At 58.3% G+C, this 54,583-nt stretch carries 59 protein-coding genes and 1 tRNA gene (2 of these 60 cut by a window edge); 33 read left to right on the forward strand and 27 right to left on the reverse strand.

The genetic code is table 11. The features are described from left to right. A protein-coding gene (pheS, locus tag SynNOUM97013_RS03710; protein ID WP_186480826.1) for a phenylalanine--tRNA ligase subunit alpha crosses the window boundary here: on the forward strand, positions 1-444 show its end. Its footprint begins 564 nt before the window's first position; the window shows 444 of its 1,008 coding nt (coding positions 565-1,008); the start codon falls outside the window, past its left edge; its stop codon occupies positions 442-444. A 119-nt stretch (positions 445-563) separates the two neighbouring features. After that, the gene (locus SynNOUM97013_RS03715; protein ID WP_186480827.1) at positions 564-1,172 is read left to right on the forward strand and encodes a ferric reductase-like transmembrane domain-containing protein; all 609 of its coding nucleotides are present in this window, start codon (positions 564-566) and stop codon (positions 1,170-1,172) included. Here SynNOUM97013_RS03715 and SynNOUM97013_RS03720 read toward each other — a convergent pair whose 3' ends face one another. Further along, positions 1,173-3,191: a hypothetical protein gene (locus tag SynNOUM97013_RS03720; RefSeq protein WP_186480828.1), complete on the reverse strand. Its 2,019-nt coding sequence runs from the start codon at positions 3,189-3,191 to the stop codon at positions 1,173-1,175. It abuts the gene before it with no gap. Between the two features lie 272 nt (positions 3,192-3,463). Between SynNOUM97013_RS03720 and SynNOUM97013_RS03725 the strand changes: the two genes are divergently transcribed. The 3 genes from SynNOUM97013_RS03725 to SynNOUM97013_RS03735 are packed head-to-tail and all read left to right on the forward strand — an operon-like array spanning position 3,464 to position 5,543. After that, positions 3,464-4,372 (forward strand): NAD(+) kinase, encoded by a 909-nt coding sequence (locus SynNOUM97013_RS03725; RefSeq protein ID WP_186480829.1) that lies wholly within the window; start codon positions 3,464-3,466, stop codon positions 4,370-4,372. After that, entirely contained in the window at positions 4,369-5,088 is a 720-nt protein-coding gene (locus tag SynNOUM97013_RS03730) for a response regulator transcription factor (protein WP_186480830.1), read from the forward strand. The genes SynNOUM97013_RS03725 and SynNOUM97013_RS03730 overlap by 4 nt, the downstream gene beginning before the upstream one ends. After that, the gene (locus tag SynNOUM97013_RS03735) at positions 5,088-5,543 is read left to right on the forward strand and encodes a DUF192 domain-containing protein (RefSeq protein ID WP_186480831.1); all 456 of its coding nucleotides are present in this window, start codon (positions 5,088-5,090) and stop codon (positions 5,541-5,543) included. Before SynNOUM97013_RS03730 ends, SynNOUM97013_RS03735 begins: the two co-directional genes overlap by 1 nt. A gap of 46 nt (positions 5,544-5,589) precedes the next feature. On the opposite strand, the gene SynNOUM97013_RS13720 is transcribed toward SynNOUM97013_RS03735, so the two are convergent. Both SynNOUM97013_RS13720 and cbiE read right to left on the reverse strand, forming a co-directional pair. Beyond that, entirely contained in the window at positions 5,590-5,712 is a 123-nt protein-coding gene (locus SynNOUM97013_RS13720; RefSeq protein ID WP_255442948.1) for a hypothetical protein, read from the reverse strand. 3 nt (positions 5,713-5,715) lie between these two features. Next, complete coding sequence (cbiE, locus tag SynNOUM97013_RS03740; protein WP_186481405.1) at positions 5,716-6,996, reverse strand: precorrin-6y C5,15-methyltransferase (decarboxylating) subunit CbiE; 1,281 nt, start codon at positions 6,994-6,996, stop codon at positions 5,716-5,718. 160 nt (positions 6,997-7,156) lie between these two features. Here cbiE and SynNOUM97013_RS03745 point away from each other — a divergent pair, with 160 nt between their 5' ends. The 5 genes from SynNOUM97013_RS03745 (at position 7,157) to SynNOUM97013_RS03765 (ending at position 14,256) form a co-directional block, all read left to right on the forward strand. Further along, positions 7,157-8,269, forward strand: a complete 1,113-nt coding sequence (locus SynNOUM97013_RS03745; protein ID WP_186480832.1) for a DUF1254 domain-containing protein — start codon at positions 7,157-7,159, stop codon at positions 8,267-8,269. Between the two features lie 53 nt (positions 8,270-8,322). Further along, on the forward strand, positions 8,323-9,423 hold the full coding sequence (locus SynNOUM97013_RS03750) for a DUF1254 domain-containing protein (protein ID WP_255442949.1): 1,101 nt from the start codon (positions 8,323-8,325) through the stop codon (positions 9,421-9,423). Positions 9,424-9,670: 247 nt separating this feature from the next. Then, a complete protein-coding gene (locus tag SynNOUM97013_RS03755) occupies positions 9,671-11,233 on the forward strand; it encodes a DUF1254 domain-containing protein (protein ID WP_186480833.1) in 1,563 nt (520 codons plus the stop codon). 37 nt (positions 11,234-11,270) lie between these two features. Next, the gene (locus tag SynNOUM97013_RS03760) at positions 11,271-12,824 is read left to right on the forward strand and encodes a DUF1254 domain-containing protein (protein WP_186480834.1); all 1,554 of its coding nucleotides are present in this window, start codon (positions 11,271-11,273) and stop codon (positions 12,822-12,824) included. Between the two features lie 82 nt (positions 12,825-12,906). Continuing rightward, positions 12,907-14,256 carry an NAD(P)/FAD-dependent oxidoreductase gene (locus SynNOUM97013_RS03765; protein ID WP_186480835.1) on the forward strand — a complete coding sequence of 450 codons (1,350 nt, stop codon included), beginning with the start codon at positions 12,907-12,909 and terminating at the stop codon, positions 14,254-14,256. Here the strand turns inward: SynNOUM97013_RS03765 and SynNOUM97013_RS03770 are convergent. After that, on the reverse strand, positions 14,230-15,249 hold the full coding sequence (locus SynNOUM97013_RS03770) for an outer membrane protein (protein WP_186480836.1): 1,020 nt from the start codon (positions 15,247-15,249) through the stop codon (positions 14,230-14,232). The genes SynNOUM97013_RS03765 and SynNOUM97013_RS03770 overlap by 27 nt on opposite strands. Before the next feature lie 165 nt (positions 15,250-15,414). Between SynNOUM97013_RS03770 and SynNOUM97013_RS03775 the strand changes: the two genes are divergently transcribed. From SynNOUM97013_RS03775 to SynNOUM97013_RS03785, 3 genes are all read left to right on the forward strand, one after another. Continuing rightward, the gene (locus tag SynNOUM97013_RS03775) at positions 15,415-16,443 is read left to right on the forward strand and encodes a neuromedin U (protein WP_255442950.1); all 1,029 of its coding nucleotides are present in this window, start codon (positions 15,415-15,417) and stop codon (positions 16,441-16,443) included. Positions 16,444-16,553: 110 nt separating this feature from the next. Then, positions 16,554-17,402 carry a formylglycine-generating enzyme family protein gene (locus SynNOUM97013_RS03780; protein ID WP_222929834.1) on the forward strand — a complete coding sequence of 283 codons (849 nt, stop codon included), beginning with the start codon at positions 16,554-16,556 and terminating at the stop codon, positions 17,400-17,402. Positions 17,403-17,551: 149 nt separating this feature from the next. Next, a complete protein-coding gene (locus SynNOUM97013_RS03785; protein ID WP_186480838.1) occupies positions 17,552-19,972 on the forward strand; it encodes an arylsulfatase in 2,421 nt (806 codons plus the stop codon). Positions 19,973-20,045: 73 nt separating this feature from the next. Here SynNOUM97013_RS03785 and SynNOUM97013_RS03790 read toward each other — a convergent pair whose 3' ends face one another. Both SynNOUM97013_RS03790 and SynNOUM97013_RS03795 read right to left on the reverse strand, forming a co-directional pair. After that, complete coding sequence (locus tag SynNOUM97013_RS03790) at positions 20,046-20,906, reverse strand: bile acid:sodium symporter family protein (protein WP_255442951.1); 861 nt, start codon at positions 20,904-20,906, stop codon at positions 20,046-20,048. A gap of 5 nt (positions 20,907-20,911) precedes the next feature. Continuing rightward, positions 20,912-21,814, reverse strand: a complete 903-nt coding sequence (locus SynNOUM97013_RS03795; protein ID WP_186480839.1) for a helix-turn-helix domain-containing protein — start codon at positions 21,812-21,814, stop codon at positions 20,912-20,914. Positions 21,815-22,007: 193 nt separating this feature from the next. Between SynNOUM97013_RS03795 and SynNOUM97013_RS03800 the strand changes: the two genes are divergently transcribed. Further along, the gene (locus tag SynNOUM97013_RS03800) at positions 22,008-23,090 is read left to right on the forward strand and encodes a sulfotransferase (RefSeq protein ID WP_186480840.1); all 1,083 of its coding nucleotides are present in this window, start codon (positions 22,008-22,010) and stop codon (positions 23,088-23,090) included. 3 nt (positions 23,091-23,093) lie between these two features. On the opposite strand, the gene SynNOUM97013_RS03805 is transcribed toward SynNOUM97013_RS03800, so the two are convergent. Beyond that, positions 23,094-24,155 (reverse strand): hypothetical protein, encoded by a 1,062-nt coding sequence (locus tag SynNOUM97013_RS03805; RefSeq protein WP_255442952.1) that lies wholly within the window; start codon positions 24,153-24,155, stop codon positions 23,094-23,096. After that, the gene (locus tag SynNOUM97013_RS03810) at positions 24,152-24,649 is read right to left on the reverse strand and encodes a hypothetical protein (protein ID WP_186480841.1); all 498 of its coding nucleotides are present in this window, start codon (positions 24,647-24,649) and stop codon (positions 24,152-24,154) included. Before SynNOUM97013_RS03810 ends, SynNOUM97013_RS03805 begins: the two co-directional genes overlap by 4 nt. Positions 24,650-24,713: 64 nt before the next feature. Between SynNOUM97013_RS03810 and SynNOUM97013_RS03815 the strand changes: the two genes are divergently transcribed. From SynNOUM97013_RS03815 to SynNOUM97013_RS03830, 4 genes are all read left to right on the forward strand, one after another. After that, positions 24,714-25,061, forward strand: coding sequence for a hypothetical protein (locus SynNOUM97013_RS03815; RefSeq protein WP_186480842.1), 348 nt, complete (start codon positions 24,714-24,716; stop codon positions 25,059-25,061). Next, entirely contained in the window at positions 25,048-25,317 is a 270-nt protein-coding gene (locus tag SynNOUM97013_RS03820; protein ID WP_186480843.1) for a hypothetical protein, read from the forward strand. Before SynNOUM97013_RS03815 ends, SynNOUM97013_RS03820 begins: the two co-directional genes overlap by 14 nt. A 110-nt stretch (positions 25,318-25,427) precedes the next feature. Then, complete coding sequence (locus SynNOUM97013_RS03825) at positions 25,428-27,926, forward strand: GH116 family glycosyl hydrolase (RefSeq protein ID WP_186480844.1); 2,499 nt, start codon at positions 25,428-25,430, stop codon at positions 27,924-27,926. A gap of 190 nt (positions 27,927-28,116) precedes the next feature. After that, positions 28,117-28,560 (forward strand): MAPEG family protein, encoded by a 444-nt coding sequence (locus tag SynNOUM97013_RS03830; protein ID WP_255442953.1) that lies wholly within the window; start codon positions 28,117-28,119, stop codon positions 28,558-28,560. A gap of 20 nt (positions 28,561-28,580) precedes the next feature. Here SynNOUM97013_RS03830 and SynNOUM97013_RS03835 read toward each other — a convergent pair whose 3' ends face one another. Then, positions 28,581-29,060, reverse strand: a complete 480-nt coding sequence (locus SynNOUM97013_RS03835) for an ureidoglycolate lyase (protein WP_186480845.1) — start codon at positions 29,058-29,060, stop codon at positions 28,581-28,583. A 24-nt stretch (positions 29,061-29,084) separates the two neighbouring features. On the opposite strand from SynNOUM97013_RS03835, the gene SynNOUM97013_RS03840 reads away from it, so the two are divergent. Beyond that, the gene (locus tag SynNOUM97013_RS03840) at positions 29,085-29,582 is read left to right on the forward strand and encodes a DUF3122 domain-containing protein (RefSeq protein WP_186480846.1); all 498 of its coding nucleotides are present in this window, start codon (positions 29,085-29,087) and stop codon (positions 29,580-29,582) included. After that, a complete protein-coding gene (ribD, locus tag SynNOUM97013_RS03845; protein ID WP_186480847.1) occupies positions 29,582-30,694 on the forward strand; it encodes a bifunctional diaminohydroxyphosphoribosylaminopyrimidine deaminase/5-amino-6-(5-phosphoribosylamino)uracil reductase RibD in 1,113 nt (370 codons plus the stop codon). Before SynNOUM97013_RS03840 ends, ribD begins: the two co-directional genes overlap by 1 nt. A 6-nt stretch (positions 30,695-30,700) precedes the next feature. On the opposite strand, the gene SynNOUM97013_RS03850 is transcribed toward ribD, so the two are convergent. Then, positions 30,701-31,444, reverse strand: coding sequence for a potassium channel family protein (locus tag SynNOUM97013_RS03850; RefSeq protein WP_186481411.1), 744 nt, complete (start codon positions 31,442-31,444; stop codon positions 30,701-30,703). A 149-nt stretch (positions 31,445-31,593) separates the two neighbouring features. On the opposite strand from SynNOUM97013_RS03850, the gene ftsH reads away from it, so the two are divergent. Together ftsH and argF are read left to right on the forward strand one after the other, a co-directional pair. Next, entirely contained in the window at positions 31,594-33,471 is a 1,878-nt protein-coding gene (ftsH, locus tag SynNOUM97013_RS03855) for an ATP-dependent zinc metalloprotease FtsH (RefSeq protein ID WP_186480848.1), read from the forward strand. 52 nt (positions 33,472-33,523) lie between these two features. Next, positions 33,524-34,480 carry an ornithine carbamoyltransferase gene (gene argF / locus SynNOUM97013_RS03860; protein ID WP_186480849.1) on the forward strand — a complete coding sequence of 319 codons (957 nt, stop codon included), beginning with the start codon at positions 33,524-33,526 and terminating at the stop codon, positions 34,478-34,480. Between the two features lie 28 nt (positions 34,481-34,508). On the opposite strand, the gene SynNOUM97013_RS03865 is transcribed toward argF, so the two are convergent. The 5 genes from SynNOUM97013_RS03865 to SynNOUM97013_RS03885 form a co-directional block, all read right to left on the reverse strand. Then, positions 34,509-34,742, reverse strand: coding sequence for a Nif11-like leader peptide family natural product precursor (locus tag SynNOUM97013_RS03865; protein WP_186480850.1), 234 nt, complete (start codon positions 34,740-34,742; stop codon positions 34,509-34,511). Between the two features lie 77 nt (positions 34,743-34,819). Beyond that, positions 34,820-35,188 carry a thermonuclease family protein gene (locus SynNOUM97013_RS03870; protein ID WP_186480851.1) on the reverse strand — a complete coding sequence of 123 codons (369 nt, stop codon included), beginning with the start codon at positions 35,186-35,188 and terminating at the stop codon, positions 34,820-34,822. Between the two features lie 49 nt (positions 35,189-35,237). Continuing rightward, positions 35,238-35,417 carry a hypothetical protein gene (locus SynNOUM97013_RS03875; protein ID WP_186481676.1) on the reverse strand — a complete coding sequence of 60 codons (180 nt, stop codon included), beginning with the start codon at positions 35,415-35,417 and terminating at the stop codon, positions 35,238-35,240. Between the two features lie 47 nt (positions 35,418-35,464). After that, entirely contained in the window at positions 35,465-35,950 is a 486-nt protein-coding gene (locus SynNOUM97013_RS03880) for a tellurite resistance TerB family protein (protein WP_186480852.1), read from the reverse strand. A gap of 223 nt (positions 35,951-36,173) precedes the next feature. After that, positions 36,174-36,653 carry a hypothetical protein gene (locus SynNOUM97013_RS03885; protein WP_186480853.1) on the reverse strand — a complete coding sequence of 160 codons (480 nt, stop codon included), beginning with the start codon at positions 36,651-36,653 and terminating at the stop codon, positions 36,174-36,176. 16 nt (positions 36,654-36,669) lie between these two features. On the opposite strand from SynNOUM97013_RS03885, the gene SynNOUM97013_RS03890 reads away from it, so the two are divergent. From SynNOUM97013_RS03890 to SynNOUM97013_RS03925, 8 genes are all read left to right on the forward strand, one after another. Continuing rightward, a complete protein-coding gene (locus SynNOUM97013_RS03890; protein WP_186480854.1) occupies positions 36,670-36,990 on the forward strand; it encodes a hypothetical protein in 321 nt (106 codons plus the stop codon). Positions 36,991-37,182: 192 nt separating this feature from the next. Continuing rightward, positions 37,183-37,863 (forward strand): carboxylesterase, encoded by a 681-nt coding sequence (locus SynNOUM97013_RS03895; RefSeq protein ID WP_255442956.1) that lies wholly within the window; start codon positions 37,183-37,185, stop codon positions 37,861-37,863. Positions 37,864-37,888: 25 nt separating this feature from the next. Next, complete coding sequence (locus SynNOUM97013_RS03900) at positions 37,889-38,035, forward strand: hypothetical protein (protein ID WP_186480855.1); 147 nt, start codon at positions 37,889-37,891, stop codon at positions 38,033-38,035. Continuing rightward, positions 38,032-38,289, forward strand: a complete 258-nt coding sequence (locus SynNOUM97013_RS03905; RefSeq protein WP_186480856.1) for a hypothetical protein — start codon at positions 38,032-38,034, stop codon at positions 38,287-38,289. Before SynNOUM97013_RS03900 ends, SynNOUM97013_RS03905 begins: the two co-directional genes overlap by 4 nt. Then, complete coding sequence (locus SynNOUM97013_RS03910; protein ID WP_255442957.1) at positions 38,286-38,711, forward strand: hypothetical protein; 426 nt, start codon at positions 38,286-38,288, stop codon at positions 38,709-38,711. Before SynNOUM97013_RS03905 ends, SynNOUM97013_RS03910 begins: the two co-directional genes overlap by 4 nt. Positions 38,712-38,773: 62 nt before the next feature. Continuing rightward, positions 38,774-39,397, forward strand: coding sequence for a transcriptional repressor LexA (gene lexA, locus SynNOUM97013_RS03915; protein ID WP_186480857.1), 624 nt, complete (start codon positions 38,774-38,776; stop codon positions 39,395-39,397). 77 nt (positions 39,398-39,474) lie between these two features. Further along, a tRNA-Ala gene (locus SynNOUM97013_RS03920) sits at positions 39,475-39,547 on the forward strand. Positions 39,548-39,938: 391 nt separating this feature from the next. After that, entirely contained in the window at positions 39,939-40,214 is a 276-nt protein-coding gene (locus tag SynNOUM97013_RS03925; RefSeq protein ID WP_186480858.1) for a DUF1651 domain-containing protein, read from the forward strand. A 1,556-nt stretch (positions 40,215-41,770) separates the two neighbouring features. Here the strand turns inward: SynNOUM97013_RS03925 and SynNOUM97013_RS03930 are convergent. Both SynNOUM97013_RS03930 and SynNOUM97013_RS03935 read right to left on the reverse strand, forming a co-directional pair. After that, positions 41,771-43,930 (reverse strand): PP2C family protein-serine/threonine phosphatase, encoded by a 2,160-nt coding sequence (locus SynNOUM97013_RS03930; protein WP_186480859.1) that lies wholly within the window; start codon positions 43,928-43,930, stop codon positions 41,771-41,773. 14 nt (positions 43,931-43,944) lie between these two features. Next, on the reverse strand, positions 43,945-45,135 hold the full coding sequence (locus SynNOUM97013_RS03935) for an L-dopachrome tautomerase-related protein (RefSeq protein WP_186480860.1): 1,191 nt from the start codon (positions 45,133-45,135) through the stop codon (positions 43,945-43,947). 293 nt (positions 45,136-45,428) lie between these two features. On the opposite strand from SynNOUM97013_RS03935, the gene SynNOUM97013_RS13825 reads away from it, so the two are divergent. Both SynNOUM97013_RS13825 and SynNOUM97013_RS03945 read left to right on the forward strand, forming a co-directional pair. Then, a complete protein-coding gene (locus SynNOUM97013_RS13825; protein WP_186480861.1) occupies positions 45,429-45,719 on the forward strand; it encodes a hypothetical protein in 291 nt (96 codons plus the stop codon). 345 nt (positions 45,720-46,064) lie between these two features. Further along, positions 46,065-46,433 (forward strand): hypothetical protein, encoded by a 369-nt coding sequence (locus SynNOUM97013_RS03945; protein ID WP_186480862.1) that lies wholly within the window; start codon positions 46,065-46,067, stop codon positions 46,431-46,433. Positions 46,434-46,466: 33 nt separating this feature from the next. Here the strand turns inward: SynNOUM97013_RS03945 and SynNOUM97013_RS03950 are convergent, their stop codons facing one another. After that, positions 46,467-46,922, reverse strand: coding sequence for a hypothetical protein (locus tag SynNOUM97013_RS03950; RefSeq protein ID WP_186480863.1), 456 nt, complete (start codon positions 46,920-46,922; stop codon positions 46,467-46,469). 66 nt (positions 46,923-46,988) lie between these two features. On the opposite strand from SynNOUM97013_RS03950, the gene SynNOUM97013_RS03955 reads away from it, so the two are divergent. After that, positions 46,989-47,222: a hypothetical protein gene (locus SynNOUM97013_RS03955; RefSeq protein ID WP_255442959.1), complete on the forward strand. Its 234-nt coding sequence runs from the start codon at positions 46,989-46,991 to the stop codon at positions 47,220-47,222. A gap of 148 nt (positions 47,223-47,370) precedes the next feature. Here the strand turns inward: SynNOUM97013_RS03955 and SynNOUM97013_RS03960 are convergent, their stop codons facing one another. The 9 genes from SynNOUM97013_RS03960 to SynNOUM97013_RS04000 form a co-directional block, all read right to left on the reverse strand. Further along, the gene (locus tag SynNOUM97013_RS03960; protein ID WP_186480864.1) at positions 47,371-47,589 is read right to left on the reverse strand and encodes a hypothetical protein; all 219 of its coding nucleotides are present in this window, start codon (positions 47,587-47,589) and stop codon (positions 47,371-47,373) included. A 135-nt stretch (positions 47,590-47,724) separates the two neighbouring features. Further along, on the reverse strand, positions 47,725-48,717 hold the full coding sequence (locus tag SynNOUM97013_RS03965) for a reprolysin-like metallopeptidase (RefSeq protein WP_186480865.1): 993 nt from the start codon (positions 48,715-48,717) through the stop codon (positions 47,725-47,727). A gap of 200 nt (positions 48,718-48,917) precedes the next feature. Next, entirely contained in the window at positions 48,918-49,127 is a 210-nt protein-coding gene (locus SynNOUM97013_RS03970; protein ID WP_186480866.1) for a hypothetical protein, read from the reverse strand. A 386-nt stretch (positions 49,128-49,513) separates the two neighbouring features. Then, entirely contained in the window at positions 49,514-49,801 is a 288-nt protein-coding gene (locus SynNOUM97013_RS03975; RefSeq protein WP_186480867.1) for a hypothetical protein, read from the reverse strand. Between the two features lie 52 nt (positions 49,802-49,853). Continuing rightward, positions 49,854-51,119 (reverse strand): MFS transporter, encoded by a 1,266-nt coding sequence (locus SynNOUM97013_RS03980; RefSeq protein ID WP_186480868.1) that lies wholly within the window; start codon positions 51,117-51,119, stop codon positions 49,854-49,856. Between the two features lie 39 nt (positions 51,120-51,158). Continuing rightward, the gene (locus tag SynNOUM97013_RS03985; protein ID WP_186480869.1) at positions 51,159-51,821 is read right to left on the reverse strand and encodes a secondary thiamine-phosphate synthase enzyme YjbQ; all 663 of its coding nucleotides are present in this window, start codon (positions 51,819-51,821) and stop codon (positions 51,159-51,161) included. Between the two features lie 28 nt (positions 51,822-51,849). Next, entirely contained in the window at positions 51,850-52,593 is a 744-nt protein-coding gene (locus SynNOUM97013_RS03990) for an MBL fold metallo-hydrolase (RefSeq protein WP_186480870.1), read from the reverse strand. A gap of 29 nt (positions 52,594-52,622) precedes the next feature. Further along, on the reverse strand, positions 52,623-53,513 hold the full coding sequence (locus SynNOUM97013_RS03995; RefSeq protein ID WP_186480871.1) for a DMT family transporter: 891 nt from the start codon (positions 53,511-53,513) through the stop codon (positions 52,623-52,625). Beyond that, positions 53,510-54,583, reverse strand: the 3' portion of a protein-coding gene (locus tag SynNOUM97013_RS04000; protein WP_255442960.1) for a chloride channel protein. 129 nt of this gene lie beyond the right edge of the window; the window shows 1,074 of its 1,203 coding nt (coding positions 130-1,203); its start codon lies beyond the right edge, outside the window; it ends in the stop codon at positions 53,510-53,512. The genes SynNOUM97013_RS03995 and SynNOUM97013_RS04000 overlap by 4 nt, the downstream gene beginning before the upstream one ends.

Raw genomic sequence — 54,583 nt, forward strand, 5'->3', positions numbered from 1 at the left:
GAGAACAACGCCCCACCGGTGCGGATCGTGGCTCCCGGGCGGGTGTATCGCCGCGATGCGGTGGATGCCACCCATTCGCCGGTCTTCCACCAGGTGGAGGTGCTGGCGATCGATGAGGGATTGGATTTCAGCCACCTGCGCGGCACGGTGATGGCCTTCCTCAAGGCGTTCTTCGGGGATCTGCCGGTGCGGTTCCGCGCCAGCTACTTCCCCTTCACCGAGCCTTCCGCCGAGGTGGATGTGCAGTGGCGTGGCCGCTGGCTGGAAGTGATGGGGTGCGGCATGGTCGACCCCGCTGTCCTGCAGGGTCTGGGTCTGGATCCGGAGCGCTACAGCGGTTTCGCGGCCGGCCTGGGTGTGGAGCGGTTCTGCATGGTGCGCCATGGCATTGATGACATCCGCCGCCTTTACACCAGTGATCTGCGCTTCCTCGAGCAGTTCTGATCTCCTACGGCGTTAATCGTTCAGTGTGGTGTCGTTCATGCATGCGACTCAGGTTCGCTGACCACGTCCATTGGCATCCCTGGGCGATTCACTTAGACAAGACATTTGGGTGAATGCCAATGGCGCGTCTTGGATGGCGACTGACGGCCTTGGCAACCCTCGTGATCGTGGCCGGCCTTGGTTTGCACTTTGGTGTTTCCGGTTGGACGGCGACGTCAGTGACGGCAGGAATTGATGCCACTGGCCGCAGCTCGCTGGCGCTGTTTTCGATGTCTTTTGTGGCGTCAAGTGTGCATCGCCTCTGGCCTTCGACAGTCAGCCGGTGGATGCTTCAAAACAGGCGTTGGCTTGGCTTGAGTTTCGCCTCGTCCCATGCGATTCATCTGATGTTGATCATCGCGATGTCGTTCGCGTTTCCTAATCCGTTTCTGAGTGAGCAGTCGGCTGGCAAGTGGCTGATGGGAGGTGTTGCTTATCTCTTCGTCGCCCTGATGGCCCTGACGTCGACGAATGCGGCCCAACGATGGATGGGCATGAAGCATTGGACGCGACTCCACGTGATTGGTTCCTATTGGATTTGGGCCACATTCGCCCTCACGTACGTGGGTCATGTGAAGCAAGGTCCAGCGGATTTCTACGCACCTTTGCTTGCGTTCACGTTGCTTCTCTTGTTGATCCGCTGGATTGGTCACCTCCGGCCCAACAGGCCCATGAGCCCTGTTGGCTGATCAGTCCAACCCGGTGGGCCTGCGCACGGGTCCCATCAAGGGATTCAGGACAGGTCCAGCCACTCCGTAGGTCACAACAAAACCTTGACCTCCCGGGAACGTCGAGGTTCGGCCGCTGTAGGTGGGGTTGATAACAACTTCGCCATCGAACCAGTTGTTGGCACTCCAGACATTTCCAGCGTCATCAATGATGACGTCCGTGGTGATTTGGATCACGCCACTCTGGTAATTGTGAATCACATCTCCTGTGGTTTTGCCCGCAGGACAATTGGCAGGATTGACGCCGCAGATGTGAATCAAGCTTTGACCATAGAGATTGCCAACCCAGACGTTGTCATTGCCGTCGACGGATACGCCCCAGGGGATATAAGCGGTGCCTTTGGCGATGTTCTGTTGGACCACTTTCATGTCGGGTGAAATCAAACCAACCATTCCGGTTTGTGTGAGGTTGGGGTTGTAAAGGAGGTATTCAGCGCCGGCCTCAAACTCCTCCATGATGGTTTTGGGTTGTGGCGGATTGGCAGGGATGTTGGGCGGTGTTATCCCGCCTGGAGGGAGTGCGCCTTGAGGAGAATTGGATTGCTGAGCAATCCAAACGTGCCCAGTTGAGTCAACGGCAACGCCGCGTGCCCCAAGGTTCACTTCAATCGTTTGGGCTTGCACAGGAGCATCGCCTGGAAACACGGTGAGTTTGTTGTTGTAACTGCTGCTCACCCACACCCTGTTCTGTGCGTCAACGGCGACCCCAAAGGGTGCTTGCATCCCTTCAATCGTGATGCGTTGCCCTTGGGTGTAATCGCCACCAGGGAAGCGAATCATGTGGTTTGCGGTGTTGTCGGCAATCCAGACATCGCCGTTGGCGGCTGTGGCGATGCCCTGAAGCTGACCCACTTCTCCGTCAATGGTGGCTGGCCCGAGGGCTTTGCCGTTGTTGAGGTCAAACACGCCGACCATGTTGTTGAAGGCACCCACCCAGGCGTACTTTTCGGAGACGCCGGTCCCCCAGCCCACACCATTGATGCCTTGGCCGTTGTAACCGGTGATCGCTGGTGAGAGGGGTGTGCCATCAGGTCCGAAGTGCGTCATGCCTCCGCCGATGTTGTTCACCACGCCGGATTGAGAACCCGGCATCCAGTTGGCACCACTCCAGAGGTTTCCTTTCCCGTCAAACATCAACTTCCCGAGTGCCAAAGCACCTCCGCCGTCAAAGGCCAGGGAGAGGGAAAAGCTTTTGGGCTCGAACAACAAATAGGGAGCGGTTGCTGTTGTGCGCAACTGTTTCGCTTGGTTGATGGGGTAGGAGCTTTGGAACAGCTGATAAAGCGCACCTGCGTTCTTCCAGGGTTGTCGGGCGATCGATGTCATCGCCGACAATGTGTTGTCTGCATTGGTCAGTGCCAGCAGCTGAAAGCAAGCTGGCGATTGCGTCGGTTGCCCGCACAAAGCAATCAGGTCCGAAAGCACATTCATCCGAGCTGCAGTTTCGGAATTCAGCAGGTTGGTGCTCTTGAGCAACGTCGCTCCAAAGCGACCTGTGCTTTGGTCCACAAGGTTGTTGACCTGGTTCGATCCGATCGTTAAGGCGCTTTGGCTTCCTTCTAACGCTGTGCCTTCAAGCAGCTGAGCATTGGGCCAAACTGAACCAACGGTGGTGAGCTCGTTAATAGCGACCCGCTGATACTCATCCCCGCCAAGCACCGTGAGCAGGGTGAGTTGGTCGGCGCTTGATCCGCCAATGTCACCTCCCTGGGCCACGAGGTAATGGACGACCCCTTGTTTGGCTCGAAACTTGATGCTGAACGCTCCGTTGTTGTTCGAGCGATGGGTGCTCAGTTGCTTAGGTGTGTGCCCGGCTTGGGTTTGCCAGAGGGTGATCGATGAGCCGCTCACCGGCTGACCTTTTAAAGAGATCTGCCCTTTCAAGGTCGATTGCACGCGGGCTTCGACCGATCCTGTTGCGGTCCCCAGAGTCAGAGCACTCAGGGCAAGGGCCTGTCCCAGTGTTTTGAGGGCTTGCATGGAGGTCTTTGCTTTGAGGGCGTTGCTTCTTTGTTTGATAGGCAGAAGTGAAGCGTTGGTCGGCACCTCGATTCAGATCACGGACGGATGGGCGCACGAACGCTGACGCGCGCTGCCTGCGGGCGCACCATGCGGGTGGTGCCAATGTGTTTGGCCTTTGGATGTTGGTGTCGCTGTTGCGATCCAGTCGGCGCTGAATCACAAATCTGCATTCTGTGGGCAAGGACCGGAGTGTTCTCATAAACTGATCGGGCTGTTGCCGGCTGCGATCGGTGCCCCGGGTAGGACTGATCGTCAACGACGGCAAGCCATTGGCTGTCGAGACAGCAGCTGCGATTCAGTCACGGCTTGAGCTTGGCGGCCATGAGGTGGTGCGCGCCAGCAGTTCGGGCGGGATGGTCGGCTTCGCCAATCCCGATCAGCACTTGCGCATGCTCGGCTATGCCGCCTGTGTCCCCGAGGGGTTTGACCACTCGATGGTGCTGGCGATTGTGCTTGGGGGCGATGGCACGGTGCTCTCGGCAGCGCGTCAGACCGCGCCGGTCGGGGTGCCGATCCTCACCATCAACACCGGTCATCTTGGCTTCCTTGCCGAGGCCTACCTCGACGACCTGGACCGGGCGTTGGAGCAGGTGCTGACTCAACAGTGGACGATTGAAGAGCGCGCCAATCTGGTGGTGAGCGTGATGCGGGGGGATCAGCGTCGCTGGGAGGCGTTGTCGCTGAATGAGATGGCCCTGCACCGGGAACCGCTCACCAGCATGTGCCATTTCGAGATCGCGATCGGACGCCATGCGCCGGTGGATATCTCCGCCGATGGGGTGATTCTGTCGACGCCCACCGGCTCGACCGCCTATGCCCTCAGCGCCGGGGGGCCGGTGATCACGCCGGATTGCCCGGTGCTGCAACTCACGCCGATCGCGCCTCACTCGTTGGCGTCACGGGCCTTGGTGTTCAGTGATGCCGAGCCGGTCACTGTGTTTCCGGCCACGCCCGAGCGTCTGATGATGGTGGTGGATGGCAGCGCCGGTTGTTACGTGTGGCCGGAAGACCGGGTGCTGATCCGCCGCAGTGAGCATCCGGTGCGCTTCGTGCGGCTCACCGATCACGAGTTCTTCCAGGTGTTGCGCAACAAATTGGGTTGGGGGCTTCCCCACGTGGCCAAGCCGGACCGCCCATGACCCGCATCGTTGCCGACGCTCTTGCTGACACCGGTGGAGATCGGGTGCTGTTGGTCGGTGGCCAGGCAGTAGCTCTGGCGGACCGCTTGCAGGCCTCCGGCTACCAGCCGCTGGACTGGGGCAGCGGTGCTGCCAGTGGGGTGTCTGCGGATGGCCGATCCCATCCGGTGGCAGCGATTCTTGCCGATGATCAAGCAGACAGGGTCAGCGATCTGCGCAGCCGCTTCGGGGCGTTGCCGATCCTGATCGGCGTGAAGGACGACAGCGTCGCAGCGCGGGAGCACGTGTTTGCCTGCGGGGCCGATGACTTCTGGTTTCCCTCGGCTGGACCCAGCGACCTGCTCCAGCGCCTGCGCCTGCATCTGGCGATTCAGGCCCAGAGTCAGCAGCGGAGACCTGTGATGCAGATCGCTGATCTGAGTCTGGATCTGGCGTCCCGTCAGGTGCGTCGGGGTAGCCGTCCGATCGCCTTGACGGCACGTGAATACGCCCTGCTGCTGTTGTTGCTGGAGCAGCGCGGCACGGTGGTCAGTCGCGATCGGATTCTGCGCGAGGTCTGGAACGACGAGCAGGGATCCTCCAGCAATGTGATTGAGGTGTACGTGCGCTATCTGCGCCAGAAACTGGAGGAGTCCGGGGAATCCCGTCTGATTCACACCATCCGTGGCCGCGGCTACTGCCTCAGTGATGGGGTGCCCAAGCTGGATCCGCGCTGATGGAGCTGCCGCCTCAGAACCTGCCAATCGAAGCGCGATGGTGTCTGGACCAGAGGCCCTCACTGTGCGTTTCCCTGGAAGTGGCTGACACGGCCAGGGAACAGCAGCTGGGCTTGATGCAACGGCCGGCGCTGCCACCGCTGCGTGGCATGTGGTTTCCGGTGACGCCGTCTCAGCCGCTGCGCTTTTGGATGCACAACACCCTTGCTCCGCTGGACATGGTGTTTGTGCGCGATGGCAAGGTGCTGGACGTCGCGGCGCAGGTGCCGGTCTGCCCCGGGCTGCCATGCCCGTCGCACTGGGCGGATGCCGATCAGAACGGCCGTGCTGACTTCGTCGATGGTGTGATCGAGATCGGCGCCGGCGAGGCAGAACGATTGGGCATTCGCCCGGGTGATCCTGTGCTGATCGCACCGATTCGGATTGCACCCTCTGACACGTCTTTGACGCGCTGATGCTCCTTAGGTGTAACGAAGACGTGCTTTTGGGCGTGTCGAGGTGTTAGCCGAAGAAGCCCTTGGATTGCAGAAACAGGCCGACGGCGATCAGGGGGCCAAACCCCGCGATCAGCAAGGTGATCTTCATGCGCATCGGCGAGACCTGCTTGTCTTTCTGAAGCGGCATGGATCAGGGGTGCGTGATCGTCGATTCTGAAGCGCCGGGCCGGAGCTTGCGGCCCTGCAGCACCAGAACCGGGTTCATCGGCGACAACCGCGTCCCCTCCGCCAGGGGCATCCCGCGCCAGCTCTGATGTTGGTGCATGCGCACGCTCCAGCCGGCTTCGCTCAGCAGTGGCCGCAGTTCCGCCACGGCTTCCAGGGTGGCCATGGGAATCACCACCACCCCGCCAGGCTTCATACGCGCGATCACCGCCTGCAGCAGCGCTTGGCGTTGACGGCCGCCGCCACCCAGCAGCACCCGGTCGGGATCGGGCAGTTGCTCCAGAACGGAGAGCGCATCACCCTCGAGCACCGCTGCTGGCTGCACCCCCAGGCGCCGGGCGTTGGCCTGGATCAGCCGGCCGCCGCCGCTGCGTCGCTCCACCGCCATCAGCTGCAGCTGCGGTTGCAGCCGCAAGGCTTCCAGCCCGACGCTGCCGGTGCCAGCCCCCAGGTCCCAAAGCACCCCAGCAGCAGGCAACTCGAGCTCGGCCAGCAGCTGGATGCGCACCTCCCGCTTGGTCATCAGGCCGGGACGGTCGTCGTGCTGGAGATACACACCGTCTTCGATGCCAAATAAGGGCAGCTGGTCAGGGATCGGCTCCGCCGCTGGCTCCGCCAGCAGCACCACCAGGTGCAGGGGGTTGAGGTCGCTGGGGATTGCATCGGAGGGAGCCAGTTTCTGCACCCGTTCGTCCCCATGGCCGAGGGCTTCGCACAGCCACAGGCCGTAGCTGGCTTGGAGGCTGCTGCTTTGCAGGATGCTGCGCACGTCGGCCAAACCACCGCGGCTCGGATCGGTGAGCACCGCCAGGGCGCTGGGGCGTTGCTGCAGGCGGCGCGCCAAAGGAGCTGGGTCGCGTCCATGCAGGCTGATCCACTCGGCGTTCTGCCAGGGCCGGCCCAGGCGTGCGAAGGCCAGTTGCAGCGAACTCGGCCCTGGATGGAAGCGCAGGCTGTCGCGGCCCAGGCGTTCGATCAGGATCCTGCCGATGCCGAACCAGAGCGGATCACCACTGGCCAGCACCACCGCCTGCTGATCCGGCTCCAGCGTCAGCAGTGCGTCGCAGAGGGCAATCGGATCGTCGCTGGCGATCCAGTGCAGGTTGGAAGGGCATCCCGGCCACTGTTGCAATGCCGGCAGCATGCGTTTCGGTGCAGCCACCAGGTGGGCCTGTTGCACCAGCCGCTGACCCGCAGGCGGGAGTGTGTCAGGAGCGCCAGCGTCAGTGCCGATCACATCGATCATGCAGCCATTGTGCTGGGCTGACGCTCCAGATTTTCGCTCCATGCCAGGCCTTCGCTGCATGGGCTGATCCCGATGGTGCGAAGTGCCGGTGATCAATCCCCAGCTTGTCTGACGTCGTAGGTCGTTTTGGCTAGGACGTCGACAAATGCTTGTTTCCGACATGACTGCGCCTCGTCATTCGTTGCGCCACGTCTCTGCGCTGTTGGCGTCTGCCTTGGGTGCCGGCGGATTGCTGATCTCCGCATCGCCGATGGCGATGGCCCAAGCCTCCGGAGCCGCATGCCCGAAGGCTGCTGTGGTGGAAACAGCGACATCCGTGACGCCGGTCACCAAGGCGAATTACGCCAGTGCTGAAACCGAAGTGATCCTTGCGGATTACGTGCGCAAGATCGCCAAGGGCACGTGCAGTGATGGCGTCGGTGTTTTCTTCCACCAGCGTGCAGCGATGGATCCCAATGAACGCACGATCCTGCGCCCCAATTTCGACACCCTCTATTCCTTTGCGGTGCTCGACCTTGAGAGTCCCGCCACCGTGGTTCTGCCTGAGACGGATCGCTACCAGATCCTCGAAGTGATCGATGAAGACCACTGGATCCCGCTGATCAGCGACAAACCAGGCAGCTACACCCTCACCCAGGAGTCGGTGGGCAGCCGCTATGCCTTTGCCTTCGTGCGCACCCAGGTGAATGTGCAGGATCCTGCTGATGTGAAAGCGGCAGGGGCTGTTCAGGATCAGATCGTTCTGCAGCAAGCCGAAAAGGGCAGCTTCGTGTCGCCCAAGCGCTATGAGATGCAGGAAATTCTCGATTTGCGTGCTGACTACAACGCACGCCGGGAGCCTGAAGGTGTGACGTCTGAAATGGCGTTTGGCAAGAAAGGAGAACTCAGCGAGGAAATGCGCAATTTCGGCGTCGCCGTGGGCTGGGGTGGTCTGCCCAAGCAGGGGGCTGTGTATCCCTTCCCCAAGGTGGTGAACTCCACTGAGCCTCAGGTGTTGGTGCTCAAAGATGTGCCCATTGACCCTCGGGCGTTCTGGTCGGTCACCGTCTACGACGAGAAAGGTTTTGCTGTTGGCGAGAGCTACAACATCAACAGTGCTTTCGCCAAAGCCAATGACAAGGGTGAATACGTGATTCACCTTGGCGGTGATCCAAGCCAAGACAATTTCATGGATATCTACCCCGGTTGGAATGCGGCGGTGCGGATCTATTCGCCCACCGAGGCCTATTTCAACGGCACCTGGACGCCTCCTGAATTTGAGCCGGCCCAGTGATCGCTTGATCCTGCCTTGTTGATGCTTTGTTCTGCTCGTTTGCTTGTTGGTTGATGAATCGCTGGTCTGTTCGGTTTGCGGCGTCCGTCCTCTGCGGGATGGGCATCACCGCCACATCGTTGCTGTCACCTCAACAGGGATCGAGGGTGTGGGCTCAGGACTCCAACTGTCCTGAGCCGGCCATCGTTCTCAAGAGTGATGCGGTGGTGCCTGTCACCAAGGCGAATTTTGCCGATGCTGAAACGCAGACGGCGCTGGTGAAATACGTTGCCAAAGTTGCTGCCGAAACATGCAGCACGGGCATGGGTGTTATCTGGAACGATGGCAAAACTGCCGACCCCAAAGACCGCACGGTGATTCGAATCAACTTCGACACCTTGTATTCCTGGTTGATTCTTGACTTGAGCACGCCGGCCACGTTCACGCTCCCAGAAACCGATGGTCGCTATCAGAGCGCCATGGTGCTGAATGGGCAGGGCTATGTGTATGTTGAGAAGGAGCCTGGCGATTACACCCTCACGCAGGATGAGGTGGGCAGTCGGATTGCCCTGGTGGCGTTCCGCACGGGCGTGAACATTCAGGATCCCGATGACGTGGCTCAGGCCCAGGCACTGCAGGCCAAATTGTCGGTGAAGCAGGCCAAGACCGGCGAGTTTGTTCAACCCAATCAATGGGATCTTCAGCAGATGCTGGCTCTGCGTGCTGCTTACAACCAGGAGCGCAACGATAAGGGTGTGAAATCGGAATCGCTCTTTGGCCGCCCCGGTGAGATCACCCCAGAGCAGAACAACATGGGTGTTGCCGTCGGAATCGGCGGCTTGCCCAAAGAGGGTGCTGTGTATTTGTTCTACACACCCACATCCACCGATCCCCAGACGCTCACACTGCGGGATGTTCCCAATGGGGACAATGCCTTTTGGTCGTTAACGGTGTATGACAAGGATGGTTTTCCAAGTGGGGACAACTTCAATCTCAACAGCGCCTTTGCCAAGACCAACCCGGATGGTGATGTGGTGATCAACCTGGGTGGAAACAGCGACCAAGAGAACTATCTGGAGATTTATCCGGGCTGGAATGCCACGCTGCGGATCTACAACCCGACACCCGCTTATTTTGACGGCTCTTGGGTACGCCCCGAGCTTCAGATCAAGTAAAACTTGGACTGAAAGTTGGAAAGCCGGGGAGACCGCCCGGGCTTGTTAATGGACTTGATTGAAGGATGTCTCCTCGCTGAATGGTGCTGAGGACTTGTCACGCAAGTTGCTACGACGAGGCATTCATATCTTTATTCAATGCCTCCTGACTGCTTGCTCCCGATTGGGCAGTTTTTGATTGCCTTTGTTTTTCTTTTCTTGCTTGCTGGCTAGACAAAGAATGAAAATCATTGTCAGCGATTTGGGTATGTCAGGTGTCTCCCGCCACTGGCGCAGGCGTTCCTCAGCCTTGCTCCTTTCTGCATTGGCATTGGCCACCGTTGGTGCAACCAGCCATGGCGTGAAGGCGCAGGTGCCTGAGGGCTACACCACGCCGATCCCGGAAGAGTTGTTAACGCCCGACCAGGTGAACACCAGTGTGGGCACCTTCCGCTTCTTTGATGGCATGCCCGATGCCGCCACGGTTGATACCAGCTTTGACAATCTCAAGTTCATCCGTGCGTATGAGACCTTCCTCACGATGATGCCTGCGGCCAGCATTGAGATGCTGCGTGCAGGTCATGCTGGGATGGGGGTGGATGCCTACAACAAAGTGATGTTGCTGGCACCGCTGAATTCCAATCCGCTGTTTCTCACTGGTAATACCGACACGGTCTATGGCTCGACCTTCTTCAATCTGAAGGAGACCGGTCCGATGGTGATCGAAATCCCAGCCGGCCTCGGTCCTGGAACCATCAACGATGCCTTTTTCCGGTTTGTGGCAGATACCGGTGCTCCGGGGCCAGACCGCGGCAAGGGTGGAAAATACCTGATACTGGGCCCGGATGATGCAGAGCCGGCGAACACCGACGGCTACTTTGTGTTCCGCTCTCCCAGTTACTCCAATTGGTTGATTCTGAGAGCCTTCCTTGATGATGAGGGTCAGCCTGATCAGGCTGTCGCGAACTACAAAGAAGGGCTCAGGCTCTATCCTCTTTCGCTGCAAGATAATCCTCCTCCAATGACCTTTATTCAGGGAGGGGAGGGTATCTTCAATACGGTGCATGCAAACAATTTCCACTTCTTTGAAGAGCTGAACACGGTGATTCAGCGCGAGCCGATCAACCTGCTTGACCCCGAGCTCAGAGGCCTGGCCTCAGCGATTGGCCTGGAAAAAGGAAAGCCTTTTGCACCCAGTGCGCAGGATCGCGCTCTGCTTGAAGAAGCGGTGCAGGTGGGTGTTGCTTATGTGCGTTCTGACATGGGCAAGCCGCGCAATTCCGACGTCTATTTCTATGAGGGCAAGCAGTGGTTCACGCCGTTTGGGGGTGGCAGCCACGAATGGTTGATTGATGGCGGCAAAGGGGGTCGCAATCTCGACGCCCGCAACAATTTCTTCTGGGGTTACACCGTCAACACGCCAGCCATGGTGTTGAAGATGGTGGGCGTTGGCTCCCAGTACGGGGTTGTGGCGACGGATGCCAATGGTGCCTATCTCGATGGCAGCAAGACCTACAAATTCACGGTTGATGCTGACGTCCCGGCCAAGGACTTCTGGTCGATGGTGGTTTATGACCCCCAGACCCGTTCGGAGCTGCAGACGGATCAGTTGCTTCCCAGTAAGAACAGCAAGCGCAATCAAGACATGGTCGTGAATGCAGACGGCACCATAGATCTGTATTTCGGGCCTTCTGCTCCGGAGGGCAAGGAAGCCAACTGGATCCAGACGGTTCCTGACAAGGGCTGGTTCGCTGTGTTCCGTCTCTATGGGCCGCTACAGCCCTGGTTCGATAAAACCTGGCAGCTCAACGATATTCAGCCTCTCGGTTGAGATTTAAATCGATCTATTTCACTTTTCCACCTCAACCATGACTGTTTTCAAGCATCTCCCATCCACTGTTCTTTCTGCCTTGTTTCTGGCATGCAGCGGCTCTGCACTTCACGCGGCTGATGTGATGCCCAAGGGCTACAACACGCCCATTCCTGTGGATGTGTTGACCCCGGATTCGGTGACCACTCGAATCGGCACCTTCAATTATTTCGATGGTTTCCCCGATGACGAAACCATGCGCAAGGCCCGCCGTCAGGTGGACCTGGGCCGCGGTGTTCAGACCTTCCTGAATTTCATGCCGGCAGCCTCCATTGAGATGCTGTATGTGGGGCATCGCGATGGCTATGGCCTTCAGACCAACCGAGATATCGGTGTGTTTGAAGACCTGATGAGTTCGGAGTCTCTCTGGCTCACAGGCAACACCGACACGGTGTACGCCTCCGCTTTCATTGACCTGAGCGATGGCCCGATGGTGGTTGAGGTGCCAGCAGGCACGGGCCCGGGAACGGTGAATGATGCCTTTTTCCGCTTCGTGATCGACATGGGTGGCCCTGGTCCGGACAAGGGCCGAGGCGGCAAGTATCTGATTCTTGGGCCCGGTCAGGAGGCTCCTGCCGATGCGGGTGATTATTACGTTGCCAGCACACCAAGCTTGATCAACTGGGTGATTCTGCGTGGTTTCCTGGATGCGCAAGGCAGCACGGAGACAGCCAAAAATGCCTTCAAGAACGATCTCAAGATCTATCCCTATGCCCAGCGGGCCAATCCCGCACCGAATAAGTACATGAACCTCACCGGTTTGAATGTGAACACCATTCATGCCAACGACTTCAAGTTTTACGAGGAGCTGGATGATGTGATCCAGCGTGAACCGTCGGAGGTGTTCTCCCCAGAACTGCTGGGAATGGCCTCAGCCATTGGCATTCAAAAAGGCAAGGCCTTCAATCCATCGCCTGAACGCAAGGCATTGCTCACCGATGCGGTTGCCATCGGTAATGCCACCGCCCGTTCGATCCTGTTTGCCCCCCAGGACCCCAAGGCCTACATCTATCCCGGTAAAGCGGGGTACTGGCAGACCGGATTCCCCGGAGGCAGTCACGAATATCTCGTGAATGGCGGCAATGGTGGGCGCGACATGGATGGACGCACCCTGTTCTTCTACCTGGCCACGGTGAACACCCCGGCGATGGCTCTGGAACTGCCGGGCGTTGGTTCGCAATACGCCTTCAGTTCCAGAGACAGCAGCGGTGCCTATCTCGATGGAGGCAACTCCTACAAACTCACCATCCCCGCCAATCCCCCAGCGGAACGCTTCTGGTCGTTTGTGGTCTACGACCCGCAAACCCGCTCGATGCTGCAGAGCGACGCAATGCCATACCCCAGCAAGAACAACAAGCGCAACACCGACATGGTGGAGAACGCCGATGGCAGCATCACGCTCTACTTCGGTCCGGAAGCGCCGGAAGGCTTGGAGGCCAATTGGGTGAAAACGGTTCCAGGTAAGGGTTGGTTCGGTATCTTCCGCCTCTACGGCCCAGGTCAGGAGTGGTTTGACCGCACCTGGAAGCTCGGAGCGATTGAAAAAATCTGAGCGTTGCAGGCATGGCTCTTCACGCTTGCCATGCCGATGCTCATGACCTGACTGCTTGCCCTCTTATTCAATTGAATGTCTCATGGCTCAATCTGTTGATGTGGTTGTGATTGGCGGTGGTTTCGCCGGCATCACAGCAGCCCGTGATCTGCAAAAACGGGGTTTCAAAGTGCTCGTTCTGGAAGCGCGTGACCGGCTGGGTGGGCGCACCTGGAGTGAGGATCGCAATGGCTTTCATGTGGAGCTGGGCGGCACCTGGGTGCATTGGACCCAGCCCTTTGTGTGGGCCGAAAAGGAGCGTTACGGCCTCGAGGTGCAAGAGACGCCAGGGTGTGTTGCTGAACGGGTGTCGATCAAAATTGATGGCCAGGTTCAGGAGCTGCAGGAGTCGCAGCTGGGTGAATTCGTCGAGGGCTTTGAACGCTTCTTCGCCGAGGCGAAGGGCGTGTGGGAGCGTCCCTATGACGCGCACCACTGCTGGGATGCGCTGTGTGAACGCGATGGTCTGACCGTCGCTGATCGATTCAATGCTCTTGAGCTCACGCCCTTGCAGCGCACCAGCATCGGCGGATTTCTGGAGATCCTCTGCATGAATCAACCGCAGAATGCCTCCTATGTGGAGATGATGCGCTGCTGGTCGCTCACCGGTTGGAATTACGAGCTGTTCAACGACACTGCCGCTCGTTACAAGTTCACCAAGGGCACCGGTGCCTTGGTGGAGGCGATGGCCCGTGACGGTGGTTTCGATGTGAGTTTGAACTCACCTGTGCGGTCCGTTCAGCAATCCGATCAGGGCGTTTGTGTCACTACGGAATCGGGTGAACTGGTGATCGCCAAGCGGGCGGTGGTGACCGTGCCGCTGAATGTGCTGCACAACGTGGCGTTTGAACCACCTCTCTCCGAGGTGAAGTTGGAAGCGTCCCGCCTCAAGCACGTCGGCGGTGGCTACAAGGTGTTCTTTGAAGTGGAGGGTGACCCCGGTGCGGTGATGACCTTGTCCCGTTCCACCGATTCACCGCTGATCGGCAGCTTCACCTACAAACGTGGTGAACAGCACTCCGTGCTGGCTGGTTTCAGTCTGGAACCGGGAGCTCTGGATAAGTCGGTGGAGGAATGGCAGGTGGTGCTGGAGGAATTCATCCCCGGCGTGAGGTTGCTGTCCACCTTCGGGCACGACTGGGGTGCAGACGATCTTTCCCAGGGCAGCTGGGCCACCTATCGGCCTGGAACCGTGGCCCGCTTCAACGATGAGCTGCCGCGCCAGGAAGGCCACGTTTTCTTTGCTTCTGGCGACCATGCCCAGGGCTGGCGCGGATTCATTGAAGGAGCCATTGCCAGTGGCTCCCGAACGGCTGTAACGGTGGCCGACAGCCTGAGCGCTCAGGCTGCCGGTGCCTCGGCGGAATCAGTCAAACAGCCAGCGCAGGCCTAGGTTCACGCCGCTTTGATCCACGCTGTAGGAGTTGCCACCTCCTCCGGCGTAATCAAGGCCGAAATACTTGTAGGAGAGGGAGATCTGAGCTGAGTTCCCCAGGGCATAGGCAATGCCTGCCTGAGCGGTTCCACTCAGATCCTGCTCTCCACTCAGACCGAAACCGCCTGCATCGAGGTAGGCAAAGGCTTGCCAGTCTTCACTGATGGCGTAGGTGCCAAACACACCAATCAACGGTTGAACCCAGGTGTTGCCGTAGCTTTCACCGGATGATTTCTCCAGCTCACGGGTGTATTCCTTGCTGACGCGTCGTCCTTCCACGCTGAGTGAGGCTTCGCTGTCCAGCGTCCAGCTGGTGTTGATGTTGGCATCGATGATGCGAGCTCCCACCAGGCCGATGAAGCTGCTGCTGCCCTTCTCCATGCGTGGTTTCTGAATGGCGCCCCCCCGGTAGCGGAAGGCCAGATCCACGATGGTTTGGTTGGCGTCAACGTCGAGATCCAGATCACCTTTCACCTTCAGGGTGCGCTCGCGCAGATAGCCAGGAACGCCGAGCTGATTGCGCAAAGGGTTGTTGGTTTCCTTGTAGAAGGACGCCGATTGACTGTCGGACAGGCTGCCGTGATAGACACCAGCCATGAAGCCCAAGCGGCCATACTCCACCTGCGCTTTGAAGGTGAGCGCCTCATTGATGGTGTCGAGCACATCGGAGATCGGAAGCGCTGCCTTGGATTTGTTGCCGTTGATCTCAGTGGTTGAGTAGGTGGTGGGCACCAAGAAGGCATAGAGATCGAGGTACACCCGCCAGGAATCTTCTTCGTCTTCGTCCGGTGTCACTTCAAGTTCAACCTCTTCGGCCTGGCTGAGTACCAGCGGAGTGGTGAAGTCTGCAGCACTCGTCTCTTCAGCCGAGACGTTCTCGAGGGGCTTGGCTGCAACCTCCACAGTCAAGGTGCTCAGAGTTGCCAGAAGAGCCAGAGACAGCGCGCGCATCGCAGTCAAGAATGATTTTCGCGAACCGTAGGGGCGGCGCGGACTCTCTGCTTTTAAAGCTGGTCCCAATCGTGCGGAATTATTGCGGCAAGGATTGGTCCTTGGCGAAGCAAGCTGTAAACAACGCCCATTAATGAAGCCAGATTGATGCTGTTCCGCCTGCTCATGACTCGCAACGTCTCTTGGCTTCTCGGTCTTGCTGCCCTGTTGGTTCCCACCTCTGTTGCGGCCCAGGACCAAGCCCAAACGCTGGTCTCCAATCCTGCTGATTTTGATTTCACTCCCCTGGAGCTGACCGAGCTGAAGTTGGCCCAGGCGCCGGATGCTGAGCAACCGCCAGGCACCGGTAATCAACCGGTCACCGTTTCCCCAGATGAATCGCTTGGGCAGGAGGAGGATTCACTGGCGCAGGCGGCCCAGAACCCGATTGCCAGCCTGATCAGTGTGCCGATTCAGTGGAATTCGACGCCCAACACCCAGTGGGCACCGAACGTCACGCTTCCATCGCCGAATCCAAACGATCCACCCATTTCCACCAACTTCAAGGCGAATCAAACCCAGAACGTGGTGAACGTTCAGCCGGTGGTTCCCTTCAAGGTGAACGATGGCCTCACGTTGGTGACGCGCACGATCGTTCCCTTCATCTCCCAACCCTGGGCGCGTGGAACCTCGATTCAAGCGATCGGAGACATCAATCCGTCGGTGTTCTTCGTGCCCACGATGAAGGGCAATTTCACCGTGGGTGTTGGTCCCACGTTGGTGATGCCAACCGCAACGGACAGCCGCCTGAGTTCCCAGCGTTGGAGTGCCGGCCCTTCCGGTGTTCTGGTTTACACCAAGGGCCCGATTGTGGCGGGTGGTCTGATCAATAACATCTGGTCGTTTGCCGGTGAAGGCAAGAGTGATGTCAACAAGATGTTGATTCAGCCTTTCCTCAACTACAACCTGCCCAAGGGTTGGTATCTCACCAGCTCCCCGATCATCACGGCGGACTGGAACTCGGAAGACAACAAGGGCTGGACGGTTCCCGTTGGCCTCGGTGTGGGACGTGTGTTCGTGTTAGGCACGCAGCCCATCAATGCCTCTCTCAGTGCCTACTACAACGCTGTGAAGCCTGAGGTGCTCGGTCAGACGCTCATCGGCGATTGGACCTTCCGGGCACAGGTTCAATTCCTGTTCCCCACAGGCGGTTGATGCTGCTTTGATGGCTGCATTGGCTCATGCATTGATGGCGTTCAAGCCTTCATCGGGTCAATGCAGTCGTTGTTTTCGAATCATCGTCTCTGCTCAATCCTGTGTCGGCCATGCGTGATCAACGTGCCCCGATGGTGGTGATTCCTGCCGGGAACTATCGCGTCGGTTCCGAGTCGTTTTATCCAGAAGAATCGCCGGTGCGCTCCATTGATGTGGAGGCATTTGCGATCGATGTGGCACCGGTCACCAATGCCGAATTTGCCCGCTTCGTTGCTGATACTGGCTACGTGACGGTGTCTGAAAAGCCACCGGATCCTGAGCTGTATCCCAACCTGCCCCCCGAAGAACAATGCCCTGAATCGGCGGTGTTCATTCCACCGCCGCCCAGCGTGGATCGCAGTCAGCCGCTGTCGTGGTGGGCCTTGGTGGAAGGGGCGGATTGGCGCCATCCCCAGGGACCGTCCACCAGCATCGATGAGCTGATGGAGCACCCCGTGGTGCATCTTGCCTATGAGGATGCCGTGGCCTATGCCCAGTGGGCGGGGAAACGCTTGCCCACCGCCGATGAATGGGAAGTGGCGGCACGTGGTGGTCTGGAGGAGCAGCACTATGCCTGGGGTTCTGAAATGACCCCCGGCGGCCAGTGGTTGGCCAATGTCTGGCAAGGGCCGTTCCCTTGGATCAATGAACAGGGTGATGGCTGGTTCTGGACCTCTCCTGTCGGCAGCTTCCCTGCCAATGGCTACGGCTTGCTCGACATGTGTGGGAATGTCTGGGAGTGGACGTCGACCTTGTTCCCAGTTCCCAAAGGTGAACAGGAACGACGGATTATCAAGGGCGGGTCGTTTCTGTGTGCGGAAAACTACTGCCACCGGTTCCGTCCGGCTGCACTGATGGGCCAGACGACGGACACCGCCACCTGTCACATGGGCTTTCGCTGCGCCTCGGATTCAGTGTGAGCTCGGTTGTGATTGTTCGTTGGTGAGCGCCACAAACTTGAGGCGCTGATCCCAATGGTGCGTTGTTGGTTGATGCTCACACCATTGACGTCAACTCATGGCTAATCAAGAAAAAGCTCCAAGGCCTCGTTGCCTCTCCAAAGTCTGCTATGCCGAATCTGATCAAAACTCCTCGCTTGCTGCGCCGCCTGGTCGTTGGTGGTGGATTGTTGCTGGCGACCAGCGTGTCGATTGCCGGCATGACGCAAGGTCATGCCCAGGCTCGTGAATTTGACCGGACGAAACTTCCCATCGCAGAGCCAAGGCCTGAAAAGGTCACCAAGGTGCTCCCCTCAGAGGTGCCGTTGCCGCCGCAGTGGGAGGTGACGGCCCCTGCCGGTGCCCCCAATGTGGTGATCATCCTGCTCGATGATGTGGGGTATGCCGCACCTTCTGCCTTCGGCGGGGTGGTGAACATGCCAACGGCAGAACGGCTCGCTCAGGATGGCCTGCGCTACAACCGATTCCACACCACGGCCCTCTGTGCGCCGACCCGGGCAGCGTTGAAATCCGGTCGCAATCACCACAAGGTCAACACCGGTTCGATTCCGGAGGTTGCCACCGGCTACGCCGGCAATTCCACTGTGGTGCCTGACTACGCCATTCCCGTTGCAGAAATCCTCAGACTCAACGGCTACAACACGGCGGCCTTCGGCAAGTGGCACGAGACGCCGGGCCGCGAAACCACCGCAGCCGGTCCTCAGACCCGCTGGCCCACGCGCCAGGGTTTCGAGAAGTTCTATGGCTTCGTGGGCGCTGAAGACAACATGTGGGAGCCGACCATCCATGACGGCGTCACCATCGTGGATGCTCCCAAGAAAGATCGTTATCACTTCACGGAAGACATGACCGATCAGGCGATCGGTTGGGTCCGCCAGCAGAAGGCCATTAAGCCCGATAAGCCCTTCTTTATCTATTACTCCTCAGCCGGTGCTCATTCCCCGCACCATGTGGGTCAGGAATGGATTGCCAAATACCGCGGCAAATTCGATGAAGGTTGGGATGTACTGCGGGCACGCAATCTTGAGAATCAGATCGAGGCGGGGATTGTCCCTCCCGGCACCCAGATGGCACAGGCTCCAGACAGTATCCCCAAATGGGATACCCTCACGCCCCAACAGCAGCGAATCTATGCCCGGCAGGCAGAAGTGTTTGCCGCCTTCACCGAGCATTCTGATTACGAAGCAGGGCGTTTGATTCAAGCCATTGATGATCTCGGCGAGCTGGATAACACCTTGGTGATTTACATCACCGGTGATAACGGTGCCAGTGTTGAAGGTGATCGCACCGGTCATTGGAATTGGAACCACTACCTCAATGGCGTTGGCGAAACGCCGGATGAGCAGGAAGCCAAAATGGATGAATGGGGCGGGCCGACGACCTATCCCATGTATCACATGGCCTGGGCGATCGCGTTCAATTCACCCTTTGCCCTGTCCAAGCAGGTTGCAGGTGATTTCGGCGGAACCCGCAATGGAACGGTGATTCATTGGCCTGAGCGCATTCGTCAGGGTGGTGGCATTCGTACGCAGTTTTCGCATGTGAATGATGTGGCTCCCACGATTCTTGAGGCGGCCAATCTGCCGATGCCAACATCAATCAATGGCATCCCGCAGATTCCCATGCAGGGAACCAGCCTGATGTATACCTTCGATAATCCAGGTGCGAAAGAACGGCACAACACCCAGTATTTCGAAATCATCGGCAACCGCGGCATCTATCACGACGGCTGGATGGCGCGTACAACGATCATGTATCCCTGGATGGCGCCCCAACGGATGAACACGGTTGCGGCCGATGATGGTTGGGAGTTGTACGACACCACCGTTGATTTCAGCCTTTCCAATGATCTCGCGGCTCAGTACCCCGAGCGCTTGGAGGCCATGAAGGCGAAGTTCATGGAAGAGGCGATTGAGAACCAGGTGTTGCCCCTCGACGATCGTTTGCTGGAGCGTCTGGTGCCTTCCGTTGCCGGCAGGCCGACCCTCTTGGGTGATCGCACCTCGATGGATCTGTACCCCTACGCCTGGAACCTGGTCGAAGATTCGATCCTCAACGTGAAGAATGTCTCCAACAGTGTGACGGCCTTTGTGGATGTGAAAGGGGGCGATGAAGACGGCGTGATCTTCTCCCAGGGCGGTCGCTTTGGTGGATGGTCGCTTTACGTCGAAAACAACAGGCCCTCCTACACCTACAACTACATGGGAGAGCTGGTCACCCTCACCAGCAACAAGCCATTGCCTGCTGGTAAGTCTGAGATTCGCTTTGAGCTCGACTACGACGGTGGCGGCACGGGCAAAGGTGCTGACCTTCGCTTGAAACTGAACGGTGAGGTGGTCGCTGAAGGCCGCATGGAAAAGACGATTGCTTCGCGTTTCTCCATCGATGAAGGTGCTGATGTCGGCCTTGATCGTGGCTCGGCGGTCACGGTGCGAACGATTGGTCCACGCCGTTACAGCGCCTACGGCGGCCAGATCGACAAGGTGACGATTCAGATCTATCCAGAAGCCACCGATGTCGCACAGCAGTGATGGCTAGTCGTCATTGACTCCGACCAATGGGATGGCTCTTAATTGGAGTCATCCCTTTTTTGTTGGCTGGCTTTCATGGGCTGATGTCAGAGGCTGAATCGACCAGGCTCTTGCGCCAGCGGAGGAAGGGAGTCATGCCGATGGCTGTCATCACCACGTAGCCCACAATGGCCGCCTTCAGCTCGCTCGCCTCCGGTGCCATCTGTTGCACCAAGAGCAGCGCTAGCCCTGGATTGCGCATGGCCATCACCAGGGGAATCGTGCTTCGTTCTGCGCGGTTGTCGCTGGCGACGCCATAACCCAGAGCCAGAGCAATCAACGTGAGCAGCAGCATCAGCGAGGCGCCGCGCAGATCGGCCACCAGCGCCAGAGACACCTTGGGCAGCGCCGCAATTAACACCACGGCCAACAGCACCAAGAGAAGGATGGACGCGGCTTTCTGAATCACGGGATTCCAGCGTTCGGCCCATGCGCTGCACCAGTGGCGCAGGCTTATGCCCAAAAGCAGCGGCAACACCTGAACGCTGAACACCTGGGCGGCAACATCCCTGGCGGAGACGCTCCAGAGGCTTTCGGCCGCGTCGATCGGTAACTGGTGGACCCAGAGCGGCACGCTGAGGATCGCGGCGCAGGATGAGCACAATTGAAGCCTGGCTGCCAAGGCTGCATTCCCTGCCACCAGCCGACTTTTCAAGCTGATCATCGGAGCACTAGGGCAGATCGCCATCAACAGCAAGGCCGTCGCCATGGCCGGTGAGAGCCCATGGCCCAGCGGCGAGCGCAGCAACAGCAGCGCTGCAACAGGGATGCCAATACAAGTGCAGAGCAACACCCGCAGCAGCCAGCCGACTCTGTGTTTCAGCTGCCCGAACGGCATGGCCGGTGGATGGAGCCCCAACGCCACCATCACCAGAAACAGGGCCAGCGAAATCAAGGTCGTCAGCTGAGCACTTGGCTCAGCGTCGTGCTGGGGCTTTCGGCGAACAGTTGGTGATAGGCCTTGGCGAAATGGCCTCGGCTACGGAAACCAAAATGCTGAGCTACCTCCGTGACGGTGTGCAGCCCAGCGGCGTGCCGGAGTTCTTCGGAACGCAACATGCCGTTCACTTGTTGGAGGCGGATGCGTTTCAGCAGTTCCATCGGGCCGAGGTCCAAAGCTTCCTTGGTGCCCTGGATCAAGGTGCGGCGAGAGGCGTACAGGGTTTGACTCACCTCATCGAGGTTCAACTCTTCCCGGCCGTTGATGAAGCCCCAGCTGATCAGCTCATGCACCAGCTTTTGGCGGGGGGAGGTGGCAAAGGGGATGAAGCAGGCCTCTGCGCTGTTGTGGCGCAGGCAGGTGCGAAACAGGGTGTAGAGGCGATGCCCGGCCTGTTGGCGTTGGGTGGCCGTGGCCAACGGGGTTTGCATCAAGCGTTCGAACTCCTGTGCCAGGTGCTGGTGCATCTGTGGCGCAATCTGCAGCGCATTGCTGGTCTGCATTTGTTCGATCAGACAATCCAGCCCAGAACGCTCCAGGTAGGCGTTGAAGCGTTGGCAGGAGGTGATTGTGAGATAGGTGGTGGAGTTGGCGGAGAGCTCAAAGTGCGACTCCAGCATTCCCTGCCGGAAGCCATTGACGGAATAGGCAGCAACGGGAATGGAAAACACCTTGTGATCATCGGCCTGACCGGAGGCTTCAAGGCTGAAACTGATGCAGTCCGGGCCCCGATCACCATTCAGCAGCAACCGTTGTGAGGTGCTGATTTTGAGTAGGACAACCGGGCCGAAATTGGCTAAGGCAAAGCGACCGCTCAGGGCCCCGGTGCTGAGTTGCAGAGCATCAAATTGCTTACCAACCAATCGAAACAGCTGCGCGAGCTCGCTGGCCGAACGAAACGAAAACGTCTGCGCTGCCACCCCGGTTTGAGGGCTACCACTTGGAGCGATTGGTGTGGACGCTGCCCTCATCAAGGCCAGAGCGTGCGGTGAATGTTTTCGAAAATTAGTCGAATTTTGCATATTCGACTAAAAGTGACTGGTTTTTGAAGGCGTGATGGCGTATTGGGTTGACCGACTGGTAGCCGGAGGGTGCGTCGCACCTCGGACGCTGGCGTCAGCTCTGCGTCGCAGTCGTGTGTCGTGGCGTCGGTGGCCCCTGGCTCTTGTCTTGGGTTTCAGCGGCGTTGCCGTTCAGCCGTTGGCCTGGCTGCAATCGTTGCTCTATGGCCGTGCCTTGCGGCAGCTGGAACTGCCCTCTGATCCTGTGATCGTGATCGGTCACTGGCGCAGTGGCACTACGTATTTGCATCAGTTGCTGGCGGCTGATCCTCAGGCCGCCACAGCCTGTAATGCGCTCACCATCGCTCCCCAGGTGGCCTTGCTGCTCAAACCGCTGCTGGTTCCCCTGCTGGGTCGCTGGATGAGCGCGATGCGGCCCATCGACGCTGTGCAATGGGGCCCCATGGACCCTCAGGAGGATGAGGTGGGTCTGGCGCGGCTGAGCTTCGACACCAACATGGCCGGTGTGGCCTTCCCCCAGGAGTATCCGTTTCACTTCCGGCGCTGCGTGCTGAGCAGCACGCCGGGCTTTCGTCGCCAATTCCTGCATTTCTGCCGCCTCACCCTGTTGCATGAGGGGCCTGGCAAGAGCCATTGGCTGATCAAGAACTCCGCACACTCCGCGCGGGTGCCTCTGCTGCTGGAGCTGTTTCCCAAGGCCCGCTTTGTGATGCTGCAACGGGATCCTGTGGATTCGGTTCGTTCCCTGGTGCAGGTGAAACAGAACCTGGCGGATCTGGTGGGACTGCAACCGGCGCCGGATGCTGTGCGCCAGGTGGAGGAAACGGCGTCAGCCCATCGCCTGTTGATGCAGGCGTTTGACGCTGCTCGCGCTCAGATTCCTGCAGGACAGTTGGTGGAAGTGCCCTATGACGCGCTGGTTGAGGCGCCATTGGCCACGGTGGAGCGGATCTACAGTGAGCTCTCCATTGCGGGATGGCAACAGGCGCAGCCGGAGATTGCTGCACGGGTGGAGCAGTCGAAGCACTACCGCGCCAGACCCGTGCAGTTGGAGCCACAGGCTGAGCAACGGCTGCAGGCCTTGATGCAACCTGCAGCCGCTCGCTCTGCTGCGTAGGCGTTACTGACCGAAAGCCACCTGACAGGCCGCATTGAGCAGTTGTGCCTCGTTGGCGTTGCGGGGTGTGCCGCCATTGAGCGTGCCCTCACGGCAATCGCCGTAGTAACGCGCTGTGCTGTTGCCGTTGTCGGCTTCGAAGGTCACCGTGTCACCGGTAGCCGTCACGCTGGGGTAATAGAGCGAGTACTCCGATTCGGGCACCACGATGTAGCTCACCTCGTTGCTCTGCGCTGAGTTCACCAGGCTGTTGATCACACCGAAGGTGGCCATGCTGGCTAGCCCCCAGGCTGCTGCCTGTCCGGGATACCAACCCCAGTTGTTCCAGTAGGAGCCCCCATACCAGCCGGAGTTCCAGGGGCGGTTGTTGTACCAGCCGTTGTTGCTGTACCAACCGCTGCCGTAGCGATCCCAGTTGTTCACTGCTTTGCGACGCGTGTCGCTCCTGTTGTCGAAGCGGTCGGAGCGGTTGCTCTGGCGCGTGTCGACCCTGTCATTGCGGCCACTCTGGCGGCTGTTGATAGCGTCATTGCGGTTGCTCTGACGGCTGCTGCTGTTGGAGCGAACTTCGCTCTGGCGGCTGCTGCGGTTGCTTTGCCGGCTACTGCTGTTGGATTGGCGGCTGCTTTGGCGACTGCTGCTGTTGGAGCGCGCTTGACCCTGACGGCTGCTGCGGTTGCTTTGGCGGCTGCTGCTGTTGGAGCGTGCTTGACCCTGACGGCTGCCGCTGTAATTACTGAAGCCTGTGCGCCCACTGCTGTTTCGAGAACTGCTGCTTCGAGAACTGCTGCGGGACGAACTGCGCGAGCTGCTGCGAGAGCCTCCGCTCCGAGAGCCACCGCTTCTTGAACCGCCCCCGCGCGAACCGCGTTGGGCCAGCAGTTGTTCCTCCGTTGTGACCTCGGGTGCGGCAAAGGTGCTGTTTACGGCAGCCACGCCTGCAGCAGGCTGCAGGGCGAGCAGCACCCCCAGCACAGTGCTGATGCGGCGGGTGTTGGTGCGTCGGCTGTTGATGAGTTGGCTGTTGATGGGTTGGCTATTGGGTTGTCGCGTGTTGGTTGTCATTGCTTGACGGCCTCCTTGAGTCGGTCACATCCCTCGTCGAAACAGGCCACATCCACGCGGCCATTGCTGCCGAAGACCATGCCCACCTTGGTGCGACCCTGCATGGCATCGCCGCTGTTGATCAGCACATCGGCGAGGAAGGTGGGGTTTTTGACGCAGAAGGCTTCGTGGTTGAAGCAGAGCTCTTCGGTTTTGAAATTGACGGTGGCGTTCTTCACCGTCGTCCAGGGCTTGGTGTTGCTGGCCCTGCCTTCGATGCGCACGTAGGGATCGTCGATCACTCGATAGCTCACGGTGCGAGTGCCGAAGCGGTGGCGGTATTCCGTGGTGTCCTCAACATTGCTTGCGGTCACCTGGCAAGCGAAGCTGTCGTTGCCGTTTCGGCATGTGGTGTCCAGGGTGTAGAGCTCCTGGGCCACCGTTGCGGATGCGCTGAGGCTGCCGAGCAGGACCGTCAGGCCCGTCAGCACCCTGCAGCGAAGCAAAGTGGGCATGGCTGGTTGGGGGGTCGTGGAGATCCGTGCCTCCATTGGCTCACCATGCACATCAATCCATGTTTTGACCGCATCTCTGCCTGAATGGGATCACTGGGCTTTTCGGCAGTACGTTGGCGCTGCATTTCGCACGGCTGCTGTGGTTCGCTCTTGCCTCGCTGTGTGGCTGCTGTTGATGGGGGCCGCACCCTCTGCGCAGGCCTTTGAGGACTGCAGCCTGATCACCCGGATGATGAATTCGATCGGCGCCTCGATGGCCCGCAATCGGATGTTAATCGCGGCTTCGCAGGAAACAGGCGAGAATCGGGAGCAGGCTGATGCTGCCAGCGCGCAGTTGTCGCGGCAGTCTCGCGACTTCCGCGAGCTGCGGGAGGATTACGTTCGCAACAAGTGCGGCAATGCCTGGGACTGAGTCTGCGGCGGTGCGCCGTCAACGGCTGCATGAGCTGTTGCTGGCCTTGATCGCTCGGGAGGAGGATCTGGAGCTGATGGATGCGGAGGGTCCCACCGGTTTGACAGGTGCAGCCTCCAGCGAAGGCCCCGCTGAGGCTGCGCGTTGGCTCGACCGGAACCGGCGCGTGTTGCATCGCTATCAGGCGATGGTGCGCACCGCCGTCACCCTCGATGCGCTGCTCGACAGCGAAGCCGGCGGCTTGCATGAGGTGTGAGCGGCAGTGCTTGGATGCCAGTGCCTGCGGGGGTCTGCTGAACGGCTGGTAGCCAGCCCCTGGCCAGCCCCGTCAGGTCTGGCAGTGTGGAGCGACTTTCGGCCTTGGGCATGGCTCCGCTCGGTTTCTCCGCTCTGAAGTCTTTGCTGGGTCGCAAGGGCAAAGCGACAGCGTGGCAGCCTCCGCAGGCCAGCTGGAGCCGGCCCTTTGGGTTGGGCTGGGAGCAGCCCTATACGGTGCGCTACGCCAGCAATCTCGATGATGGCCCCAACCACGGCATGCCCCTGGGGGGCTTCGGGGCCGGCTGCATCGGCCGGGCGCCGGATGGCAACGTCAACCTCTGGCACCTGGATGGCGGCGAGCACTGGTTCGGGGTGCTGCCGGATTGCCAGTTCGCGCTGTTTGAAAACAACGGCAGCAGTAAACGCGCCCATGCCCTGGCGGTGAAGCCCGATATAGATGCCTCACGCCCCGAGAGCGGTGAACCGCTGCAGGCCTGGGATTGGTATCCCGCCAGCTCGGCGGAGCGCAGCACCGGCACCTACGCCGCCCGCTATCCGCTGAGCTGGACCAACTACGAAGGCGTCTATGACGCCGAGGTGCGTTGCGAGGCCTTCAGCCCGATCCTGCCGGGTGATTACCAGCGCACCAGCTATCCGGTGGCGGTGTTCGTGTGGACCCTGCGCAACCCCACCAACAAACCCCTGGACCTCTCCCTGTTGCTCAGCTGGCGCAACACCACGGGTTGGTTCACCAACACCGATGCCTCCGCCGAGGTGCACTTCCGTGATGACGGCAGCCCGGAGCACAACTACGCCCCAGCCATCGGCAAAACCGACGGCCAACGCAACCGCTGGATTGACGACGGCAACCTCAAAGGCGTCGTGCTGGAGGGCAACGTCTCCAATCCTGTCGCTGAAGGCGAAGGTCAGTGGTGCATCGCCACCAGCGAGCAGCCAGGCGTGACCATTCAGCGCTGCAGTCGTTGGAACCCCGCCGGCGATGGCAGTGAGCTGTGGAACAGCTTCAGCGCTGAGGGCTCGATTCCTGAGAGCAACAACGACCGCCGCAGTGGCGCCGATGATCCGCTCAGTGCGGCGTTGACGGTGCAATGCCAGTTAGCGCCGGGCCAGAGCATCGAGATTCCTGTGGTGATCAGCTGGGATCTGCCGGTGACGGCCTTTGCCACCGGCAGTCAGGCCCTGCGCCGCTACACCGATTTCTTCGGCGCTGGCGGTGATCAGGCCGCGGCGATTGCTGAGGAAGCCCTGCGCGATTGGAAGGGGTGGCGTGAGCAGATTGAGGCCTGGCAGCAGCCGGTGCTGCAGCGCACGGAGCTGCCGGAGCCGCTGCGTATGGCGCTGTTCAACGAGCTTTACGACCTCTGCAGCGGTGGCAGCCTGTGGAGTGCGGCGTCGCCGGAGGATCCCCACGGCCGTTTCGGCGTGCTCGAGTGCCTCGACTACGCCTGGTATGAAAGTTTGGATGTGCGCCTTTACGGCTCCCTAGCCCTGTTGCAGTTGTGGCCGGAGCTCGACAAGGCCGTGCTGCGCAGCTTTGCCCGAGCGATTCCTGCGGCTGATGCCACCCAGCGGCCGATCGGTTGGTATTTCACCCAGGGCAAGGGTCGGGTGGAAGCGGACCGCAAGGTGAAGGGAGCCACGCCTCACGATCTGGGCGCTCCCAATGAGGTGCCCTGGGATGCCACCAACTACACGGCCTATCAGGATTGCAACCTCTGGAAAGACCTGGGCAGCGACTACGTGTTGCAGGTGTGGCGCACCTACAAGCTCTCCCCCAGTGGGCAAGACCTGCGTTTCCTCTCGGAGTGTTGGCCCTCTGCAGTGGAGGCCTTGCGTTATCTCAAAACCTTCGATGTGAACGACGACGGCCTGCCGGATAACGGCGGTGCACCGGATCAAACCTTCGACGACTGGCCGCTCAAGGGGGTGAGCGCTTACTGCGGTGCCTTATGGATCGCTGCTTTGGAAGCGGCCTTGGCGATTGGACAGACGCTGCAGCTGAAAACCGGGCTCGACACTTCGGCGGAACAAAGGGAATTCAGCGGTTGGCTGGAGCAATCGCGCAGCAATTTCGACTCGTTGCTGTGGAACGGCGAGTTTTACGACATTGATGCTGAAAGCGGCACGCCCGTAGTGATGGCCGACCAGCTCTGCGGGGACTTCTATGCCCGCCTGCTGGGGCTGGAGCCGGTGGTGAGTGAGGCCAACAGCCGCAGCACGCTCAAGGCTGTGAAGGAAGCCTGCTTTGAAGCCTTTGATGGCGGCAAGCTGGGTGTGGCCAATGGCTTGCGCCGGGATGGAACACCCCTGGATCCCAATGGCACCCACCCTTTAGAGGTGTGGACAGGCATCAACTTCGGCATCGCCAGCTACTACCGCCTGATGGGCGAAGGCCAGACCGCCGAAGCGATCTGCTCAGCGGTGGTGGACCAGGTGTACAGCGGTGGTCTGCAGTTCCGTACGCCGGAGGCGATCACAGCGGTGAACACCTTCCGGGCGTGCCACTACCTGCGGGCGATGGCGATCTGGGGCTTGTGGGCGACGCACACGGATTGGGCGGTGATTCCGGGGGCTGAGCGGGGCTGAACACATTGATGCATGGGATTGGAAAAGTCGTCATCCTGTTGATCCCTGATGGTTCGCTGTTTTGGTCCAATCAACTTGGCTTTCTTCACTGCATGGATCGCCCGATATAAAAAGTGGAATGCGTGATTTGCTTTGCAAGCACTTCTGGCGTCTTTAGCTTGCAGATCAATGAGTTTGATGGTCAATCGTGATGGATTTATCGCAGTCGATGGCAATCAATGTTGCGCCTTATGTGTGGTCGCTGATCCTCTCTTTCGCTGCCTTGCTGGTCAGCATCGTCCTGCTCTACATCGCTCGATTTAGTGCAAGGCTTGAAGTCAAAGACTTGGCGGCATTGCGTTCCATGTTTGACCGCTATCCGGCCTGGGGCAAGCGTGCCAGTTGGGCGCAGCAAAACAGTTTTGAAGCCTTCACCGTTCATGCCCCTGCAGCACTGCTGGCTGTTGTTGCGGTGTTGAGTGGTCACCCCCTTCCTGGCATCGCTGTTGCCGCCGCTTGGGCGCATCCCCTGCTTCGTTTGGCCTACATCAGCACCTATCTCTTCAACGTCCCCTTGGCCCGATCCTTCGCTTGGTTCCTGGGTTTGCTTTGCAGTGGAATTCTCTATGGCGTGGGTATCGGAGCCCTTCTGTAGGGCTGCATGTTGCTGCCTGCTCAGTTCAGCACCACCGCGATGCTGCGGTTCAACTTCAAGGTTTCGTGATCGTTCTGGTTGGTGTCGCTCAGCTCCAGATTGAAAAAGGAGGCGGAGTCGGCATCAAACAGCGGCCCTGCATGCCAAGTGCCCAGATGCAACTTGATGCCCTCGCCGGCTTCGATGCGCAGCAGCCAGGCCGTGGAGGCATCGAGCAGAGGCCCTTCAGTGTCGGGTGGGGCCAGCAGCAGCCAGAAAGGGCGACCTTCCGCGGAACTGAGGCATTGGGTGGCGTTCACGTGGCGCGTCATCGCCGTCACCTGCAGCGGTCGCCGTGGGATGCGCATCACGTAGTAACGCAGCTTTCCTGGCCCGAAGCGCAGCTCCGCGTCGTGCTGCCCGGGCGGCGTCATGTCGTCTACTTCGCGCAAGGCCGTACCGCAAGCCTCCAGACGAGGGTCCACCAGGGACCCCGCTTTCAGGGGCTGATGCTCGATCATGGGAACACTGTTTGCGCTTGATCCATGCTCGCGTTGCGTCGTCTGCTCTGCACGTTGCTGGTTGCCGTAACGCTGTTGCTGCTCACGCCCATGGCGGTGAGTGCGCAGGTGCATGAGCATCAGGATGAAAACGGGGCACCGATGCTGCGCAGCCTCGAGAGCCTGCGCGATCTCGATTACCAGAGCTGGCAGGCGGTGGCCTACCGCACCGGCAAGCCGGGCAATCCGGTGGTGCTGCGCATCGTGGGCTACCCGGGCAAGCTGCGCCTGGAACATCCCGCGCCGCTGCTGGTGCAATCCGGCGTCAAGGAGTGGCAGCTCGACGACATCACCCTCGACAATCCCGTTCTGGCCACCGACGGTCGTGAGGCGGCGGCGGAGTTTGCGCTCGATCCGCTGCTCAATGATCTGAGCAACAACCGTCCGCTGCGGTTGTTCATGCCGGGAGTGATCAACGAGATGCCCGTTCCTCCGTATGTGGTGGCGGAATGGCGTGATGTGCAGACCCAGCCGCTGAGCTGATGGGTTCCGTCGGCGGCTCACACCAACCCTGGCTGGCTTGGATGCGTCGGGCGCTTCAGCTGGCCTCCCTCGCGGAAGGCCGCACCAGCCCCAATCCCCTGGTGGGTGCGGTGGTGCTCGATGCCGACGGTCGCTTGGTCGGTGAGGGATTCCATGCCCGTGCCGGTGAGCCCCACGCTGAACCCGTCGCCCTGGCCCAGGCTGGTGACGCCGCCCGAGGCGGCACGATCATCGTCACCCTGGAGCCCTGCTGCCACCACGGCCGCACGCCTCCTTGCACTGAAGCGATCCTCGCCGCTGGAGTACGGCGGGTGGTGGTGGCACTCACCGACCCCGACCCCCGCGTTGCCGGCGGTGGTTTGCAGCGACTACGGGATGCGGGATTGGAGGTGATCAGCGGCGTGCTGGCCGTTGAGGCCGCTCATCAGAACCGCGCCTTCATCCATCGGGTGCAGACCGGCCGGCCCTGGGGGGTGCTGAAGTGGGCCATGAGCCTGGATGGCCGCACGGCGCTGCCCAATGGCGCGAGCCAGTGGATCAGCGGACCGCCGGCGCGCGCCTGGGTGCATGGCTTACGCGCCCAGTGCGATGTGGTGATTGTCGGCGGTGGCACCGTCCGCGCCGACGACCCGTTGCTCACCAGCCGGGGGCGGCGAACCCCCGAACCGTTGCGTGTGGTGCTCAGCCGCAGCCTTGATCTGCCGGCTGGCGCTCAGATCTGGGATCAGCAGGTGGCCAGCACCCTGCTGGCCTATCCGCAGCAGGCCGAGTCAGCGTTGTCCGCTGACCTGCGCGCTGTGGTGCACACGCAAGCGGTGGCAATGCAAGCGCTCGATGCTTCGGAACCGGAGCTGTTGCTGACGGCCCTGGCCCAGCGCGGTTGCAACCGCGTGCTCTGGGAGTGCGGTCCAGGACTTGCGGCCGCCGCCATCCAGCAGGGGTGTGTGCAGGAAATCGCGGCGGTGATCGCACCGAAGTTGCTCGGCGGTGAACTGGCGCACACGCCCCTGGGCGATCTCGGCTTTACTTCCATGGATCAGGTGCAGCTGCTGCGTGGAGACGACGTCCTGAGGCTGGGCGATGACCTGCTGCTGAAGGCCCGGCTGACTTGATTCGCCTTAACGGCTCGGGTCCCGTCGAGTGGAATCGCGCTCCTCGCGTTCCACCGTCGCGGCATAACGACCGATCAGCACCCCCATCACCACGGCCAGATAAATCGGGCCTGCGATGCCGGTGCTCACCGACAGCATTCGGGCCAGAGGCAGCATCGGCTGGATGTCGCCAAATCCCACCGTGGTGAGGCAGATGAAGGCGAAGTAATTGAGCTGAGAGAACACTCCCACGGATGCCAACACGCTGGCATCAACGGCGCTGGCGCCAGCGGCCAGTTCGATCGGCTCAAAACTTCCTGGCTGGATGGTCTCCAGGCCCATCATCACCAGCCCAGCGGTGAGACCTAGCAATAAGTACCCCGCGGCAGCACCCATCAGCACGCTGGCCGTCACCTTGGTTTCCCGGGCCAGGCGTTGCACCAGGCGCACCACGCTCCACCCCACCAGCACACTCCAGCTCACCACCAGGGGAATGCCGCTGTTGTGCCAACGCAAGGGGGTGAACAGCCACAGCAATTGGGTCACCAGGGCCACCACTCCTAGGCCTTGATATAGGCGGTCGTGCAAGCTGAGCACTCGCTTGCGGATCACCACCAGCTGGGTGAGCAGCAGGGCGATCAGGGCATATCCCAAACTGCCCAGCCAGGTGATTTTCGGGAACGCAAAGCTGATCATTACCAGCAGGCACAACCCCAGCAGCCAGGCGTAGAGCTTTTTGCTTCCTAGCTGCTGTCGCCCTTCCGATCGCATCACATCTGCTCCCGTCAGCCAGAGGATGCCGAGCTTTGCTGGCTCTGGCGAGGTTTGCCTTCCAGTCGCCCCGTTCGGTTCTCCGCCATCGCGCGCCAGCCGTGACACGAATCTCCGCCTTAGCCTGCTTGAAGGACTGGACGTGATTTATGCCGATCCGCGAGGACGACAACCGCCCCAATCGCCGCTTTGGGATTATCAACCTGGTGTTGATCGGCTTCGGTGTGCTGCTGTTGCTCAGCAGCTTCCTGCCCAACCAGGGCATGCAGCAGGTGCCGCGAGTGCCCTACTCCCTGTTCATTGACCAGGTGAACGACGGCGCTGTGAAGCGTGCCTACATCACCCAGGATCAGATCCGCTACGAGCTGTCGGATCCTGAAGAAGGTGCGCCCTCTGTGTTGGCGACCACGCCGATCTTCGACATGGATCTTCCGCAGCGTCTGGAAACCAAAGGCGTTGAGTTCGCTGCTGCGCCTCCCAAGAAGCCCAACATCTTCACCACCATCCTCAGCTGGGTGGTGCCGCCGCTGATCTTCATCCTGGTTCTGCAGTTCTTCGCGCGGCGTTCCATGGGTGCCGGTGGTGCTCAGGGCGCTCTGAACTTCACCAAGAGCAAGGCCAAGGTGTACGTGCCCGATGAGCAGTCACGGGTCACCTTTGCCGACGTGGCCGGTGTGGATGAGGCCAAAGACGAACTGGCTGAAATCGTCGATTTCCTCAAGTCGTCAGAGCGTTACACCGAGATTGGAGCACGCATTCCCAAGGGTGTGCTGCTCGTGGGTCCTCCCGGCACCGGTAAGACCTTGCTTTCCAAGGCAGTGGCAGGTGAGGCCGGCGTTCCCTTCTTCATCATCAGCGGCTCGGAGTTCGTCGAGCTGTTCGTGGGTGCTGGTGCTGCTCGGGTGCGGGATTTGTTTGAGCAGGCCAAGAAGAATGCCCCCTGCATCATCTTCATCGACGAACTCGATGCGATCGGCAAGAGCCGTTCCGGTTCAATGGGTGTGGTCGGCGGTAACGACGAGCGTGAGCAGACGCTCAATCAGCTGCTCACCGAAATGGATGGCTTCGCTTCCAAAGACAAGCCGGTGATCGTGCTGGCCGCCACCAACCAGCCGGAAGTGCTGGACGCGGCACTGCTGCGTCCCGGACGTTTCGACCGCCAGGTGTTGGTAGATCGCCCGGACCTCTCGGGCCGTAAGACGATCCTTGAGATCTATGCCAAGAAGGTGAAGCTCGCCGACGGAGTGGATCTCGATCGCATCGCCCAGGCCACCAGTGGTTTCGCCGGTGCTGATCTGGCCAACCTGGTGAATGAAGCGGCGCTGCTGGCTGCCCGCGCCAAGCGCACCAAGGTGGAGCAGGAAGACCTCGGCGAAGCGATCGAGCGTGTGGTCGCGGGTCTCGAGAAGAAGAGCCGCGTGCTGCAGGACGACGAGAAGAAGGTGGTGGCCTATCACGAGGTGGGACACGCCATCGTGGGTCACCTGATGCCCGGCGGCAGCAAGGTGGCCAAGATTTCGATCGTGCCTCGCGGCATGAGCGCTCTCGGCTACACCCTGCAGCTGCCCACGGAAGAGCGTTTCCTTAATTCAAGAGAAGACCTGCAGGGGCAGATCGCCACGCTGCTGGGCGGCCGATCTGCGGAAGAGATTGTGTTCGGCAAGATCACAACTGGAGCTTCCAACGATCTGCAGCGCGCCACTGACATCGCCGAGCAGATGGTGGGCACATATGGCATGAGCGACACCCTCGGCCCCCTTGCCTACGACAAGCAAGGTGGCGGTCAGTTCCTGGGCGGCGGCAACAACCCTCGCCGCACGGTGAGTGACGCCACGGCTCAGGCCATCGATAAGGAGGTGCGCACGCTGGTCGACAACGCCCATGAGCAAGCCTTGGCAATCCTGCGTCAGAACATGGCCCTGCTGGAAACCATCGCTCAGAAGATCCTCGAGAAAGAGGTCATCGAGGGTGATGAGCTCAAGGACATGCTCAGTGCCAGCGTTCTGCCTGAAGCCGTCGCGGCTTGAGGCTTGACGGATTCGCTGTCTGTCTCCGATAACACTCCTTTGAAGTCCGGCTATGGCATCCGCCACCACCAGCGTTGCTGCCGTCCTCTCCACCCTGAGCGGCAGCGATTTTCTGTCTTCAGCGGATGCCTCTGCTGAGCAGACGGCTGCGCTCCTGGAGCTGGCCGCTCAGCTGAAGTCGGGTGATCGACGCATTGACCTGGGCAACAGGGTGCTGGGCCTGATCTTTACGAAGGCCTCCACCCGCACGCGGGTGAGTTTCCAGGTGGCCATGGCCCGGTTGGGCGGCCAGACCGTGGATCTCAATCCCCAGTTCACCCAGCTGGGACGGGGTGAACCGTTAGAAGACACCGCACGGGTGCTCAGCCGTTTCTGTGACGTGCTTGCGGTTCGCACCTTCGCCCAGCAGGAGCTGGCGGATTACGCGCACTGGGCCACGATTCCGGTGATCAATGCCCTCACCGACCTCGAGCATCCCTGCCAGGCCCTGGCGGACTTCCTCACCATGCAGGAAGCCTTCGGCGATCTGCGTGGTCAGACGCTCACCTATGTGGGTGATGGCAACAACGTGGCCCATTCGCTGATGCTCTGTGGCGCCTTGCTCGGCGTGAACGTGCGCATCGGCTGTCCGGAAGGCTTCGAGCCCTTGCCGGGTGTGTTGGAGCAGGCCCGTTCCCTGGCGGTAGCCGGTGCGCAGATCACGGTCACCAGTGATCCGCTGGAAGCAGCGCGTGGTGCTCAGGCTCTCTACACCGATGTCTGGGCCTCCATGGGCCAGGAGCAGGAGCAGGCCGAACGGGAACGGGCGTTCCAGGGGTTCTGTCTGAATGAAGAGCTGTTGGCCGAAGCCGATTCACGGGCGATCGTTCTCCACTGCCTTCCGGCCCACCGCGGCGAAGAGATCAGTGCAGGTGTGATGGAAGGGCCCGCCAGCCGCATCTTCGATCAAGCCGAGAATCGTCTGCATGCCCAGCAAGCCCTGCTGGCTGCTCTGCTCGGCGGTCTGTAGGTCCTTGCTGCGTGCTGGGGACTTGTCCTCATGCAGTGTCCTGACAAATGCAGGACGACCAGTTCCCTCCAGCGAGATTTTCGAGTTCCTCTTCTGTGAGTGCTGACTGAGTCTTGCTGAAATCGTCCGTGGAGACGCTGAATCCCGACTCCTTGGCAATCACGACAACAGCGTCTGCGTTCTTGGATGCTTTGAGTTTTTCTTGAAGGCTCGGATCAGCTTTGACGGCTTCCAGGAACGCTTTGAGCTGCTCTTCCGGCATGGGAAAAGACGGCAATCTGAGTGTTGTAATAGCCATGCTCGGCGGATTCCACTCAATGCATCGAGTGCTGACCCGATTCATCGACAACGTTGGTTTTGCTCACAGGCTTTGAGAGCCCATGGGCATTGATGGGCATACCGCTGGAGAACAACCGCATGGCCTGCGTTCACCAGCCGTTGCTGCACGTTGGTCCCATCCACGAACAGTTCGGCCACGCTGCGCCCATAGCGGTCTGTTGTGATTCGCTTGATGGCAACGGTTCGTCCCGCCACGAGCTGGCGCAGGTGATCCCGTGCTGCTTTGGCTTCGTGTGGTTTGGCCCTTGATCCGCTCAGTTCTGGTGTATCGATGCACGCCAGCCGGATCCGTTCTCCCGTGCTGGTTCGACAGGTGTCGCCGTCGTAGCAGGACGCGATCACGACGGTGGCAAGCCCGGCAATCAGCATCAAAGGCACTGGCTGCGTTTGCGTCTGCGCGGCCAGTGCAGCGACCTGTTCACCCGCAAGCGCCCACGCATTCGAAGGTGCCAGGGTCGTTGAAGGCCAGGATCATCAACACCGCCACCACGCTCACCGCGACCAACACAACCGGAACAATCTCATCATCGGGATACATGGCCTGTGCAAACACCGACGGTCTCAATTGCACTTTTGCCGCAATGGCGCTGAATGCCACGTCGGTTGCAGCGGATTGACAACCGGATGTTGGCGTTGGCCGGGCTATCAGTGCACCACCGTCGGATCCGGTTGCGTCGCAACCTCCTGGCCCATGGTGTCTTCTATGGCGGGCATGGTCAGGCGACTGCTCAAGGTGAGCCGGGCATGAAAGATCTCAAACACCGCATCAATGCGCTGTGCTTCAAAGCCTGAGATTTCCAGCATCAAAGCCAGGTGATCCAGAAAGGCGCGTTCCTGGCGTTGGAACGGCCCGTCGGAGCGCATGATTTCGGAGGCCATGGCGTAGGCCGTCATCCGTTGCGCAGGGGTCAGGCATTGCGCTGCGCGCAGCATCATGTTGTGAGAGCCCATCTCGCGACGCAGTTCCAGCAATTCATCAAGCAGTCCGATCATCTCGGCATCCGGCATCTGGCAGAACGGCTCGCGATAGTCCAGTGCGTGTCTGAATGCGCGCGTCCCCGCTTTGGTGAAGTGTCCATCCCAGGACACGGCAGCGAAGCCGATTGCAGCAAAGGCGGTCAACGAGTCCATCGGTATCAACGACCAAGAGCTTTGGTCTGGCTTGGGTCATGGCATCGGCGATGTGGCAGCTACTACCAAAGCGTTGCCTTGAGCATTCATGCGCATCGATAACGCGACCTGAGATCACACCGGCGTCAGTGGCATGCACACTCAACACTGCATTGTGTGAGGAGGGTTCAGTGGTGGGTGGTTGTCTATTTCGTCGAAGTGAAACTTCGGTGAATGCTGGCGATCACCATTCGGCCTTGAAAAGCTCCATATACTTTTCGTAGGTGAGATCGTTGTTTAGGCCGCTGACGGCAAGGCTGGTGATGCCAAGTTTTGGATCACATTCAATTTTGGCACGCACAGGTGCATTGGTGAGTAGGGCTTCAACAAGTCCACCTTTCTGGTTGTCAAAGCGACTCGTGTATTCCTCACGTGTGAATCCAGCATTCGCAAGCGCGCTGCGAGCAGCTCCTAGGCATTGTTCACCTGTGCCGCCGTAGGAAAAAGAGGTGAGATAGACCCAAGGGCGTGCAAGCGCTGGACTTGATCCCAAGGCAATCAATGAACACAACAGGAAAATACGCTTCATTGAATCCTTTCTTTGACTGCCAATATTGATCAATTCCTTGCTCGAGTCAATCCCTTGATTCCTCATGGATGAGTGCAGATCAACCAAGTCATAACAGCTAGCTTCTTCGAAGATTGTTGAGTGTGAGGTATCCATGAACCAAAGGGCACTGATGGCTGCGTCTGTGCTGACTCTGTCCACGTTCTCAGGAGCGGTTCAGGCTGATGCGTTGTCGCCGATCGCCACTGTTTGGTGTGCCACGCCCAGCTTTCACAACGCCAACCTGAGCGATGGTGTGGAACAGGCGACGCAGGCGGCGATGGATGGCTCCGAGGAGCCCTTCAAGATTCTCGACGCGATGCTGGCTTACAGCGATAACGAGGCGCTCGGCGCCGCGATCATCCGGGAATTCAATGCCGTGTGTCCCGATACAGCCCGCGCGGCGTTGGGGGACGACATCGTCGATCGGGCGATTCAGTTCAACGACAACTGAATCAGCGTCTCTGCGCATTGGCGCGCACGGTCTCTCCAAATCGGCGAGCCCAGCTATGACATGAACAGCTGAGCCCTGAGCGGTCGGGACGCGCCTGCCGCTGCCCAACTCAGGACGCACCCCAAAGATGTGACAACAAACGCTTCACCGGTTCCTTTTGCTTTACCAGGAGGCCCGCTGACTGTGGTCCTGGTGCACGGGTTCACAGGGTCGCCGGCTGAAATGCGTTTGCTCGCACACGCGCTGCATTCGCAGGGGTTTGGTGTGGAAGCTCCTTTGTTGGCTGGTCATGGCACCCAGCTGGACGACCTGATGGAGATCGAACCTCGCCAGTGGTTGGAGCAGATCGATGCGCTGGTGGTTCGGCTGCGCAAACAGGGCCAGAGGGTGGTGGTGGCAGGCCTCTCGTTGGGATCCATCCTGGCGTTGCAGGCAGGTCTTCGCCATCGCGAAGTGGAGGCCGTGATGGCCTACTCGCCTCCGATCATCAGCGGCGATCCAAGGGCCTTGATCGCTCCACTGTTGGCCAGGGTGCTGCCTTCGGTGGCACGACCGGCCGAGGATTTTGTGGATCCAGCCACCGCAGATCGCATCTGGACCTATGGACGTTGGCCCAGTCGTTGCAGCGTGCGTGTGCTGGAGTTGATCCGGGCGACGCGACGTCAGCTGGCGGAACTGCAGCAACCGCTGCTGGTGGTGGCCAGTCGCAAGGATCGCGTGATCACGGCCCGTGGCGTGGAATCGCTCAGGCATCGTGTGGGCTCCCAGCAGGTTGAGCTGCACTGGCTTGAGAACAGCGGCCATGTGATTACGGCCGATGCGCAATGGCGGTTGGTGGCCGATCAGACGCTGACCTTTCTGGAACGCCTCTAAGGTCCTCCCCATTCGCCATGGATGAATGGACCAGCAGGAACGTGATAACTGGCAGAGAGTGCTCGACTCTCTCGAAGCTGCTGGCGACACTGAAAGTGCCTTTTATGTGCGTGCTCGCGCCATCTGCAATGGAGACCCTGATCCCATGCTCGAGTGGGAGGCCAAATCATGAGTATCGATCCACTCCAACGTGGGCTGGAGCAATCGTTTGAAGCGGAGAAATGGTCTCGCTTCATCCGTGAATGCGACGACATCGAGACGCTGAGGGAGACGGCCCTGTCGCTGTTGCAGCAGCTGGGTCAGATGAAGGTGGCCAGCTCCTGGATGGCCAGCCGAGCCTCCGAATCTGAAAATGCCAAGTTGAAAATGCTGGCGGAGCTCATCAAGCAACGCTCCGGTGAATCGCAAGCGGAGACAGACCAATGAGCGCAACGGTTCGATCTGCGGTGGTGGCTTTGGCCAGTGTTCTTGCCGCTGTGCCTGCTGGGGCAGACGGTTGGTCGCCAGCACCGGAACCTGCTGTTTGGATGCAGACCCGTCAGCAGCTCCAAGCCTCTGGAGCGATGACGGACCGTCCTTGGCAGTTCATGGAAGCGCTGGAGACTCCAGAGCTGATGGCCGGTGAATATCTCAGTGGTCGCACCCCAACGTCTGTGGGTGTGGAGTTCGATGCTGGCTTGTTGCTGCGCCGCGCTGGCGACGAGGACTGGCAGGTGCGCGAGCTGCGCATGCGGGCTCTCTGCAATCAGCAGAGGCTTCAGCGTCGTGCTGGTGAGACTCAGTGGGTGGATTACGTCGGTCGCGATGACACCGCGTCCAAGGTGGCGTGGATTTGTGACATCCCTTGAGCGGGCTGGGCTCTTGCCATCGTGAGAAAACATCGGTACATATGTATTGACGAACAAATGCATTGCCGGTGCCTTCAGGATCTCCCGAGCCCCTCACCACTGCTCAGCAAGAGCTCTACGACTGGCTTGCTGATTACATCGGCAGTCATCACCACAGCCCCTCTATCCGCCAGATGATGCAGGCCATGGGGCTTCGCTCCCCTGCGCCGGTTCAAAGTCGTTTGCGTCACCTTCAGCAGAAGGGCTGGATCACTTGGCAGGAAGGGCAGGCTCGCACTCTGCAGCTTCTTGGTGGCATCACGTCTGGGATTCCTGTGCTTGGCGCTGTTGCTGCAGGCGGGCTGGTGGAAGCCTTTGATGATGTTCAGGAGCGTCTAGATCTGGGTCCTGTGCTTGAAACCCGTGGGCTGTTCGCGCTCACCGTGAATGGCGACTCCATGGTGGATGCCCACATTGCCGATGGGGATGTGGTGTTGATGGAGCCGGTCACGGATGCCAGGCGCCTCCGTCAGGGAACGATCGTGAGTGCTCTGGTGCCAGGCAGCGGCACCACGTTGAAGCACTTCCACTGTGATGGTGTGACCGTTCGTTTGGAAGCCGCCAATCCTGCGTATGAGCCGATTGAGCTGCCTGCTGATCAGGTGCAGGTGCAGGGCAAGCTGGCAGCCGTGTGGCGGCAGATGTGATGGCTGGTCCCATGGGGCGCCGTCGTTGTAAGCTTCATCACGACGACGGGTGAGCCAAGCGCTTCAGCCGCGTTCATGGGGCCATAGCTCAGCTGGTAGAGCACCTGCATGGCATGCAGGGGGTCAGGAGTTCGAGTCTCCTTGGCTCCACTAGGTTTTCAACCAGTGGGACATCCCAAGTACTGCAAAACCCAGTGCAAAAATGAACTGGGTCACGTGCCTTGCACATTTTCTTGCACTAACTCCGTCTGTACGGATTCCAGGATCAGATCCCGTTGGAGCAAGTGCAGCCCTGCGCCCATCAATACTGCTGCTTCTGCCAGGTCGTGTTCAGCCATGCAGACGCCGCAACGTGCAATCGATAAGTGATCAGCCCACATCAATGGTGTTGCGCACCAGAACAGTGTGCCGACCTATTTCTGGTTCGATCGCAAGGCCAACAAAAGCTCGGTGAGCAGCGTGATGGTGGTCAGGGTTTCCAGCGTCATCGTTTGGATGCAACTGCCGTGAGTGTTCCCCGATCGTCGCCAGACTCTGCGGCATGTCCAACAAGGAGCGCCCCCTCGTTGATCGCCATCCGCCGAAACCCGGCGGAGAGGGCTGGCTGGTGAACGCTCAAAAGCAGCTGGTGGTGCAGTTCAAACCCGACAACCCATTGCCTCATGCGGAGTGGGTGTCAGTACGGACCTACAGCTGGGTGCCACCACATCCACCCGTGCCGCAGACACGCAGGCGGATGCTCAGGCATAACGCGATTGACGCGTGGAAGCACATGCAGAAGACAGGCTGGCAGCGATGTTCACCACCAGTGCGCTAATTAATATTTAATGCGGGCGATGGTGCCAGGCATTGGAGGCTGATTGATGGGCTTTTGGGGTGATAGCAGCAATAAAAAGCCCCTGCGGTTGCAGGGGCTATGAGGGCGTAGGGTCATCATCTCTCCCACCTCTCAGCAAATGTAGAGTTGTGACGGGTGCTCGGTGCAAGCGGATTGTTCTGCCTAAAGCTGCTGTCACTGCTTTTGAAAGCGATGTTCAGAGCGACCTACAAGGCTTGATCTAACCGCTGATCCGATTGGCTGACTCATTAGTCACTTAGTTTCCTTCCTCTCCACCGTGGCTTAGGTGTGATGGGCGGCAAAACAGGATTAGAGAGACATCGAAGGACAGCAACCTTGGCAGGATCGCCATACGTCGCCTCGATTGCCTCACGGGCTAAATGTTCAAGATGAGCATTCCTGCGTGTTTGTTGTCGTGCCGTTACACGTGTCATTACAAGTAATTCAGTTTTCTGAACGCTAAAAAATGAATAGTGAAACTGCGTAATTGCGTTACCCAAATACACCGTAAGTTGTAGTTAAGTAACTAAAGGTTTACTGCAATACAAAGCCGAGCAATCAGTCACTCAGTTTGCGCCCTCTCCACCTAGAGGCAGGAACGCGGATCGGCGTTGGCCTCGGCATTTGAGGAGAGATCAAGCCTTGCAGCGAAGCAATGGTCCTTGGATTGCCGTACGTGGCTTCCAGCGCTTCACGAGCCAACTGTTCGAGATGGTCAACACAACCGCTGTGCCTGGAAGGTCTTTCTGTCATAGGGATCACTCGTCCGGATACCTGCCTTCACTCTCAGCTTTTTTGTGATTGCGAAAAGAAGAGTTCAACGTGTGCTGCCTTAGAAACCCCTGAACTTCTGAGCGTATGGGTCTGACTCGTTAGGGAACACAGCGTTCCTCAACCGGCTGATACGAGCAATCAGATTCTTGAAGATCGTGCGGGCTCGTTCGTCTTTGATTTTGATGGCGGCCAGCGCTGCCCCATCGGACAGAACAAATAGCCGAATAAGCGTGATGCGCTTTTCACGGCTTCTGCCTGCACATGGCACGTCGAGCTGACTTTGGGCTTTTTCTCCATCGAAGGCAGTACGCGATTCGACCGATTCCAACGTGGCCTATCCAGGGGGAAAGTAGGACCATCGAGATCGGATGAGTTGATGACAGCCGACACTCCACCGGCACAGATTGCAGAAGCAGAGTGACTTTCTGGCTCCTACTCTCATCGTCTGAATAACGACCTGGGTTGGACCTTCAGTTGGCACGCTCCAGTACGTCTCGCCATACGACACTCTGCTAGCATAGTCACAGGTCCCGTAGAAGAAATCAATCCTCTCCCAGATCACATAATTTTCCAACGAGAGAACACTACACGCTACAATGAGACCTAGTTGGTTGCACATTGAGAACGCAAATAATTTCAACAAAAAGCCGATAGCAATTATGAAATAATCAGTAGAGTTGTAAAGAATATGGGAACTGAAGGAGGGAAAATATTCGGAACTGACTCACAATAAATTGAGCCACAAAGATACAAGAATGCTCCTATTTGATGATATCAATGCGCTTTACAAACATCATTGTAATGTCGTCAAATTGCTCAGATTCTTCCATGAATTCATCCAACTCATGGAGTAGTGCATCCTGCATCTCTACAATTTCGTAACCCCCAAATCGATCAAAGTAGTTTTTTAATCGAGAAATCCTATAGCTATCGCCTAAGGGATTTCTCGCATCGATAACACCATCGCTATAAGCGAGCAATTTTTCTCCTGCACAAAAAGACGTAGTAGAACCATTGTAGATAGCGCCATCAAAAATCCCCAGCGCTGGACCCGTTGCCTCGAGCTCTGCAAAAACTCCAGCCGCTTTTCTGATCAAAACTGCTTCATGCCCAGCTGACACATAAGACAATTGCGAGGTGTCTTCGTGGAGATGTCCAAAGAAGACTGTGGCGAAATAAGCAGAGTCGCCGTGATTAGCACTCATATATTGATTAACGTCGCTGATCACGTCGACCATTACTCGCTCGATATCAGCAACGTTCTCGTCCCGAAAACTAAAGCGCGTGCTGTATCGGATCAGGGTCCGGAACACTGACATGAACAATGCGGATCCAACACCTTTATCGCAGACATCGGCAACAACAAAAAATGAATGTTTCCCGACACTGAAGGTGTCATACCAGTCGCCACCCACGTCGTAGGCAGGACGCGTCAGAGCTATCACCTCATAACTTAATCCATCAGGAAATATTTTGGTAAGAAAGAATCTTTGTATTTCTGAAGCAGTGCTGAGCTGACGCTGCGTCATTGCATTGAGACATTCAATTTGTTTTTTTGCACTTATGATCTCAGATGTACGTTCATTGATTGTATCAACTGATGAACTGATCTCAGCAATTGGAGACTGCTTATAAAGTTCTTCGAGATCGTATTTCTGCGCATCATTGTTTTTCCTGGGCAGGATTGCGACCCATTCATCGGTGAGTTTTTTGGCTAGAAAATTGCTAACCAAAAGAGAGATAATGACGACTTGAGTCAGTAGTTGAAGTGCCATATTCGTGGATTCGGCTAATCCACGAACATAGGGTTTAAGAGGCGTGAAAATTTGAATATCTTTGAGTTCTGAATATTGATTATTTGGATAGGAATAAGCCCAATACCCAGCCATCAGGCGGTCGAGCTTGGATCCATTACTGGGTGTCAGAGCTCTGAGTTGCGTGCTGATCATTCGTCCGGGTTTATAAACCTCAAGTTCTGGCAAGATATTTTCAAAAAAGTCCGGCTTATATTCAATCGTTTGTTTGTCTTGCCCCAGCCTTAATTTGTACCATACTGTTGATTCGCCTTCCGGCTTGACGATCACGTACTTGCCATCTCTTGAATCGATATCGTACTCATTTGTTGTATCAAGATCTCGTTCTTTTGTATTCTTACTACTAGGACGGAGTGGTTCAACAATTAATTCCTCGAGATCGCTAGAATTACTGATTGGATCCGAGTGATGGATTTGTTGTATCAGCGAGGCCAGGCTGGCATTCCGCTGAATTATGAGCATTTGGGATCGATCCGATGCAATCACAAATCCTCTCGCGATTAAACTTAAGCTGAGCACAATGCAAGTCAGCATCAGCACAACACTGGTGAGTGTTTTTAGAGAAATTCTGTGGTGACTACCCTTAAATCTCCGATTGCGCTTTAGTTCAATCCAGGAATAGATTGCATAGGCAACCAAGATATTAAAAACACTTGTGATGAAATTCTTGTAGGACAGCGTCAATGCAACGTTGTGTGGAGTCCCGAAGTGGTAGATCTCCGTCAAATAGAGAAACGGGCAGCCAATCAGCACAGCAAAAATGGCTACATCGCGAATAAGGCGTCCGCTTCTGATGGCTTTATCACAGCTTTTCTTACGGTTCAGCCAAGTGATCACTCCAATCTCGGCCAATAGACGGCATGCGGTAAGAACATCACCAAACAGCCAAATAGTTGCCAATGATGACGGGATTGCAACAGCAAGCCCCCAATAGGAGCGGTAGAGTAAAAAAGCAAGAAGGGAAAAAGATGACCCAAGCAGCAGCCTCATCCCAAGAAAGACGCTTGGAGCGGCAAGTGTGATGATCAGGCCACCGAGGCTTAGAAGAGTTAGTGAGACAAGCTCAGCCTTACTTAATCGATGTGTTTTAGACCCTTTCATACCCATGACTCATTTCATCCCTACTTGTGAATATTCGGCTGCTGTCCATGCCTAATTGGTCTGTAAGGCGTTTTGATCCGAAAAACCATATAAGGCTGAATCCGCTTATCAATGCCTTGGTGAAACTGTGATTGTCGATTGAGTTGGTTGGCTGTGAAATAGAGATATCCATCATCGGCTAGTGCCAGGCTATCTGGCCAGATCGCTTGAGGAGAGTACATCAGTGTTTTTAGAGTTGAAATCGACCCTGTAAAGCGGTGAATGGCATTGTGCTCATAGTCTGTGAGAAAAATTCCGCCACTTGAGTCGGCCTCAAGACCATCGGACGCTCCTGCCACTTGTCCGTGATCTACCACCATCTTCTTTAGATTTTCCTCTTGGATGGTTCTGTTGATCAGTGCCTCCGTTGGTACGCTATAGAGATGCCTGCTGGTTAACGAGCGGAAAAATACGGTTTCACCATCCGCAGAAACTGCGATTCCATCAGAACCAACATTGAAACGTTTGGCACTTTCGCCAGGCTCGCGGATCATCAACACCTCAGCTTCTACAACCGGTACAAAGCTCGGATCTGAGCGTGTAAAGCTTGTTCCGCTCAAGCGCCTCCAACTTTCTCCCGTAACGAGGTTCACAACAATAATTCCTCCATCGGGCGACGAGTCGCTAATGAAGGCATAGCTTGCCGTATTGCTGTTGAATAAAAACCTAACGTCATTGAGATAGGTTTCAGGAGTGAGAGCTTCTGGCTCAATTAAGATGGTTCTTAGAACCTTATTATTCTCTAGGCTGACCTGGATGAGCTTTGGACCTCCATAAGAAATAGGGTGCGGTCGCAGACTTCCAGTATCAACAATCCATAAGTGAATTCCGCTTGGATCAATCACCACGCTTTGGGCCGATACGATCCGCCTGCTCTGAGTGGATATACTTCCCTGTTGGTTCCATATGGTATTCGGGAATGCAAGAGGTTTGCCATCGACAATTTCTGCAACCGTGAACTGAACGTCATCACCCCAGCGTGGATAATTGATAAAGATGCGACCTGATGTTGAGACCGCAATCCCTGTGGGCATCGCACCATGAATCTCAGCAACTGTTTCGAGATCTCCGATGGATTGTTGTGCTGGTACGGGTTGTGCTTGTACTTGTGAACTCGTTGCAAGACAGGCGGCCAAAGCGAAGGCTTGAAGGCTCTTTCTGATCAACGCCATTCGCCCAATATAAAATCTACTTCTAAATCTAGAGCTTTCGCCCGAGTCTGTCTCACGACTGAAATGATTCCGGCTTTATTCTGCTTGCATACAACTTTCTCTTGCTCTCGGCGCAAACACCAGCTTCTCGAGGCCACCACTCATTTGCCTCGCTTTGGCGCAATCTCATGCACGGTTTAAAGTCCTCTGCCCCTGCTTTGCTTTAAGGCTACGTAAGGACACGCCCACTGCTTGAGTGGATAAAGGTCAGACAATGTTGCCCTTGCTACCCAAAATCATGCCCAGCTAAGGCCATGACGCTGGAGCATCCCAAATCATTCCGGTGTAACAACAATACTGATTGTGCAGATACCATGAGCTTTATTTATTCAGAACAATCAAAAGAGGCAAGTTCTGGTGTGCGATACCAAAACCAGTGTCACTTCACCCTTAGCCTCTACTTGTTAGAAGAGCAACTTAAAGCCTTCCTGGAAAAGGTGAAAGGGGTTGCCAGCCTTCAGATGCTCGGAGCCACTGCTAATTCTGATGCGGTCGTCGCCATTGTGAAAAAGGCTTGGTCTAGTTTTTCTGCTGATGATTTGTAGCTTGATTAAGCTGAGGTTTCTGATGACGAGCTGGAAGTGGAGGTTATCGTTGGCCGGCGTCCTGTGTGTCTATTCTAAAATTAATCCTGGCCTGAGTTTTCTGAACCACTAACAAATCAATCCTTTCGATCTTGCGTTTTACTCATCTTGCGGAGCATTGTTACTGGATACGGCCCGAATTGTCGGTTTCCATTCCCTCCAAGACTGGTTTTTTGAATTCTGCCCCTCTGTTGGTTCATGCGTACATGCGGCGTTCCCAGCTTTGCGCCTCTCCGAGAATTCGAATCAATCAAAATAATGCGGCTATGATCAAGCGGTGAGGTCTTTTGGGGTTGTTTCCACTCAATGCGTAAATTTCTGGGTTTGCTTGCTGCCTCCAGCTTCGTCATTCTTCCTGTGAATGCTCACTCGCAAAAGGTGGCTTATGAGGAGGGTTGGGATGCTGGCTACTCTTATGGGTATGATGCTTCTCGGGCTTTCACAAATTGTTCACATTACGTGGATGACAACATTTCAAAGGAGGAGTTTTTGGATTCAATTGTCCCAATTAAATATCAAGAGGCTGAAAGCGATCGTCGGAATTGGACGGTGATTATGGATCGTTGGGAAGACCGCCAGGAGGATAGTGAGTATGCAGAGTTTTATCGAACCTGCGCCGAAGCAGTGAAAGAGGCAGGCGAATGGGAATTGTCGCCTCGTCCTGGGGCAATCTAAGAGCGAGGTTCATGCGTCGATGTGCGTTGCGCTTCAGTGCACGCTTCCCGCAGTCTTGAAGTCGTTTTTGCCTCGATAACGGACCACGGCTCGACAATGCTCGATGTACTCCTCCGTGCTCATCCCGCCTTTGGCATCCGCAGTCTGGCGGCTCATGATCTCGAAGTCACAGATCAAAGCTCCGCGGGTGTGTTTCACCATGGGGCAGCGTCTCGCTAATGCCAGCTGATCAGCCTCTTGGCTGGTGCTGAGGGTTGGGTTCTTGGTCTCTAGGAGAGATGCATTCATGGGTTGACCGTCGTAAGGGTCAATGCCGTCCGATTGGTGTGCTGCGGCATGAATCGCATCCATGGCGTCTTTCACCCGGTAGCTGCCGCCACGCTTGCGGTCGCGTTTGGTCACGGTCAACGCCTGGCGTTGCAGCCACTGTTTATAGATAAACGGTTTCAGCTCCATCCAGCTTGGTGGCGCATAGTCAGATGGAGTCATGACTGACGAAACGATGGGTGGCGACATGCAAGGGTCTCGCCCACTTAGCACCCACGTCCATTAGAAGTGTGTAGAGGTTTCGCCGGCATCGTGCGCTTGCTGTATTTCGGGGCTGTTGTCTTTACGGCTGCTTGGTTGGTGGTGTTGTTGTGGCGCAAGTTTGTGGCACTGCGTCAGGTCAATGTGATTGTCGAGACCCCGGAACGGGCGCAACAGGTGAGTGCGCTCGAGCGAGCCTTTCGAGCCGAGGACGATCGTGATGATTCCTCGTCGGTCGATGAGGGCGGTCTCGCCGATTGATCGCTTTCAGCTGGGTGGGACAGGACAGGTATTTCGACGCATGCCCTATGTATCGCAGCGATACACAATGAAGGCATGAACTCCGGTGCGTCGGCGTTCAGACATTGGGGAAGCAAGGAGGGTGCGTCGCCCTCCTTTTTTTATGCGATTAGCCGTTGTGCAGTTGGCTCAACAGTCGGGCGGCGAGTCCTCGCGAAATCCTGCGCTGCACCAAGAGGTCACAAATCCAGTCGAAGAGTGGGATCGCGTCAGTGGTGCTCAGACGTTGCTCGATGCCTTTCAGCTCCTGCACGGTTCTGCAACCCCGTAAGGCATCGATCAGTGTGTCTTCCTTGGGGCGTTCAGCCAGCAACTGGGTGGTCTTCAAGTTGAGAACAGCCGGATCCCTTTGTCATGGCATCCCTCAGGGCTTCTTGTCACGCCTTGGGCGGACGCTTTGAAGGAAGCCTTTGGTTTCACATGCGGATCTCTGCGTTGTCCTGTGAATGCTTGGCCTTTTCCCTTATGAAAAGCTAGTGCTTTCAGTTTGGATCCCAAAAGCAATCTCCCAGTTTTCAAAGAAACCAAATGCTTCTCTGCGTGGATCGTTGCCGTCATAGCTCGATGCTTGAAGAAGTTCGTTTTCAGCACCGCTGATCAGCTGTGGCTGAGATACAAGTTGTTGAATGTTGATGTCCTGATAGGTGGTCATGCGGGCTTGATCCATGCTCACTGCAGCTTGGGGTTCGCTGAATTCACGTCTGCCAGTGATCGGGTCGTTCTCGACGCCCCAGATGGATTGCAATGCGATCAAGTCGGCATCGGAGAACCAGGTGTCCCATCCATCAGGGCTGATGTTGTAAGACATGACCGTGTCATCCGTTGTCCAGGCAGGGTTACTTGGATCATTGTTGGGATGTGAAAGGCCAAGCATGTGGCCGATCTCGTGCACGATCGTGTTGGCATCAAAGTCGCTCAGGGCAGCCAGGCCATCGGTGTCTTTCCAGTACATATCCCAATATGCGCCACTGCCAAAGCCTTGCGGATTGACGCTGCCGACTACGTTTTCGCTCCACGTGCTTTGAGAGTCAAGGCTGTAAATATCCAAATCGCTATTGGTGAAGTCTTGGACCTCGTTGAAGTCGAGATCGATCAATGGATCTAGTCTTTGGAAGATGGAACGGATGAAATCAGCCTCTTCTTGAGAGTGTCCAACGGATACACCTGAAGAGGCGTCATCGAAAAACAAATCTCCTTGGGGATTGTGAATGTAGTACTCCAGGGCTTCTCCACTTCTCACTACAGCGTTCTGGGTGTGGTTGACGAAGGCTGCTTCCGTCAACATGTTGCTTGTTAGAGGTGCTCCTCCTCTGGCGTTCGCGCTTTGCGACGTGGCCTGAAGGTCAATGTCTTCGGTGCCAAATCGACAAGCACTGCATTGACAACCACCTCGGGTTGTCTGATCGCCGGGCTGTTCGATCAGTCGTTCAAGATTGTCGGAAAGGTTGATTGCCATGCGCTTGGAGTTCAGGGATGTTGTCGTCGGGGACTTCCCTGTCGATGCACACACAATCCCAGCGATCAACAGCAGAGCTGATGATCTGCGTCATCTCACCCTGTGATCTTGCTCACAGGGTGGGATTTGCTTAGTTGTGTCGATCATGTCTCGTTGGACAAGATTGGTTTGAGCTTGGGTTGAGCGATTGCTTCTGGCGCTTAAACCAGCCCTAAAGCCTTCATCACCTGCAGTCGGATTCCTCCAAGCCTGCTCCAGGCCTGAAGCGCTTGTTCCTTTGAGCTGTAAGGCCGCCAGTCGTTTTCGTTCATCCGTCGTTGCATGTGCTGTGCGACGCGCTGGGCCACCTGCACGTCACTCTGCGCTTTCAGGTGAAGCGTCTGACCATTGATCACATGCTCGGGAGCCATGGGAACCCATTGCTCAGTTCATTCTGCAGGAGGACCGTGGTTGCCTCCAAACGCTGTGAAGACAGGCGGCCATCACGATCCCTTTGTTTCTGATGCCAGGCTCTCGCGATGGAACCTTCTCAATCGGTCAGTTTGCTTCTGTTCATGGTCGGGCTGCTCAGCACGCTGACCGTTTTGTGGGTGGCCGCCAGACGAACTAATCAAGCTGAGCAGCAACGGGCTCGGATGAATCGCATGCGTCTGCGGCTGCATAGGCTGATTCAGGACCGTTCGTGATCTCTGGAATCGTTGAAGCTTCTCATCGTGGCTGCGGGTTTTCTGGCCTTTCTGGCGCTCACTCAGATGCTGGTGCGTCGCAGCATGGACGATGGTCAGGGCGATTGAGATCAGCGTCGACCCATTCCGCGACCATTGCCAATCAGCCCCACATCAATCAGAAACCCGATTAACACCACTAGCAAACCGCTGAAGGATGCGATGCCTCCAAACGAAGCGTCGGCCCAGCAATAGCCCAGGGTGGTGGTCGGCAGCACCACCAGACCCAGCACCGGCAGGATCGGATTGGGGATCGCTAGATCGGCAAATGGCTGCAGCACAAATGCTGGGCTGAACAGCCACATCAGGATCAAGATCAGCCGCGGTGTGATCAGGCCGAGGAGTCCAACAAGACACATCAGTGCGGTCCCGTCACTGTCAGTGTTGTAGCCACATCACCTCACCAGCAGGTCACGCCTTGATCGGTCGAAAGGCGGTTTCCCTGGTGAATCCCGCGATCGTGATCAAGGTGATCAATCCGCTCGCGGCCACCCAGGCTCCCGGCAGCAACGGGTTTCCGGTTGTCGCGATCAACCAGGTGGCGATCAGCGGTGTTGTGCCTCCGAAGTAGCCCTCAGCCACGTTGAAAGCAACAGCAAGCCCTGTGCATCGAACCGCTGCCGGCATCAATTCCACATTGGCTGGATTTTTGCCTCCTGCCAGCAATGCCACCGCGAGGGTCAAACCCAGTTCTCCGCGCCACACCTGCTGAGGATCGCCGCTGTGCAACAGCCCGAAGAACGGAAGGGCGCCGAAACAAAGCAGCGATGCACCGGTGATCAGCATCGGTTTACGGCCGATCCGGTCGGACAGCCAGGCAGCGATCGGAAACAGCACCAGCAGGACGACCATCACACTGGTGTTCAAGCTCAAGGAGGAGGACTGGCTGAAATGGTCAATGTCCTCCAGGTAGCTGACGGCGTAGACGAAGGCGGCGTAATAGCCAACGCTGCTGCCGATGTTCAAGGCCATCACTCTCAGAACCTGGAGCCGATAGCGACCGAAGGTCTCTCGAACAGGTGCTTCTGACGTCGATTCGACTCCATCGGAGCCGATCCCGTGCCGGAGCAGAACGCCGGTTAGGGCGACGAGGGCTCCAAACAGAAAAGGAATCCGCCACCCCCATTGCTCCAATTGCTCCGCGCTCAAGGTGTGAGCGAGCAGATCACCGATGCCTGAACCCAACAGCATCCCTGCCACGGATCCCCACAGCCCCCAGATGGCAAACACGCCACGTTTGCGATCCGGTGCTCGTTCCGTCAGGAAAATGACCGAACTGGTGTATTCACCTCCAACGGAGACACCCTGAATGAGGCGCAGCAACACGACGATGATTGGCGCTGCAATCCCGATCTGACGGTGGGTGGGCAGCAGTCCCATCAGCACAGTGGGGATCGCCATGGCCATCACCGACAGCTGCAGTGCTTTGCGCCGTCCGACACGATCGCCGATGCGTCCGAACAGCAATCCCCCCAAGGGGCGCACCAGAAACCCCGCGGCAAAGGCCCCGAAGGCGCCAATGAGTGATGCCGTCGGATTGGACGAGGGGAAAAACAGCCGTCCGATCACTGTGGCGAAATAGCCATACACCGCGAAGTCGTACCACTCCATGACGTTGCCGATCAGCCCGGCCAAAATCACGCGTGTGGTGTTGCGTGGCGTTGAAAGGGTCGTCATCGTCTGGCGCAGATCAGGGAGCAGAAAGCGCAGGTGGGGTTACTGCGGCTGATCAGAAATCTCATGCAAGCGGTCGATCAGCAAGTCGACATCCGTGTCGATGCCGCCGTCTTCCGCCCAGGCTTCGGGCACATGACGTGCTTGCACCAGGTCGTTGAGCTTGGACGCATTGCGGCGTTGCAGCATCGCGGCAGTGCTGCTTCGTTCTGTCGCAGGGCTCTGGTCCATCGGCGTAGCGCGGTTAGGGAGGTCACCGATCAGATGACAGGACAGACGTCGCCGATGGGGGGATGCACGGTGCTCCCATAAGTACACCGCTTGCCAGGTGCCTAACAGCAGTTGGCCCTCCACCACACTCAAGCTCATGGTTTGCGTGGTGAGCGCCGTGCGGATATGGGCGGGCATGTCGTCATCGCCCTCGTCGTCATGCAGGTAGCGCCGTCGGCGTCCATCCGCATCCGCAGGGCCAAAACCATCCTGGGGAACCACAGCATCCATCCATGCGGCTAAATCCTTCAACACCCTGGGATCGGCGTTCTCGTTGATCGTGAGGCTGCAACTGGTGTGCAGGCAGGTGAGATGGATCACGCCATGGCTCAACCCCGCATCACGGATGAGTTGGTTGAGTTGGTGATTCAGTGGGGTGAATCCTGGGCCATCGGTGCAGATCTCCAATCGCGTCAGCAGCTGATCCAGCGCCATCCCCAGGGCTCCACCCACTGATGACTCTCTAGCGCTGTTCGGAGGGCAATGGAATCGGTTCACCCACGGTGGGTGTCACCAACGCGCAATCATCCGCTGGCTCTGCTGAGGCTTGCGGCGCATCGCCTCCATCGAGGAGACGACTGATCAAGCCACTGAAGCGCACATCACCGCCGGTGGTGCTGGCCAACACGGTTGTGGGTCGAAATTGCTTGATCAACGCAGGCATCACCGTGGCACCTGTGATGAACGATCCAACCAGCGGCAAGCCAAGATCGACAACCGGTGTGATCACTGTGTCGACCTTGCGCGACAGCAGCTCAGGATCGAGCACTCCATGGGGCTCCAGATACAGCGAGCCACCTGGCCAATCCAAGAGGTAACCGTTTTCCACCATCGGAACGGCAGCGCCAGCGGTGGCACGCACGCTGAGATCACCAACGCGATGGGTTTCACCGGGGCGCAGTGTGTTGATGCGTTGGAAGCCCAACCGCTGAACCACCTTCCCTGCAGCTGCTGAGCCCACAACGGGGACGTTTTTGTCCAGGGTCCGTAGGGTGTCGGGATGGCTGTGGTCCGGCAGCCCTTGGGTGAGCAGGAGCAGATCGAGGTCCTCAGGGACGGGTTGATCCTGGGGTAGCTCTCCTTTGAGCAGCCAAGCGCCCGGTGGAAACACCAAAGGACCGGTCAACCATGGGTCGACGAGGATGCGTCGCCCCCCCAACTCCAGCAACCAACCGTTGGCGCCGTAGTACGTGGCTTGATCGGACATCTCGGTTGCATCAATCCCGCAGACCGTAGTCAACTCAGCACGGCCAGCGCCACGCCGCTGACGGCCAGCAGAGACGCCATCAGACCCTGCCAACCGAGGCGGTCTTGCTCGGCGCGGGCGACCAGAAGCGCCATCACCGGTGCTGTGCTCAGCACGGTGGTCGCAATGCCCAGCGGCAGCTGTTGCAGCGCAATTTGCTGAAGCAAGATCCCCAGCACTGTGCCCAGCAGGGTGGCGATCAGAACAGTGACCCACCGCCTTTCACGGGGACGCGGTTGTGGACATGGCATGGTCATGCGTCGCCAGCGGATGCGCATCCATGGCAACAGCAACAACAAACCTCCCAAGAGTCGACAGGCGGCACTCTGCAGTGGGGTCAGATCGGCACTGATCAGCACGCTGCGCGAGACGCCGGCACCGGCAACTCCGCAGGCCACCGCCAGCAGTGCCATCAGCACGCCCTGCAGTTGAACCCTGCTCTGGCGATCGCGCTCGAGGGTGGTGTGAGGCGGTTGCTGCAGGGCGACGATCGCCACGGAGGCTGTGACCAACAGCGCACCAACCCAGGCCTCTGCGGGAAGTTGTTCTCCCAGGGTGAGCCAACCACTGCTGGCGGCGACCAGAGGCGACAGGGATTCCATCGTCAGCGTGCGCCGCGTGCCAAGACGCCTCAGTGCAGCGAGATAAAGGCTGTCGCCGACGGCAATCCCAAGCCCTCCACTGATCAGAAGCCAGACCAGTGCCTGGGGCTGCTGCCTCCAGGGCAGGGTCATTAACACCGGGAGCAGCACCAGGCTGGCCAGAGCATTTTTCAGACCATTCAGTTGAATCGCGTTCAACGATGTGGACAGACTGCGCCAGAGGCTGCTGGCCAGGGTCCAGGCCAGGGCAGCGATCAGGCCGGCGATCAATCCGCTCAATGGACGCGCTGCAGCAGTTGTCCCACCAGCAGTCCGATGGCCAACGCGACGGCACCGTGGCCTTGCAGCAGGGATAGCCCCAGAACCAGTCCCAGCAAAGGGGAGGACAGCAGAACCGAGAGGCTGCCGCCGACCACCCCTGCGCTCCAACTGTCGAGACCGCCGATCCAGGGAATCCATTGGTGCAGCCCCATGCCCAGAGCGCTGCTGGCCAGGATCACCGGAAAAAACTGCCCGCCGCGCCATCCGGTTTCGAGGCACAGCCCCACCATCAGCAATTTGGCGATGGCTGAGAGCATCAGGATGGCAGTGCTCAGTGACCAGTCACCGAGCACGAGCGGTTTCAATTGGTTTTCGCCGGAGAAGACTGCCAAGGGAAGCCCCCAGAGGCAGAGTCCCACGACCAAGCCGGTGGCGATCGGGGACCACCAGAACCGCTCGAGCAATTGGAGCTGGCGCAGCCACTGACGCCAGTGCCGCATCATCTGGCCTGCAAGCCAGCCCACTAGGCCAGCCAGTACGGCAGCGACCATGGCGCCGAGGCGTTGCTCTTCGCCGCTGGGCCAGAGGTAGGGAACACCGCGCATGCCACCGCCGAAGTCATTCAGACCGTGAAACGCCACGAAACCGGCGACGCCGCCGATGGTGCCTGGCAGCCAGCGCCAGATCAGCTGCCATTTCTTCCCCGCCAAGGCGGCGCCTCCCACCAGGGGGGAGTGAAACAGGCCCAGAGAGCCCGCCATGGCGGCTGCCACCAGATTGCGATCGGCGCCTTTCCAGACGTGGTGACTGCCCACGGCCACCAGACGGGTCATCAGCGCTTCCGGGCCCAGGGTGCCACCACCGGTGAGCGCCAGGATCCCTCCCAGCAGTTGGGTGAAGCCGTTCTTTGTGTTCAGTCCTTCAGGGGCTCGCAACTGGGCCAGGGTCTCTTTCATCTCAGGCAGGCCGCGGGCCTGCCGTTGCCGTTGCAAGAGGCTCAGCAGCAGACCGATTCCGCCAGCCCAAAGCAGGCACCAGACCAGCGGACGCTCTCCGGGGAGACCTTGCAGCACCGAAGCTCCCCAGAT

Origin of the sequence: Synechococcus sp. NOUM97013, assembly GCF_014279815.1 — a bacterium.
In the GTDB taxonomy this organism is placed as follows: Bacteria; Cyanobacteriota; Cyanobacteriia; order PCC-6307; family Cyanobiaceae; genus Synechococcus_C.

Coding starts and splice junctions, on each gene's coding strand:
- SynNOUM97013_RS03715 (WP_186480827.1), top strand. CDS start 564: ATGGCGCGTCTTGGATGGCGACTGACGGCCTTGGCAACCCTCGTGATC.
- SynNOUM97013_RS03720 (WP_186480828.1), bottom strand. CDS start 3,191: ATGCAAGCCCTCAAAACACTGGGACAGGCCCTTGCCCTGAGTGCTCTG.
- SynNOUM97013_RS03730 (WP_186480830.1), top strand. CDS start 4,369: ATGACCCGCATCGTTGCCGACGCTCTTGCTGACACCGGTGGAGATCGG.
- SynNOUM97013_RS03735 (WP_186480831.1), top strand. CDS start 5,088: ATGGAGCTGCCGCCTCAGAACCTGCCAATCGAAGCGCGATGGTGTCTG.
- SynNOUM97013_RS13720 (WP_255442948.1), bottom strand. CDS start 5,712: ATGCCGCTTCAGAAAGACAAGCAGGTCTCGCCGATGCGCATGAAGATC.
- cbiE (WP_186481405.1), bottom strand. CDS start 6,996: ATGATCGATGTGATCGGCACTGACGCTGGCGCTCCTGACACACTCCCG.
- SynNOUM97013_RS03745 (WP_186480832.1), top strand. CDS start 7,157: ATGACTGCGCCTCGTCATTCGTTGCGCCACGTCTCTGCGCTGTTGGCG.
- SynNOUM97013_RS03750 (WP_255442949.1), top strand. CDS start 8,323: ATGAATCGCTGGTCTGTTCGGTTTGCGGCGTCCGTCCTCTGCGGGATG.
- SynNOUM97013_RS03755 (WP_186480833.1), top strand. CDS start 9,671: ATGTCAGGTGTCTCCCGCCACTGGCGCAGGCGTTCCTCAGCCTTGCTC.
- SynNOUM97013_RS03760 (WP_186480834.1), top strand. CDS start 11,271: ATGACTGTTTTCAAGCATCTCCCATCCACTGTTCTTTCTGCCTTGTTT.
- SynNOUM97013_RS03765 (WP_186480835.1), top strand. CDS start 12,907: ATGGCTCAATCTGTTGATGTGGTTGTGATTGGCGGTGGTTTCGCCGGC.
- SynNOUM97013_RS03770 (WP_186480836.1), bottom strand. CDS start 15,249: ATGCGCGCGCTGTCTCTGGCTCTTCTGGCAACTCTGAGCACCTTGACT.
- SynNOUM97013_RS03775 (WP_255442950.1), top strand. CDS start 15,415: ATGACTCGCAACGTCTCTTGGCTTCTCGGTCTTGCTGCCCTGTTGGTT.
- SynNOUM97013_RS03780 (WP_222929834.1), top strand. CDS start 16,554: ATGCGTGATCAACGTGCCCCGATGGTGGTGATTCCTGCCGGGAACTAT.
- SynNOUM97013_RS03785 (WP_186480838.1), top strand. CDS start 17,552: ATGCCGAATCTGATCAAAACTCCTCGCTTGCTGCGCCGCCTGGTCGTT.
- SynNOUM97013_RS03800 (WP_186480840.1), top strand. CDS start 22,008: ATGGCGTATTGGGTTGACCGACTGGTAGCCGGAGGGTGCGTCGCACCT.
- SynNOUM97013_RS03805 (WP_255442952.1), bottom strand. CDS start 24,155: ATGACAACCAACACGCGACAACCCAATAGCCAACCCATCAACAGCCAA.
- SynNOUM97013_RS03810 (WP_186480841.1), bottom strand. CDS start 24,649: ATGCCCACTTTGCTTCGCTGCAGGGTGCTGACGGGCCTGACGGTCCTG.
- SynNOUM97013_RS03820 (WP_186480843.1), top strand. CDS start 25,048: ATGCCTGGGACTGAGTCTGCGGCGGTGCGCCGTCAACGGCTGCATGAG.
- SynNOUM97013_RS03825 (WP_186480844.1), top strand. CDS start 25,428: ATGGCTCCGCTCGGTTTCTCCGCTCTGAAGTCTTTGCTGGGTCGCAAG.
- SynNOUM97013_RS03830 (WP_255442953.1), top strand. CDS start 28,117: ATGGATTTATCGCAGTCGATGGCAATCAATGTTGCGCCTTATGTGTGG.
- SynNOUM97013_RS03835 (WP_186480845.1), bottom strand. CDS start 29,060: ATGATCGAGCATCAGCCCCTGAAAGCGGGGTCCCTGGTGGACCCTCGT.
- SynNOUM97013_RS03840 (WP_186480846.1), top strand. CDS start 29,085: ATGCTCGCGTTGCGTCGTCTGCTCTGCACGTTGCTGGTTGCCGTAACG.
- ribD (WP_186480847.1), top strand. CDS start 29,582: ATGGGTTCCGTCGGCGGCTCACACCAACCCTGGCTGGCTTGGATGCGT.
- SynNOUM97013_RS03850 (WP_186481411.1), bottom strand. CDS start 31,444: ATGCGATCGGAAGGGCGACAGCAGCTAGGAAGCAAAAAGCTCTACGCC.
- ftsH (WP_186480848.1), top strand. CDS start 31,594: ATGCCGATCCGCGAGGACGACAACCGCCCCAATCGCCGCTTTGGGATT.
- argF (WP_186480849.1), top strand. CDS start 33,524: ATGGCATCCGCCACCACCAGCGTTGCTGCCGTCCTCTCCACCCTGAGC.
- SynNOUM97013_RS03865 (WP_186480850.1), bottom strand. CDS start 34,742: ATGCCGGAAGAGCAGCTCAAAGCGTTCCTGGAAGCCGTCAAAGCTGAT.
- SynNOUM97013_RS03870 (WP_186480851.1), bottom strand. CDS start 35,188: ATGCTGATTGCCGGGCTTGCCACCGTCGTGATCGCGTCCTGCTACGAC.
- SynNOUM97013_RS03880 (WP_186480852.1), bottom strand. CDS start 35,950: ATGGACTCGTTGACCGCCTTTGCTGCAATCGGCTTCGCTGCCGTGTCC.
- SynNOUM97013_RS03885 (WP_186480853.1), bottom strand. CDS start 36,653: ATGGATACCTCACACTCAACAATCTTCGAAGAAGCTAGCTGTTATGAC.
- SynNOUM97013_RS03890 (WP_186480854.1), top strand. CDS start 36,670: ATGGCTGCGTCTGTGCTGACTCTGTCCACGTTCTCAGGAGCGGTTCAG.
- SynNOUM97013_RS03900 (WP_186480855.1), top strand. CDS start 37,889: ATGGACCAGCAGGAACGTGATAACTGGCAGAGAGTGCTCGACTCTCTC.
- SynNOUM97013_RS03905 (WP_186480856.1), top strand. CDS start 38,032: ATGAGTATCGATCCACTCCAACGTGGGCTGGAGCAATCGTTTGAAGCG.
- SynNOUM97013_RS03910 (WP_255442957.1), top strand. CDS start 38,286: ATGAGCGCAACGGTTCGATCTGCGGTGGTGGCTTTGGCCAGTGTTCTT.
- SynNOUM97013_RS03925 (WP_186480858.1), top strand. CDS start 39,939: ATGTCCAACAAGGAGCGCCCCCTCGTTGATCGCCATCCGCCGAAACCC.
- SynNOUM97013_RS03930 (WP_186480859.1), bottom strand. CDS start 43,930: ATGGGTATGAAAGGGTCTAAAACACATCGATTAAGTAAGGCTGAGCTT.
- SynNOUM97013_RS03935 (WP_186480860.1), bottom strand. CDS start 45,135: ATGGCGTTGATCAGAAAGAGCCTTCAAGCCTTCGCTTTGGCCGCCTGT.
- SynNOUM97013_RS13825 (WP_186480861.1), top strand. CDS start 45,429: ATGACGCTGGAGCATCCCAAATCATTCCGGTGTAACAACAATACTGAT.
- SynNOUM97013_RS03945 (WP_186480862.1), top strand. CDS start 46,065: ATGCGTAAATTTCTGGGTTTGCTTGCTGCCTCCAGCTTCGTCATTCTT.
- SynNOUM97013_RS03950 (WP_186480863.1), bottom strand. CDS start 46,922: ATGACTCCATCTGACTATGCGCCACCAAGCTGGATGGAGCTGAAACCG.
- SynNOUM97013_RS03965 (WP_186480865.1), bottom strand. CDS start 48,717: ATGGCAATCAACCTTTCCGACAATCTTGAACGACTGATCGAACAGCCC.
- SynNOUM97013_RS03970 (WP_186480866.1), bottom strand. CDS start 49,127: ATGGCTCCCGAGCATGTGATCAATGGTCAGACGCTTCACCTGAAAGCG.
- SynNOUM97013_RS03975 (WP_186480867.1), bottom strand. CDS start 49,801: ATGTGTCTTGTTGGACTCCTCGGCCTGATCACACCGCGGCTGATCTTG.
- SynNOUM97013_RS03980 (WP_186480868.1), bottom strand. CDS start 51,119: ATGACGACCCTTTCAACGCCACGCAACACCACACGCGTGATTTTGGCC.
- SynNOUM97013_RS03985 (WP_186480869.1), bottom strand. CDS start 51,821: ATGGCGCTGGATCAGCTGCTGACGCGATTGGAGATCTGCACCGATGGC.
- SynNOUM97013_RS03990 (WP_186480870.1), bottom strand. CDS start 52,593: ATGTCCGATCAAGCCACGTACTACGGCGCCAACGGTTGGTTGCTGGAG.